This window comes from Burkholderia sp. LK4 (assembly GCF_001043615.1).
In the GTDB taxonomy this organism is placed as follows: domain Bacteria; phylum Pseudomonadota; class Gammaproteobacteria; order Burkholderiales; family Burkholderiaceae; genus Burkholderia; species Burkholderia cepacia.
Genome location: NZ_LDUL01000029.1, coordinates 115,343 through 173,013 on the forward strand (window position 1 = coordinate 115,343; position 57,671 = coordinate 173,013).

Below are 57,671 nucleotides of genomic sequence, written 5' to 3' on the forward strand. Positions count from 1 at the left end.
CTCGCGATCAAGCGCACCACCGACGATGAGCTCGACGATTTGTTGTTCGCTCAGATTCGAAGCATCGTAAGTTCCTTGCCCCTGACCATCTCGAAGTACGGTGAGCCGGTCGGCAATTTGCTGTACCTCGCGAATCCGATGCGAAATGTAAACAACAGCGCAGCCCTCAGCCGTCACCTTCCTGATACGCTCAAACAACCGCTCAACGTCCTCTGCGAGCAGGTGTTCCGTTGGCTCGTCAAGAACCAATACCCTCGGCTTTGTGGCGAGCGCCTTGACGATTTCGACAATGAAGCGCTGTTCCGGATTCAAACTGACAACACGTTCGGACGCGTCAATGGCAACGTCATCGCTCCATTGCTCGAGCAGACGTTGCGCCCACAATGTGGTTCGCATCAGTGACGGTCGCTGGGCTTCCGATACCCCGAGATACAGATTCTCCGCGACGGTCAAATCCGGCATCAGTGCGGGCTCCTGACGAACGATTGCAAGACCGAGCGCTCGTGCCTTCTCGGTATCGCCCTTCGTCTCGACGCCATTGATTACGACTCGCCCGTGTTCTGGGACGAGCGCCCCGGAAGCAACAGCCATAAGCGTCGATTTACCCGCGCCGTTCTCACCCACCAAACCATGTACTTCGCCAACGGCGACTTCGAACGTCACATCGTCCAGTGCCTTGACGCCCGGGAAGACCTTCGTCACGTGGTCGACCTGCAGCGCTATCTTCCTTTCCATTTTCGTCTCCTGCCCCTACTGAATGTTTTGTGATGCGGCTGCACGTGCGTCACGCCTGGCCCCGGAAAATGCGTACGGCCATCTCTCGGACCCAGACCTTCGTGTGCTGCGAAGCATTTTTTATGGAATTGACGCGTCAAATCGAATCAACGGAAGTCGATTCGCGCAGTTCTGCATACGTGGGATAGTCGGCGTACCCTTGCGCATCGCCGGTGTAGAGCGTCGGCATATCGACCGGGCTCAAAGGCCAGTCGTTGCGAAATCGTTCGACGAGGTCAGGATTCGATACAAACGGACGTCCGTACCCAGCCAGGTCCGTCAGTCCAAGTTCGATCAGTTCTTCGCCGGCGTCCTGGTCGAGCGCACCCGTCAGAATCAGCGTGCCGTTGTACGCATCGCGAAATTTTCCGAGGAATTCCCTACCAATTCCGACACCGATAAAAGCAGTCTGGTCACTGAGGTGCACGTAAGCGAGGTTTCGCTTGCCCAACTCGTGCGCGAGCGTCAGCCAAGTGTTCTCCTCGTCCTCGAAGGGTTGCATATCATAGAGCCGGCCAAACGGTGACAAACGGATACCCACCCTTGCACTACCGATTTCGGTTGCGATTGCATCAACCGTCTCGAGCGTGAAACGAAGTCGGTTCTCCGTGCTTCCACCATACGGGTCCTTTCGCGTGTTGAGTGCGCCATTTGCGAACTGGTCGAAGATGTAACCGTTCGCCCCATGGATTTCGACACCGTCGAAACCAGCGCTCATCGCTCGAACAGCCGCAGTTACGAAGTCCGCCGTAATTCGGGCAATTTCGCTGGTCTCGAGTGCGCGCGGCACACTCGCCTGAATCGGACCAGGCTCGCCGTTTTCGTTGTACGCATAGCAGTTGCTGTTATTCGCGGCAACCGCGACAGACGAAACAGGGGGCGCGCCGTCCGGCTGCAAACTGACATGAGACATACGGCCCACATGCCATAGCTGGACGAACATCTTCCCCCCGTCTTCGTGCACGGACTCCGTCACCTGCTTCCATCCAGCTATCTGTTCAGGCGTATAGATGCCAGGCGTATACAGATATCCGGTGCCTTCAAGAGAAATCTGCGAGCCTTCGCTGATAATCAGTCCGGCCCCTGCGCGTTGACGGTAGTAGAGAACCGTCTGCGCGTCCGGCACCCCGCTCTTTGCGCGACAACGCGTCATCGGCGCCATCACAACGCGGTTTGCCAACTCGATACCACTCATGTCGTAACTCGTCAGTAGCGGGCTCATCACATTTTCCTTCGTTCGCTTCGAACAAATTTCAGTCGCTTCAACCATCACCTCCACACCAACCTCATATTGCTTAGGAAACCTACTCGTATTGATCGGAACAATGCTCCTGTTTCGGTCATTCACCAGCTTTCCTTGACGAATGGGTTTTCCACCCATCCATCCGTCCACGGCGATGACTGCTGAACCACGCCCGTGATTTCCTGGAGTACCATTTGCCGTCGGTTTTGACGAGCCTGTCCTTGTATTTTCCGGCGATAAAAATGGCTTCGCCCTGCGGGGATTGTTCGCTGCCAGCCATTGTCACGAAACACACAAGATAGAATGTCGCTGTCGCACGCTTGTCCTCTTCGTCCACATCGACAGCAGGTGAGACAATGTTGTGCAACGCCCATCTGATGTTTTTGGACAGGTTGCGACAGTGCTGCTTGATTTCCTCCCTTCCCCTCGCTTCACCACCTACACCCTTGATTACCCAGAGGCTGTCTTCGACAAAAAGTGAAGCGACTCCTTCAGGGTCGTAGCCGTTATCCAGATGTTCGGCATACTGGGCCTTGAGATATTTGATCGCCTCGATGTCTTCGAGGCGCGCGAGACGCTGCTCATGCGTGAACTGCGACCTTTCCATGCCTGTCTCCTTATCGAGTAAACGTTGTAGGCTTCCGGAACCGTGCGCATACCTGCCAACGGGTGAAGCGGTTGGCACGGTGCAGCTTGCGCGCAGATCTTCTACGGAGTCTTGTGTCGAAACTCGGCCTCCGACGCGGACGATTGCTGACGGCTACTGTTTCAATTGGAAGACGGACGGCGACTTGCAATGCCCGACGTGGTTGCAATCGTCGCTGCTGGTAGACAGCCGAAGGGGCTCGACTCTCCATCGCATGCGTGCGATAGGACGCACGTCGCCATCGAAGCTTACGAGCGGTCGCGCTTTTGTCTCCTTGTGTATGTGGGACAGACGCGGCTCACGCTGGCGTCTAGTCTCTTTGCAATCAATATATGGGACCTGATTTGACCGTTCGCGACTCAGCACGACAGATTTACTGGACCAGATGCGCCAGGCCGCCGACGGCAATGGGCCTTCCACGTCGCCAGCAAGCCCCTCCCGCCAGGGATTCGACTGTTTTATTTGAGCGCGGTGTCGGGTCGTTCCTGTCGCGCCGGCGCGCCGGACGCACACTTTTAAGCAACCTCTTCGATACAACGGCGTGCGGGTTTGTTCGCATATGAAATTTAACCCTTTCAATCTACTTTGTATATGTACAAGATTATCAGCATAGATTGTCGAGGGACTCTCACGGATGCGCCAAGATATGATTGAACAGTTCGACACGTCTGGTGTATTGGCCCGCGAACGACTGGCCTATTACCACGACGTCATCTGCCGTCTCTACTGCCACGTCGACCTGCCGACATTCGACAACGGTGACGAGATATTCCGTGCTCGAGTCGTCCAGAAACCGCTGGGCATCATCGGCGTAGGCGACGTCGCTGCGCCGGGACTGCAGTACGTACGGACCACGAGCGACCTCAGTCGCACGCCGAGTGACGAATTCCTGGCGAGCCTGTTGGTCCAGGGCACAGCTTCTCTCGAACAGAGTGGGCGCCAAACGACTCAAAACGTTGGCGACATCGTGCTGTACGATACGGCTCGCGCCTTCAAGTACAGCTTCTCATCTGACTATCGAATCATTCTGCTGAAAATTCCGCGCAAGCAGATGCTGTGTCGTTTAACCGATGCCGAGCGCCTAACAGCTATTGCACTCGAGGGAAAATCCACAATGGGTGCGCTTGCAGGCGCTGTTATCCGCGGCGCAGCGGACATTGATGCTGAGCTTGAACCATGTGCCGCATCCAAGCTGGCTGCTTCCGTCATCGATATCTTCGCCGCCTCGGTCGAAACGGAGTTTCGTGGCTTGAAAGGAGCGCTCGAGCGCCACGAAGACGTGCTTCAACACGCCAAACGCTACATCGAAGCGAATCTGGGTGATTCGGAACTGGATGTTGAAAAGGTTTCAAACGCAATAGGTGTGTCGCGTCGCACGCTCAACCGGATCTTCGCCGCGCATGGTACGACAGCTGCTCGTTGGTTGTGGCAGAAGCGGCTCGAGGCAAGCCATAGCTCGCTCACTGAAGGACGTTCCCAACATATCGCCGATGTCGCCATCGCCTGCGGATTCAGTGACTTCTCGCACTTCAGCAGGGCATTCAAGAAGACCTATGGAATTGCTCCGCACACACTCATCAAGCGACGCGCTGCGTGAACATCCAGTGACGGCACTAGGCCAGTATCCTGCATAAAACTTCGGGTGCGTGATGCCACGCCTCCACATCAAGAAGCAATAGCCTGCGCGAAAGCGCGAGCCAAAGAAAAATGGCATCCAGCGATGCGGGATGCTATAAGCATGTCGCAGAAGAACGGCACCGGACGAGGCTCCGCTTTCAGGTCTTATCGTATCCACCGTCGACCATCAACGTCGTACCTGTGCACCCGCTTGATAAGTCTGACAAGAAGGATGCAACCGCGTTTGCGACTTCCTCCGGACGAATCAGTCGGCCGATAGGTACCTGCGACATCCATTCGGCAACCATTTCCGGCGACTCCTTGGCAATGCGCTCAATCATCGGCGTCTCGGTGCGACCGGGGCCGACTGCATTGACGCGTATGCCATATGTTGCCCATTCGACGCCAAGCAACGCAGCAAGATGCTCGACCGCTGCTTTGGTCGCGCCGTATGCGGCACACTTCTCAGGATGTACGACAGACCGACCGGCGATTGATGAAATCAAGACGATGCTCCCACCTCGCTCGCGCATATGTCGTGCAAATGACTGCGCAGTGAAGAATGCCCCGTCGAGGTTGACGGACATCGGTCTACGTCAGGACACCTCGTCATAATCAAACGATTCGGACAGTGCCACGATACCCGCGTTGGCAACAACACCGTCAACGCCACCGTGACGGCGCACCACCTCATCAGCAAGCAGCATCAATGACGCGACACTGGCAACATCAACCGGCATGAAGTGAACCATGCGTCGCCCGGCGTCTACTTCCGTGGCGAGACATGCCCCATTGCTGTCGAGAATGTCAGCAATGATGACCCTGCTCCCCGCTCGCGCGAGATGGCGAACCGTCGCCAGCCCAATACCGCCAGCACCGCCGGTTACCACGATAGTCTTATTGGATAGTCCGTCCATTCTCTGCCCCCTGCTGTTGAGTCCATTCGAGTATAAGGCGACTATGCCCCCCATCACGCCTCAACACTCGGTGACAGTCCGGGTACGAAGCAGTGAGGGGGAGCCTCTGTGTGCCGCTAGTCGCTGAGATAGACGCCCACCGACTTGAGTTCGGTGTAGGCTTCAATACCATTGAGGCCCATCTCTCGCCCCCAACCCGACTGCTTGTAGCCGCCGAACGGCAGCGCCGCGTCTGTCTGATTATGGTTATTGACCCACACCACACCCGCGCGAATCCTCGAGGCCAGCTTGTGAGCCATGCTGATGTCTCGCGTCCAGACACTGGCGGCAAGGCCGTAGGTCGTGTTGTTGGCCTCGCGCACGAGTGCGTCTAGATTATTGCCACTCATCTTCATGGCCGAAATAACCGGCCCAAAGATTTCCTGCTGATAGATGGTCATACCGGGCTGAACATCGGTAAGGACAGTCGGCCGGAGGAAAAAACCTGCGCCGTCGGGTCGCCCGCCTCCAGCGAATACCTTCGCACCTTCGTCAATACCCTCCTGAAGGATTTTCGACACTCGCGTCAATTGGCGGTCCGAAATCAACGGCCCAAGGTTAGTCGCCGGGTCGAGGCCGTGCCCCAACCTGAGCGATTCTGCGTATTCGGCGACACCTGCAACAACCTTGTCGTAAATATCTTCGTGGATATAGAGCCGGGAACCTGCCGTGCAGGCTTGCCCGCTGTTGAGCAGCACGGCCTCCGCTACACCCGGAATCGCGCGCTTGAGGTCGGCATCCGGGAAGACGAACACGGGGCTCTTGCCGCCAAGCTCGAGTGTCACCCGCTTGAGGTTACCGGCAGCAGCACGCACGATGGCTTTCCCGGTATCGGTGCTCCCCGTGAACGCGACCTTGTCAACGTCCGGATGCTCGACAAGCGCCGCGCCTGCCGTACCATCGCCCGTTACCACGTTGAGCACACCCGGTGGCAAACCCGCCTGCTGACACAGCTCGGCGAGACGCAGCGCGGCCAACGGTGTATCTTCGGCCGGTTTGAGCACGATTGTGCAACCCGAAGCGAGAGCGGGCGCAAGCTTCCAGGCGGCCATCAGCAACGGCACATTCCACGGAATGATCTGGCCAACGACACCAATCGGTTCGCGCACGGTATACGCGTGCCATTCGCCCAGCATGTTGACCGGGACCGTACTTCCACCAATTTTGGTCGCCCAGCCAGAGTAGTAGCGGAAATGCTCGGCGCTCAGACGCACATAGAAGTTCTTGACGACGTTGTACGGAGAGCCTTCGTCCAGCACTTCCAATTCGGCAAGCTCCTCCGCATTGTCATCAATGAGCGCACCGATTTTCCAGATGATTTTCGCGCGTTCGCTTGTCGGCATGCGTCGCCATTCGCCATGCTCGAACGCGTCACGAGCTGCCTTGACTGCGAGGTCGATGTCTTTCGCGTCACCGTTTGCCATCGCCGAAATCGTGGCGCCTGTTGCAGGGTCGAGCACGTCGCGCGTCCCGCCGGACGACGCATTGACCCATTCGCCACCAATAAAGAGGCAATGCTTTTTCGCCAGAAACTGCTTCGTTGGCTGCGAGATTCGAGCGGAACTGTCAAAAACCGCGATTGAAGATGTCATCACTCTTCCCTGTGACGGTTGATTGAAACATTACCAAGCAATAGCGGGGCAACCTCTTCCATCTGACGCATACGGATTCGTCGAAGAGGCTGCCTCGAACGAGTACGTCAGATACCCAGTTGCTCGGCATGCTGGTCTTGCGTAGTGCCGGCGACAGCACCGCGAGCTGCGGCATCGTAAAGAATCATGTCCGCAGCCTTCTCCGCAATCATGATGGTCGGCGCGTTCGTATTGCCGCTGGTAAGGTTCGGCATGATGGACGCATCGACCACGCGGAGGCCGCGCAAGCCCCGCACACGCAGACGTGCGTCAACAACGGCATCGTCGTCCAAGCCCATCTTGCAAGTACCGACCGGGTGATAGACGCTTTCGCTCTTGTTCTTCAGGTATTCGTCCAAGTCCTTGTCAGAGGTAACACCTGTGCCTGGACCAAACTCTTCCCCACGGTACGGGTCAAACGCCTTCTGGCTCATCAGCTCGCGCGCGATACGCAGGCCGTCGCGCATCACTCGGATATCGTCCGGGACCGAGAAGAAGTTCGGATCAATGCTCGGCAACGCGAATGGATCGCTCGACCGTGCCATTACCGTACCGCGGCTCTGCGGACGCGAAATATTGAAGTAAGGCATGATGCCTTCTTCATAGAAAATCTTGCGGCCATGGTCCTCGTACATGATCATGTTGAGGTGGAACTGGACGTCAGGTGCTACGACTTCCGGTCGAGTCTTGACGAATGCGAGGGCCTCGACACCATGGTAGGCTGCGGGGCCGGTTTTCGTTGCCATGTACTTTGCAACTGCAGATGCCGAATTGAGAATGTTCAAGTGCTTCAGCAGCGAAAGCGGTTGTGTAATGCGCTGCTTGAGTCCACATCCCACATGGTCCTGCAGATTTTTTCCGACACCTGACAGCGCATGAACGACCGGCACGCCAATGGACTGCAGATGTACCGGGTCGCCGATGCCGGAAATCTGGAGCAGATGCGGCGAATTGAATGCGCCGCCGCACAGGATGACTTCCTGCGACGCGTGGAGCTTCTTCGGTTTCTTTCCAACCAGATACTCGACACCAACGGCACGGTCGCCATCGAAGAGAATTCGCGAGGCAATCGCATCTGTGATAACGGTAAGGTTTTTTCGGCCGCGAATGGGCGCGATGTAGCATCGCCCAACACTCGAGCGTACGCCATCTGCTAGCGTGCTATCACAGGGGCCGAAGCCCTCCTGATTGCCGCCGTTCAAGTCATCGTTGTACTGGTAGCCAGCCTGCTTGCCTGCTTCGACAAAGGCAACGGCGATCGGGTTATGGATGCCGAATCGGCTGGTCTTGAGTGGGCCGCTTCCGCCGTGCACGTCTGTTTCGCCACCTGCCCACGTCTCGGACTTTTTGAAGTACGGCAGGATGTCCTCGTATCCCCATCCTTCGTTACCGAGCTCACGCCACCCGTCATAATCGGTACGGTCGCCGCGCGTATAAATCATGCCGTTGACTGTCGTGCAACCTCCAATGCTTCGCGCGCGCGGAATGAACATCTCGCGATTGTTCATGTGCTTTTGGGGCACGGTGTGATAGCCCCAGTCCAACTGGCCCGTCTGCATCAACCGGAAGTATCCGGCGGGCATATGGATGAACGGGCTCTTGTCCCAACCACCGGCTTCAAGCAGGGTCACATTGACACTGGGATCAGCAGTCAGCCGGTTTGCCAACACGGCGCCGGCAGAACCAGCGCCGATAATGATGTAGTCAGTCATTTCATGCCTCCATTTTTCTAACGTCGCCTGCGTCTTGCACAGTGCGATTTCTGTCTTGCAACCTTTCGGATTCGGTGTGCTGCGAAACCGACTTGACCAGGAGCAACGACAGCGAAAGCCGTCCACACGTCAGTGGACACGTCACTGTCGTCAATTCGAGAGGTTTATTGCTGGAAAACTGCCTTGAGTTTCTCGGCAGAAAGTGCTGAGGAAAAGTCAGCGTCCGGCGGAGCCGAAAGGTCGCACTTCGGGTCCATGCCTTTGGTACTGTCCGCATAGGGAAACGGGAACGCCGCTAACGGCTCGTCATTCCTGGTTCCCTGGAAGTCTGCAACGCCGCGGCGGCCGGCAAACCGGATGACGGAAGTGGTTCCGTCAAGCGAGAAGTACGGAAATGCTTTTCCGGACTTCTTCATGTCCAGATATTTGCAGTTCAGTTCGTTGTTACTCGCGTTCGTCGCGATTGCCGGAATCGCGAGGTGCGCCTGTTCGAACGCCTTTACCGTCGCAAGCGCCGTGACGCCGTAGTCCGTCGCCACGCCATCGATGCGCGGGTATTTTGCGATGAGACCGGAGACGGCTTTCTGCGCATCAAGCGGGTTCCAGTTCGTCACGATGAAGTTGTTGTCGAGGAGCTTCAGGTCCGGGTATTTGGACAACTGCGTCTTGAAGCCTTCCAGGAAAATCTGAGACGACATTGCGCCCGGCGCGCCGCCAAGGAACACGACGTTTCCCTTCTTGAGATTGTGGCCATACCAATCGGCCCAGACCTGCCCCATCCGGTAAACGTCTTCGGTCACGTTGGCCGCGTAGTCCTTGCCAGGATTACCGGAAATCTTGGCCAGATACGGAACAACGGTTACGCCCGCTTTCGTCGCAGCTCGCATGGCAGGAATCTGTGCTGCACCAAAGTCCGGAAATACGACCAGCACGTTCACACCTTGCGCGACCAGACTATTGATGTCGGAGTTTGCCTTTTGCTGGTCACCGTTCGCGTTCGTGTACATGAACTTCTTGAAGTTCTTGCAACGACTGACCTCGTCCTTCAACTCAGCAACCGCCGTCTTTCTCCACGTATTCCCCCCGTAACCGTCGGAAAGGCCAACAACCATGGGCTTCGTACCGCACATCGAGCTGATGTCGGCCTGCTTGGTGACCAAAGCTGATTCGGCGGACATTGCAGGAACAGACACCGCGGCCAACAACAACCCAGCGGCAAGTGAGCGCATGGGGTTCAGGCAGAGAATCTTCATCGTCTCCTCATCTCTAATATGTCTCAAGTCCTTTGATGAAGCCGTCTTCATCAGACTTACAGCCAATATATGAGAGGGAAAGAGCGCCTTCGCGACTCAGCACGACATATTCGATGGCCCCTGTGCGCCAAACGTTTGTTTATTTGGCCTCGGGTCGAAGCTGGGCGGAACAAAGGAGCTGGCGCGCGCTACTCCGCAGAATATCGACACCACATCACGATTCTACGAGTACGTATATGTTTGTTTATGTATAATTTACGTGGGAGCGACGCACTCGAACAATCGGCTTGGCAGGCAACCGGTGGCACACGCGCCTGGTGCCGGTGGAAGTTCCTCTTGTCCGAGCGCAAATTTTGGATGGACACGCATGGAAAGCAGATTGTCACAAAGAGCTCTATGGCTTCTAAGCACCTGTTGCTTTACAAGCATGGCGTCAATGAGAGTTTGCGATTCGCTGCTGCCGTCGCTGCAGTCCGGATTTGACGTGACCATGGGGCGTGCTGCTCAATCGATTTCAGCGTTTGCGCTCGCATACGGTTTCATGCAGCTATTCTTCGGCCCCTTGGGTGACCGGTTCGGAAAAATCCGTGTCGTCTCGCTTGCTACATTGGCATGTGCCGTCGGTAACATCGGTGCAGCCATCTCGGTACATCTGAATCAGATGGTGGTTGCTCGGGCTCTCTCCGGCGCTGCCGCCGCGGGAATCGTCCCTCTGACGATGGCCTGGATTGGTGACATGGTGCCGTACGACCGGCGTCAGGAGATTCTCGCGCGGTTGCTAGGTGCAACTGTCCTCGGGATGATTGCCGGCCAATGGTTGGGCGCACTGGTCGCAGACGCATTCAACTGGCGCGTCTCCTTCGCATTGCTGGCAGCCATTTCTCTGATAGCCGGGCTCTTCATCATGCGTGACGGCCGCGCCGAGCGAGCCGGGCAAGTTGGCCGCACCACACTCAGGAAAGGCTTCATTCATCGAGCATTTGAGGTCTTCTCGATTCCTTGGGCCCGGATAGTTCTCGGTGTCACCTTCATCGAAGGCGCTCTCGCTTTCAGCGCCCTCTCGTTCATTCCGAGCTATTTGCATACAACCTTCAATATTCCGATGCCAAAGGCTGGTGGCATCGTGGCGCTGTATGGAATTGGCGGCCTGCTCTACAGCCGATGCGCGCGCTTTCTGGTTCGACATCTGGGTGAATCCAACCTAGCGAGACTCGGCGGTGTCTGCCTTGCGGCGTCGTACAGCATGCTCGCTTTGCTTCATGGTTGGCCGCTCGCATTGCCGGCGTGTCTTCTGGCCGGCTTCGGTTTTTACGCTCTACATAACACATTGCAAACTCACGCTACACAAATGGCACCGACTGCGCGTGGCACGGCTGTGTCTCTGTTCTCCTGCTTTCTCTTCTTCGGCCAGTCACTGGGTGTGCTCTGTGCAGCGTGGCTCATCGACCGGTTTTCTGCTCACCCTGTATTCCTGTCCGCAGCGGCCGGCCTCCTCCTACTTGCATTGGTCTTTTCAGTGCTGATATCGCGACAGAACACCCGGCTGGTCCAAACCTGAACTCGACCATGTAGTGTGTATTGTCAGTTCCCGCTGCATCTCGCGCGACTAATATCAGTTTACGCCGTATGGTGGATGACTTTATTTTTAAGTATGCCGTAATCGCAACCGAAGCGAAAAGGTCAGATACTCGACAAGCAAGTATCTGACCTTGTTATTGCCGGGAACTGCTCTAGTCAGCTTTGATTTCGTTGTCTACGCTTTCCAGGTAGGTGGGGTAGTCAATGTATCCTTCGTCCCCGCCACCATAAAACACCGCGTGGTCGAACGGCGTCAGCGGCCACCCGTTCCTGAAGCGTTCGACCAAGTCCGGGTTCGAAATGAACGGACGGCCAAACCCCACCAGGTCGGCAACACCTGAATTTACAAGCTCCTCCGCGGTCTCTTGCGTCAGCGAGCCGGTCATCACCAACGTACCCTTGTATGCGTTGCGGAACTTCCGAATGAAATCTTTTGGAATCGCGGCCACAGTGGGGTCAATGTTGCACAAGGACTCTTGGTCACTGAGGTGGACATATGCCAGCTCTCTGTCGCTGAGCTTTTCCGCCAGGGTAAGCCAGGTATTCTCCTCATCGTCGAAGCTGTGCATGTCGTGAAGTCGACCGTATGGCGCCAATCTTATGCCGACCCGACTGCTGCCGATAGCCTCAGACATCGCGTCGACCGCGTCAAGGACAAACCGCAAGCGATTCAGTGTGCTACCGCCGTATTCGTCAGTACGGGTGTTGCAACTTGCACTGATGAACTGCTCAAAGATGTACCCATTGGCAGCATGAATTTCGATACCATCGAATCCGGCTTCCATCGAATTCCGCGCGGCCGTGACGAAGTCCGAGATGACGCGCGCAATGTCTTCCTTGTTCATTGCCCGAGGCGTACTCACGGGAACAGCTCCTGGCTGACCGGATTCATCGTACGCGTAGCACGTATAGCCTTTGGCGGGAACCGCCACAGAGGAGACTGGTACAGCACCGTTCTCCTGCAAGCTGATGTGAGAAATGCGGCCGACGTGCCAAATCTGGATAAAAATCTTGCCGCCTTCCTCGTGCACGCCTTTGGTGACGGCCTGCCACCCCTTGACTTGTTCGGGCGTGTGGATGCCCGGCGTGAAGAGATAGCCGGTTCCTTCGACAGATATCTGCGACCCTTCCGTAACGATCAGGCCGGCACCGGCTCGCTGACGATAGTACAGTGCCGTACTTGCATCGGGCACCGTGTCTCGTGCCCGAGACCTCGTCATGGGTGCCATGAGAACACGGTTGGCCAGCAACGTGCCATTCATTTCGTAGCTTTGCAGTAGCTTGCTCATCTCTATCTCGTTTATTGCTTTTGCGGCGAACACAACGCTGCGCGCGCAGGATGCAGGCGGCCGTAACGCGCGCATACCTCGCATAGCCTGCCGCGCAGCGCACCGTATAGGAAGATGCCTATGGCACAATCACCAGGATTCCTTGACGAAAGGCGACTTGACCCAACCTTCCGTCCAAGGCGACGACTGGTCGATGGTCCCCGTGATTTCTTCGAAGAACCACTGCTCGCCAACCTTTACGAGCTTGTCGCTGTATTTTCCCGCGAGGACGACAGCCTCAGACTCAGGCTTGTCAGCCGTCGGTGCCATTGTCAGCAGGCAAACCAGGTAGAAGGTCGCGTCGGCGCGCTTGCCATCAGAACTGAGCGCGACAATCGGCGACGAAATATTGTGCTGGCCCCAGACAATGCCCTCTTTGAGATTGTGGCAATGTTGCTTGATGCCCGCCCGGCCCTTTGCCTCACCACCAACACCCTTGATGACCCACAGGCCGTCCTCGACGAAGAGGGAGGCGATGCCATCCGGGTTATACCCATCGTCGAGATGTCGCGCATAAGTTGCCTTCAGCTGTTTGATGGCTTCGATGTCCTCGATTCGCTTGACACGCTCTTCCAGACTGAATTCCTGACTCATGTTTTTCCTCAATTTCAAAGTTTAACTTCCATAAGTATTGCAAATTAACCATTCTACGGCAGATGAAAAATCGAGAGCAATGCTATTGCTTGAACACCGCCTTGAGCTTGTCCACGGCCAATGCCGACGAAAAGTCAGCATCCGGAGGAGCCGAGGCATCGCATTTCGGCGTAATGGTCGAACTACTATCGGCATACGTGTAGGGGAAGACCTTGCGTGGTTCGTTATCAGTTGTGCCCTGGTAGATTGCGACACCGCGGCGCGCCGCGAACCGGATGACGGAAGTCATGCCATCAAGCGAGTAGTACGGGAAGGGCTTGCCAGCATCCTTCATCGCGACGTATTTGCAGCTCAACTCATTGTTGCTCGAGCCAGTCGCGATGGCGGGAATCGGCAAATGTGCCTGCTGGAACGTCTTGACTGCCGCGAGTGCAGTTACACCGTAGTCTGCGGCCAGTCCGTCGATGTGTGAGTACTTGGCAATTACCCCTTCGACGGCCTTCGGCGCGTCAATTGGATTCCAGTTCGTCACGACGAAATCGTTCTGCACAAGCTTGAGACCAGGATATTTCGCCAAGTGCGTCTTGAAGCCGGTGAGAAATGTCTGAGACGCCGGCGCACCCGGAATACCACCGAGAAAAACGACATTGCCTGTCTTGAGATTTTGACCAAACCAGTCGGCCCACGCGCCGCCAATGCGAAGTAGGTCCGCGCTTACATTTGCCGCGTAATCTTTGCCCGGCGTACCAGGAATCTCGGCCATGTACGGGATGACGGTTACCCCCGCTCGTGTCGCCGCACGCATGGCTGGAATTTGAGCAGCGCCGAAGTCTGGGTACACGATGAGGACATTCACCCCCTGCGCAACCAAACTGTTGATGTCGGAATTTGCCTTCTGCTGGTCTCCGTTGGCGTTCGTGTAGATGAAGCGCTTCAGGTTCTTGCAGCGCCCCACCTCATCCATCAGTTCGGCAACGGCCGTCTTTCTCCAGGTGTTACCACCGTAACCGTCCGAAAGTCCGACGACCATCGGTTTGGTGCCACACATGGTCGTGATATCACCTTGGCGCTGCACTGATACAGAATCGGCTGCCATCGCGGCCGATGCGGCTGCCGCTATCAGACCGCCGGCAATCACGCGCGTGGAAGGCATGAAAATCGCTTTCATCGTCTCCTCTCCTTTTTTGAATCGGTCGTCCGTTGACCAACACTGTCTCGACATACATGCGGCGACTATAGGAGTGCAATGGCACAGCTTCGCGACTGGTCGCGCCAAATTTCATTGCTTCTTTACGCCAAACAGAAGTTGGCGAGGCCGGCTGGCTGCTCCATGCGCTCCATGGAGCATTCGGAGCAGGCCGCTGCTATCCGGGGAGTGACACAAGGATTCCCGCTCGCATAACGCTCGTTGCGAGCGTTACAGGAACAACACCGAGGTCAAGGGCCACACTCGGTCGTCAACAGCGCTGGACGCGTTGAGGCATACCGCATGAGTCATGTCAGCCCCCGAATCAGACGGGACGAGGACGACAAATCAACGGCACTGCTTGCGGAAATGTATGGAACTACTGAGGGGGCGCGGTCGAGCCGGCGTTCTGCTCTGTTAGAAACTTCGTCGTCTGCAGCAGGCTCGTGGCTAGTTCACCCTTCCACGCGACGTCGAACGTCCCTGCCACGCCAAAAAGAGTCAGAACGAGAGCAATCTCTCCATTGCCGTCGAAGACAGGGGCGCTGATACTGTTGATACCGGGAATTGGCATCCCTTCGCCACGTGCAAGGCCGCGCTTTCGAATATCCGTGAGAATTGCCTCGAACTGCTCTGACGAGAGGCGTTCGTCCTCTGGCTTTTGTGAGCCGAGGTCGACCTTTACCAGTTCCTTGAGATTGGGAATTCGCTTGTACGCGACGAAGACACGGCCAGTAGTGGAATGTGTAAGCGACATAGCCGTGCCCACGTGGATACCGGCATGTAACGACGCAGCCGGCTCGATACTCTGGAGAACCGTCGGACCACGGTCTCCCCAGGCAGCAAGAAGTACGCTCTGCCCCACACGTGCCGCCAGGTCAGCGGCCGGTTGCATTGCGTTTCGTACGGCCGGCACCATCCGGAGCGCGTGCAGCCCAAGACGGAGTGATAACGGTCCGGGTTCGAAGCGCGAGGTGACAGGGTCCCGCTTCACGAGACCGGTGCGCAACAGGCTGACCATATAGGTGAAGACCTGGTTCGGAGGGATGCCGCTTCTGGCACTGAGCTCCGCCAGTGTCACCGGTTCGCTAGCGTCCAGAAGATAGTGGAGGAACCGGCCACCGACCTCCATACTCTGGATTCCCCGTTGCTCCTTGCGGGCATTCGTATCCTTGCCGCCTGAATGCTGTTCTTTTGCCGGCTGCTTCGTTACCATGCAATCCTCTACCTCACGAATGTGAGTGTGATTCGCTGATTTTACCGGCTTCTTCACTGACCGAGATGGGAAGTCTGGCTACGAGGGTTCGAATCCCGATCGAGATACTTGCATGGACACCGAAAGCACCGAAAAAGCGCAACGGGGAATTCAATCAGTCGAAGTAGGCAGCGAGATTCTGCTTGCGCTCACCTACTGCGATACCCCCATGCCGCTAAAGGAGATTGCACGCGTGACAGGCATGCCTCCGGCGAAGCTCTTTCCGTACCTCGTCAGTCTCATCAAGCTGGAATTGGTACAACGGGTCGAGCCCTCCGGTGACTACGCACCCGGTCCGCTCGCATTGCGGCTAGGACTGTATGGCCTGCAGCGGTTAAATCCGCTTCGAGAAGCGGAGGCGGACGTTCTCGCGCTTGCCTCGAAGACTGGACAAAGCGTCTTCCTGACCACCTGGGGACCAAACGGCCCCGTCGTCGTTAGGCAGGAAGACCCGTCCTATCCGCTTCACCTCACACTGCGCGTTGGAACAATCATGTCGCTGGTCAATACTGCCACGGGGCGGCTCTTCGGCTCGTATATGCCAGAGCCGCTCGTGCGCAAGGCGCTCGAAGATGAAGATATCAGGCTCAGCGGCGCAACTGACATGAAAGCGGCAGACAAACTTCGGCTCTTCAAGGAGTATGAGCAGATTCGCGAGGTAGGGATGACCCGAACGGCAGGTCATCCTCTTCCGGGCGTGAATGCCATTGCCGCACCGGTTTTCATGTTCAACGGCACGATTGCACTGGCAATCACGCTGGTCGGGCCAGCGGGCACGTTCGATACGAGTTGGGACGGCGAACTCGCACTCACCCTGCGTCAGACAGTCGCTGACCTCTCCTACCGCTTGGGTTACAAGGGAGCGCAGAATAGCGACGCTTGAGCAGAACGCGAGCGCCGGACCAAGCGCAATCCCGGCACCGGGATAGTTGCTGTTGATCATGCTGCGCGCGTCGCTCGAAGCTCTTGATATCCGCGATAGGAACGGCTCCCCGGCGGAAACACACCTTCATCGTCGGCCTTCAAATTTCGGTTCAGCGGGTAAGAAGTGCTCCCGACCGCCGCAACATCGGGAACAGCGGCTTGCTTCGCTTGATGGTGTTTCCGCAAGGCATCCGACTCCCAATGGCCATCGCCTTCTGCGCGGGTAACGCCCACTGTCGAACATCAGCGGACCTTATAGTCCGAACAGAAGCTTCGATAGCGACCGCCCATAATGGTTGCCGTTAGTCGACAGCTTCCGCGACCGAATTTCACTACGTCTACGAAGTAACTCGAGAGACGCCGCGTCAGGTACTACGCCGGTTCGGCGGCTTTCGCGACGCGTGAAGGGTACAACTTCGTTGCCCGCCCCATTGTCTCGCTTACGGTCGATTCAAGAGGTGCGGGCGCCGAGTTCGCGCTGGACTCGCCAACTTCTCACCCGCCAAATGGGCGCATCACCATCAAACGCCGCTCCAGGCTCAGCCCCCCGCACATTAGCAGGATGGTCCTGACAGAGAGGCACCTCATCGAATCGTGCGCCGGTCATATGAAGCGCTCTGCGGCCGCGGGCCCCACCGTATGAACACATCAACGAGTCCCAGCGGTCGAAGCCGTCGCATCTCAGGCGCTGATCACGTTCTCGCGCCCCTCTCGTGCCCAAGACACCCTCAGCCTTCGCCACTTGGGCCGCTTCGATGTTCCAAACGATGCGCCCCTTTTTATGCGCTCTTACCAGTATAGGCGCCGCCGCATTCCCATTGTAAAACTCACAGGATGCGGACAATTATCTATAGACGAATATATTCTCGTATATATAATTACATTGAGTCCGACCACAACGATAGCGGCCCTAGGTGGGCTCAGTCCCTTTACTTACTGAAACAGAGGCCATTCGCCATGACATCAGAGAAGAAGTTTGCGTCCCAAGCGGATATCGAGGAGAAGAAGGTCACGTTCGAGCAGCTATCCGAACATGCCTACGCATACACCGCAGAAGGTGACCCCAACACGGGCATCATCATCGGTGACGACTCCGTGCTGGTAGCCGACACACAAGCCACGCCAGTTATGGCGCAGGACGTTATCCGTCGCATCCGCGAGGTGACAGACAAACCTATCAAGTACGTGCTGTTGACCCACTACCACGCAGTGCGAGTACTCGGCGCTTCGGCCTATAACGCTCAGCAAATCATTGCGAGCCAAGACACATACGACCTGATTGTCGAGCGTGGTGAGCAGGACAAGAAAAGCGAGATTGAGCGCTTCCCACGCCTCTTCAATGCAGTGGAGTCGGTACCGGGTCTCACCTGGCCCACTCTCACATTCCAGAAGAAGATGACGCTCTGGATGGGCAAGCTGGAGGTCCAAATCCTGCAGCTCGGTCGTGGCCATACAAAGGGCGACACAGTGGTATGGCTTCCTCAGGAAAAGACGCTGCTGTCTGGCGACCTCGTCGAATACGGTGCAACGCCGTACGCGGGCGACGCCTATTTCCAGGATTGGCCCGCAACACTCGACGCAATTGCTGCATTGAAACCGGAAAGGCTCGTTCCTGGACGCGGTGCGGCATTGAAGACGCAGCAAGAGGTTGCGGACGGGCTCGCCGGTACGCGCGCGTTTATCAGCGAGCTCTATAGCAAGGTGAAGTCGGGCGCGAGCGAAGGCAAGGACCTGAACGCCATCTACAAGGAAACCTACGCGACGCTCAAGCCAAAGTTTGGCAACTGGGTCATCTTCGACCACTGCATGCCGTTCGATGTAACGCGCGCGCACGACGAAGCCACTCAATATCCCGACCCGCGCATCTGGACGGCACAGCGCGACAAGGAAATGTGGGAAACCCTCGAGGGCTAACCACGGGCATGGCCGGTACGTCGACATACGCGCCCGGCCTTTCTCAAAGAAGCGCTCAATCTGGAATATCTACGTGGAACAAACGACGCAAGACATCACCAGCCGCCGCGAAACTGCTCAGGCTGCATCGCCTTGTAATACACAGCTGAAGCGCGCGTCGTCCGCGTCAGCCTACTCAGCTCACCCAGCCGGCTATCAACCGGGGTTTGGTTGCGAATTTGCCACTGAGGCACTTCCAGGCGCGCTTCCCGTCGGTCGGAACTCTCCGCAACGCGCGGCATACGGCCTGTACACAGAGCAGTTCTCTGGGACGGCCTTGACTGCGCCACGCTCCCACAACCGCCGCTCCTGGCTCTATCGGGTGCGACCGGCAGCGGTACACAAGCCGTTCACGCTGGTGGAAAACCAGCAAGCTCGTCAGTGACTTTTCGCGCGTGCCGACGACCCCGCCAAATCAGTTGCGCTGGGACCCCTTGCCAATGCCGGTCACGCCGACGGACTTTGTCGATGGTCTCGTCACGATGGCTGGCAACGGTGCGGCAGAATCGATGTCTGGCTGCGCAATTCACCTGTATGCGGCAAATCAGTCTATGTCGGACCGATTCTTCTATAGCGCTGATGGCGAGCTTCTCATCGTGCCGCAAGCAGGCCGTCTCAGCATCGCAACCGAACTCGGCGTGCTCGAGGTAGCACCCCAAGAGATTGCCGTGATTCCACGCGGCACGCGCTTTCGCGTGGAACTTCCGGACGGCCAGGCTGGCGGATACATTTGCGAAAACTTCGGCGCGCTGTTCCGTCTTCCCGATCTTGGTCCCATCGGTTCAAACGGACTCGCCAATCCTCGCGACTTCCTGACTCCTCATGCTGCCTATGAAGTGCGGGAGGGCGACTTCGAACTCATTGCGAAGCTCAATGGCCAACTCTGGCGTGCTGACATCGACCACTCGCCGCTCGACGTCGTCGCATGGCATGGGAACTATGCGCCATACAAATACGATTTGCGCAGCTTCAACACAATTGGGTCCATCAGTTTCGACCATCCGGACCCTTCCATTTTCCTCGTCCTGCAGTCACCCAGCGACACGCCGGGTGTCGATACCATTGACTTCGTCATCTTCCCGCCGCGTTGGCTCGTCGGCGAAGATACGTTCCGTCCGCCATGGTTCCATCGCAATGTCGCAAGTGAGTTTATGGGGCTGATTCTTGGGAAATACGACGCGAAGGCAGAAGGTTTCCGTCCGGGTGGCGCAAGCCTGCGCAACTGCATGTCAGGACACGGCCCCGATGCGGACACGTTCGACAAGGCATCCGTGTCCGACACCAGCAAACCTGCCAAGGTCGACGCGACTATGGCCTTCATGTTCGAAACCCGCACGCTCATCAAGCCGACGCAGTTTGCGCTTGAAACCTCAAAACTGCAGGGCAACTACTTCGAATGTTGGCAGGGGCTCAGGAGCAATTTCAATCCGGAAGTGAAGTCATGATGCCGCATAACGAACGAGCTGCCGTGTTGGCCCAGACAAACAATCCGAACCTCAAAAGCTGGCTCGCTTCGGCAAACGAGGCCCAGTCCGATTTCCCGATTAAGAGTCTGCCCCTTGGGGTCTTCAGTGACACGAAGTCCAGCACGCCCCGAGTCGGAGTCGCTATTGGCGACTTGATTGCCGACCTCGCAGTGCTTGAGGCCACCCGGCTCATATCCGTTCCATACACGGTCGTAGACGACGACGGCAATCCGCGAAGCGTCTTTCGGCATGGCCGATTGAACGACTTTGTGTCGCTTGGGCCCAGCGTTTGGACAAGCCTTCGCTACCAGCTTTCGACGCTACTTTCCGTAGATGTTGGTACATTGCGTGACGACCGGCAGTTACAGGAACGCGTGTTCGTTAAGCAAGCCGACGCTGTTATGCACCTGCCATTCGACATACCAGGGTACACGGACTTCTATTCGTCGCGCGAACATGCGATGAACGTTGGCTCCATGTTCCGTGACCCGCGCACCGCGCTTATGCCGAACTGGCTTGAAATTCCGATTGAGTACAACGGCCGCGCGTCCTCTGTCGTAGTAAGCGGCACGCCAATCCGACGGCCAAGCGGTCAACGAAAGGAGACCAACGCAGACCGACCAACCTACGGCCCATGCCTCAAGCTCGACATCGAACTGGAGACAGGTTTTTTTTCACCAGCGTCGGCAATTCGCTCGGCTCCCCTGTGCCCGCAAAAACGTCGGACGAGCGCATCTTCGGCATGGTGCTGCTCAATGACTGGAGCGCGCGCGACATCCAGCAATGGGAATACCAACCGCTGGGTCCTTTCAACTCTAAAGGGTTTGCGACAACGATCTCCCCTTGGGTGGTAACAATGGACGCACTCGCGCCCTTCCGTGTCGAGCAACCAGCACAGCAGCCGAAGCCCCTTGGCTATTTGCGTGGCGCCACACATGCAGCCATCGACCTCGAGCTCGAAGTCCAACTGCGCCCGCGATTCGCATCCACCGCCAAAACGATTGCGCGGACGAATTTCAAGCACATGTACTGGTCGATGGCTCAGCAACTCGCACACCACATCTCGTCTGGGTGCAACATGCGCGTCGGCGACCTTATGGGCTCCAGGACGATTAGCGGCCCGGCTCACGGGTCAAATGAAAATGACATCGGTACGTTCGGCAGCCTCCTTGAGTTGACATGGAATGGCCAGTTACCCATCAAGTTTGCGGATGATGAAGCACGAAGCTTCCTCGAAGATGGTGACGAGGTCACTTTGCGTGGATGGTGCCAAGGCGACGGATACCGTATTGGCTTCGGAACCTGTGTTGGTGAAATCTTGCCAGCTCATGACACTTCCACTATGGAGAGCGATGACTGAAGCTCTTCAGCTACTTCCGAAGTTCCGCCTCGTATCGAGTGCGAATCGCTCTCGCCCTAAAGGGCATCCCGTATCAGTATGCAGCCGTGCATCTCTTGAAAGGCGGTGGACAACAGCACTCTACCGTCTACCGAGACTTGAACCCGGACGGGGTGGTACCAACGCTTCACGATGGCTCCCAGGTTCTAACGCAATCACTCGCGATCATTGAGTATTTAGACGAAGTGCATCCGGCCCCTGCTCTTCTTCCCGAGACCGCGGAAGATCGAGCATATGTACGCTCCGTGGCACTCCAAGTTGCTTGCGATATCCATCCGGTGAATAACCTTCGCGTTCTTCAGTATCTGAGCAAGACCATCGGGCTCTCGGACGAACAGAAAACGAACTGGTATCGTCACTGGATTGATGTCGGCTTCCAATCGCTGGAGAAAAAGCTTCAGACAGACCATCGCGTGGGCGACTTTGTAATGGGCGACGCGCCCACGATAGGTGACGTCTGTCTCATACCGCAAGTCTGGAACGCGCAGCGGTTCGAAATCCCACTAAATGAATATCCGACGATTTCCCGCATCGCAGAAAACGCAATGCAAATTCACGCGTTTTCTCGAGCCGATCCAAAAAATCAGCCGGATTCCGAAAAATAAATCAACTCATTTTACGATATATTAAAACAACCCTTCATATTTAATACGTTTTCCCCAGTGTTTTCTTCAACTCCATTCAATACCTCGGTGATCGACGCAATCGATGGAATTTGAGGAAATTACTATAAACCGAAAGGTCTATGGATCATTCGTATTCAGGGCCTTCGGTTGCGAGCCGACTACTCGACATGCGAACGTGGCTCGATACAGGGGTCGAACAAGTTCCACGCATGTTCTCCCCAGTGCAAAGCGAAGCCGGAGATTACAGCACGTTGAGTAGAAACGCCACTTCCGCTCACCAATTGGCATACTAAGCTGCTTCTCGTGGCCGTTTGTCAGTGTCCAAATGCCTTGATCGATTCTGAGCTCGCCATGCTATGGACGGTGAATCCGACTCCGACAGTTTTGACGATGACGTGTTCGGTGTCACCGCCCCGGAATTCACGATTTTCGGTTCATACTATGCTCGCGAAGAATTCGAATTCCCGCGCCACCATGTCCATTGGAATGGGAATGCCTTGCCGCGGATCGTGCTCGACGAACAGATATCGCACGTCGCGCTGCAGCGCGGCGGCGACGATCGGCCGATAGTCGATCACACCACGGCCGAGCTCGGTGATATGGTCTTGCGACGCCGCATCGAGCGATGTCGAATAGCCGACCATGTCGAAGTTCTTGATATGCAGCGCGTGGAAACGATGCCCGTACCGTTTCAAATATCCGACCGGATCCAACCCGGCAAAGCTCATCCATCCGCAGTCGAGTTCGAACCTGACGCAGCGCGGGTCTGTGTCACGCAACAGCACGTCATAGCCGCGCAGGCCGCCGCCGAGGTTCCGGAATTCGAAGTTGTGGTTGTGGTACGCATAGACGAGACCGGCACGACGTGCGAGCTCGCCGATACGCTGTGCGCGCTCCGCGATACGTCGAAAATCGTCGATCGTCAGCGATCCCGTGCCCGTGATGAAGGCACCGACATCCTGAGGCGCCGGCGGCAACACGGAGCTGACGACCTGCGTGACGCCCAGCTGGTGCGCGATGTCGAAGACGCGCGACACGTCCGTCGCGGTCGCGAAATCGAGGTGCGCGCTCCTCATCAGCAAGCCGGCATTGGCGGCATGGCGACGCAATGCCGACGGCGTCAGGTTCGCATAGGTAAGCGCTTCGACCTCACGGTAGCCGATCGAAACGAGTTGCGCGAACACTCGGGCCGGATCCTGTTGCACCGCGTCGCCGAGCGTATACAGCTGCAACCCGATCGGCCCGCAATATCCATCCGGACGCTTGTTGCCGGCGACAGCCGGCAACCCGGTTGAAAATGCGGCCATTGCAGCGACTCCTTGCTTGATGAAGCGACGACGATCCTGTCTCATGGTTTTCATTCTCCTTTTTTCATACGTACACCGAATCGATTTATCTAGAACCGCTTCCCGAATCGACCGCCCGTCGTCAGGAAAGCGGCTTGATCTCCGCTGCGCCCGATTCCCGCTCCCGAAACAACGCGACGAAGACGATCAGCACCACCAGCGCCGCCGAGGCCGGCACCAGCCAGATCGCACGCCAGTCGTGCACGGTGCCATGCGTGAAATGGTCGACCACCGCGCCCGACAGATACGTGCCGATCAGCATCCCGACACCGTAGGTGGCCAGTGTGATGAAACCCTGCGCCGCGCTTCGAAACCGCGGCCCCGCATGGTTGTCGGTGTAGATCTGGCCGGCGACGAAGAAGAAGTCGTAGCAGATGCCGTGCAGCACGATACCGGCGACGAGCGACCAGTAAGCGGTATCGACGTTGCCGTACGCGAACAGTATGTAGCGCAATACCCACGCGGCCATGCTGACTGCGAGCATCACCTTGACGCCGAGCATCGCCAGAATGACCGGCATGGCGAGCATCAACAGCACCTCCGACATCTGCCCGAGCGATTGCAGCCCCGCCGCGCCCTGTACGCCGATTTCGTTCAGGAACGGATTGGTGAAGTTGTAATAGAACGAAAGCGGCACGCAGATCGCGATCGACGCCAGGAAAAACACGAGATACGACCGGCTTTTCAGCAGTTTCAGTGAGTCGAGCCCGACGATGTCGCCGAGCGACACGTCGCCGCCGCGTTTCAGCGGCGGCGTGTCGGGCAACGAAAGCGCATACAGCGCGAGCACGAACGAGGCGACGGATGCCATTCGAAACGTCAGATCGAGGCGATGCTGCTGCTCCAGGGCCAGCCATGCGATTGCTAGGCCGGCCACGATCCAGCCGATGCTGCCGGCCACGCGCACGGGCGGGAACTGCCTGCCGGGATCCTGCATGTGGCGCATCGCGACCGTATTGACGAGCGCGAGCGTCGGCATGAACAGCACCATGTAAAGCATGATCAGCACGAGAAACGCCGGAAAGCGCGTCATCTCCGGCGCGACCCACATCAATACGGCCCCGCCCAGTTGCAGCACGGCGAGAATGCGCTGCGCCGCGCAATAGCGATCCGCAATCAGGCCGACGACGAACGGCGCGAGAATCGCACCGATCGACTGGCTCAGATACGCAGCGGCGATCTGCGACCCGTCGGCATGCAACGGCCCTTGGCCCAGATAGGTACCGAGCGTGACGAACCACGCTCCCCAGATGAAGAACTCGAGAAACATCATCGCGCCGAGGCGGAACATCATCGCGCTCATCGCTCCTCCGATTCGTTGTCGATGCCGAGCATCCGCGTGAGCGCGGAGCGCGAAACGGGCGCACCGGCGAAGTCGTCGAACGCCCGCTCCGACACCCGGATCAGATGGTCGCGGACGAACGGCGCACCTTCGCGTGCGCCGTCTTCCGGATGCTTCAGGCAGCATTCCCATTCGACGACGGCCCAGCCGTCGTAGCCGTACTGCGTGAGCTTCGAGAAAATCGCGCGGAAATCGATCTGCCCATCGCCCGGCGAGCGGAAGCGCCCGGCCCGTTCGCGCCAGCCTTCGTAGCCGCCGTAGACGCCGCTGCGGGCGTTTGGACGGAACTCCGCATCCTTGACGTGGAAGCAGCCGATTCGCCGGTGGTAACGATCGATGAAGCCGAGATAGTCCATCTGCTGAAGCAGCATGTGACTCGGGTCGTACAGGATCTTCGCGCGCGGATGATCGTCGAGCGCGTCGAGAAAGCGCTCGAACGTCGCGCCGTCATGCAGGTCCTCGCCCGGGTGCAGTTCGAAGCACAGGTCGACGCCGTGTTCGTCGTAGAGATCGAGGATGGGCCGCCAGCGCCGCGCTAGTTCGGCGAAGGCCTCGTCGACGAGGCCCGCCGGACGCTGGGGCCACGGATACCAGTACGGCCACGCGAGTGCACCGGAAAACGTCGCATGCGCATTGAGCCCGAGGCGGCGGCTCGCCTGGGCAGCGAGCTTCAGTTGCGCTACCGCCCATTCTTGGCGCGCCTGCGGCTTCCCGCGCACATCGGCCGGTGCGAAGCCGTCGAACAACGCGTCATACGCCGGATGCACGGCAACGAGCTGGCCTTGCAGATGCGTCGACAGCTCCGTGATCTGCAGGCCGTGGCGCTCCAGCCGCGCCAGCACGTCGTCGCAGTACGCCTGGCTGCGCGCCGCGAGCGCGAGGTCGAACACGCGCGGCGTACTCGTCGGAATCTGAACGCCCGCATAGCCGAGCTGCGCCGCCCACGAAGCGAGCGAATCCAGTTCGTCGAACGGCGGATCGTCTCCGATGAACTGGGCCAGGAACAAGCCGGGTCCCTTGATCATGTCATTGTCTCCTTGTCGTTGGTAAAGTCGCGCGGCGCGATGCGGTCGCCACGTATTGCCGCTAGCCGATCCTCTGCCAGTTCCTCTCGCGCGACGACGCCAGCACGGCGTCGACGATCGTCGCCGAGCGCGCGCCGTCCTCGAACGTCGGCAATCCGTCGCGCCGCTCTCCGTGAATCGCCGCGTAGGTATCGTCGACGAACGCCTCGAAACACTGCGCGTAACCCTGCGCGTGGCCAGCGGGCAGCGATGCGAGCCGCCGCTGCTCGGCGCTGCCCCGAGTCGGATCGCGCACGAGCAGCGTGGCGGCATCGCGCGTACCGACCCACAGGCGCTCCGCGTCCTCCTGATCGAATACGACGCTTGCGTCAGCGCCGTCCATTTCGAACCACAGTCGATTCTTGCGGCCGGCCGATACCTGGCTGACCGCGAGCGAAACGGGCACGCCGCGGGCCGTCGTGAACAGCGCGCCCGCGACATCCTCGGTCTCGACGGACCGGTACGCATGATCGCCCGCTGCCTCTGCCGCAAAGGTTCGGGCGCTCTGCGCGGGGCGGGACGTAACGGCCGTGCGCAGGCACGCGACGACCGAAGCGAGCCGCTCGCCGCTGACCCATTCCACGAGATCGCACCAGTGCGAGCCAATGTCCGCAAAGGCGCGCGACGCGCCGCCCTCATGCGTATCGACGCGCCAGTTCGTGTCGTGTTGCCCGAGCAACCAGTCCTGCAGATAGCTGCCGTGAATCATGTGCAACGCGCCAATCGCGCCGTCCTGTACCCTCGCGCGTGCTTCGCGGACCATCGGGTGATAGCGATAGACGAACGGCACCGTTGCCACGCGGTCCGCGCGCGCAGCGGCCGCCGCGAGTTCCGCCCCCTGGTCGGCGCGGATCGCGAGCGGTTTTTCGCAGATCACGTGCTTGCCCGCTGCAAGCGCGGCCATGGCGAGCCGGTAATGGGTCGCATTCGGCGTACAGATATGGATCACGTCGACGGTCGGGTCGTCGATCGCGGCTTCCGCACGCGGGTAGGCGCGCACGCCGAGCCTGTCGGCCGCTGCCGACGTGCGCGCCGGCGTCGACGCGACGATGCCGCCGATCCGCGCGCCGACGAGCCGCGCGGCGCGCAGGTGGACCTCGCCTATCATGCCCGCGCCGATGATCGCCGCTGTCAGGTTGCGCTTGCCCGTCATCCGCTGCTTCCTCCTTCGATTGCCGATAGAGCGGGACGATACGGGCTGGGCGGATTCGTTTGAATTTTGTATTATTTAATTCGATTTCCGTCATAAATACGCAGACTATCGCCCCGTCCGCGGCGTGTGTCTCCTTCCCGCCCTGAGCGTTGTCCGACTGCCCGGCCATCATGACTGAACGCGCGAATCACCCCAGCCCGTCGCGGCTGATTGCATCCGACCGGCAGTTTCGGCTCGAGGAATACGAAGTCCACAGCAAGCTGGCGCTGGTCATTGCGTCGCTGCCGGGCGTGAGCCGCGCTGATCTGTCCCGCGACACGGGCTTCGCGCGCTCGACCGTCTCACAGCTAGTGCAGCCGCTCATCGAAGCCGGGCTCGTCATCGAGCATGCGGCCGGCCCGGGCGGCCGCGGGCGCCCCGGCACGAAGCTGTCGATCAACCCGCGAGCCGGGCTCATTCTGGTCGCGGACATCGGCGCGAGTCATGGCCGGCTGGTCGTGGCGGACCTCGGTCAGCATCCACTCGCCGAGCATCGGTTCGAAGTCGATCTGTCAGTGGGGCCCGAGGTCGTGCTCGACCGGCTCGTAGACGACTTCACGCGGCTACTCGCCGCCCGTAAACTCACGACGCTGACCGTACGCGCCGTCGTCGTCGGGCTGCCGAGCCCGGTGGATTTCGGCCGTGGCGTGTGCGTGCGGCCGCCGATCATGCCGGACTGGGACGAATTTCCGGTATCGGCCTACCTGGAGCAGCGCTTGCACGCGGCCGTGCTCGTCGACAACGACGTCAACCTGATGGCGCTCGGCGAAGCGCGCACGCGGCCGGCATCGCAGTCGCCGCTGCTCTTCGCGAAGATCTCGACCGGCATCGGTTGCGGCATCGTGACGGCGGACGGGCGGCTGCATCGCGGCACGGACGGCGCTGCCGGAGATATCGGCCACATCCGCGTTCCCGGTCACGACAACACCGTATGCCGATGCGGCAATATCGGCTGCATCGAGGCAGTGGCGTCGGCTACCGCGCTGCTGCAGCAACTGGGTGAAGCGTCCGGTGCGGCTGCCCAACCGACGATGGATGACCTTGCGCGCCTCATCAAGGCGAGAGACCAGACGGCCATCCGCCTGACCCGCGACGCGGCGACGCTGATCGGCGAGGTCGTCGCGATGCTCGTGCACATGTTCAATCCGGCGACGATCGTCCTCGGCGGACGCCTCGCCAGGATCAGCGACGATTTGCTCGCGGGCGTGCGGGCTGTCGTCTATCGACGCGCATTGCCGCTTGCGACACGCAGTCTGCTGGTCGAGAGTACGTCGACCGCCACGCATGCGGGGACGATCGGCGGAATCGTGCTCGCGATCGAACATGTCCTGTCCGCCGACGGAATCGCGGCGATTCTGCGAGGAAATGATGGTTACGGCACCGGCGGCGGGCGCTTCCCTTAGCCCGTTGACCTAATCGGCCTCAAGCAATCATAGGTCGGCATTATTCGATGACCGGCTTGCCACCAGCCCTCATCCATCTCAATCGAGACCCTCGCAGGCTCGTAGTTAACAATTCCTCCTCCTGACATCCATAAAATCAGGCGTCAGGTTACGCAATCGCACTCAAGCCCTCCACGGTTACCTGCGAAGAACCTGATTTTTTGGCGGAGCAGTCTTCTGCTGGAAAAGAGTCATTCCACCAGAGCGGGACATGTCGACAGCCCAACAGCATAGGCAGCGCACAATTCCAGAGTGTTCGTCGGCCCGACGAGCACGGCAGTCGACATGCGCCGACACGCACGTGGATCGGAGGATACCCAGCCATCGAACGCATCGGTTCGTACGGCACGGGCGATGCAGCCCAGGCCAACGCTGCTTGAAATGCCTGCCAGGCCAGTTGGCGCTTTCACCGACGCATGCGTTGGCCGCGACCATACCGGAGATTCGAACCGCGCCCATCTGGTTCACCGAGCGACCAACTCGAGCGACGCCGAGCCTGCACTACACCGCTCCTCTGGCAGCAGCCGCGCAGCGGCCGCAACACTGGATAAGCGCGACCAGAAAGATATGCTTACGTAAGCATATCCTTTTGAAAGTCGAGCATATCCACAGGTGAGGATATGTTTCCTTGAGAATTGCTTGCGAGGATATCCTCACGTAAGCAGAACCGGAATGGCCAGAGCCCCTGCCAGCTGACGCTCGCCGCCCTTCCACCATTCCGTGGTCGAATGGTTCCGATAGACGTTCGGATCGCGGCTCTATCTTCGCCACAGCGCCGGACTGTCTCAACCCTACCCCGTGGTCGTCCGGTTTTCCCTGGCGCGCCACCGGTCATGCCCGTCCGCGCCAGCGGTCACTCACCGAAGCCCTTCAAGCGGAAGGGGCGGCCCTCTCGTCGGGCGGCTCGTGCGCGGCCGACGCGTGACGGGGAGTATAGTGTTCGAAATGGACCATCACCGGGAAATTTTCGTCGTGTCGCCGCCGGCACGTGCACGCGGTGCGATGGCAAGCTGAAAGCGTCGGCCGAAGACGTTGCCACGCAGCATGAGTACGTGTAGGCCGGCTTCCGGATCGACCGTGGTGTGCGCCCGAAGTTTGCGTGCGTCAGCAGCCACCACATCCAGCACGCGTCTTCACCGATCGCCGCATCGAACGCAGTCTCGCCGGTCCCGGGCGGCTGGCCATCCCGCTGATCTCGATGCTTGCAGACCGCGTGCCGCTTTACTTACAGTCCGTCATGTACGCGCGAGAAGGCCCGCGATCGATCACGCAACGACGTTGCTGCAGCCACGCTTATCGCGCCCGACGCTTCCATGCGCTCGTAGACGCGGTGAGCAGCTATGAGCGCCCTGCCAGAGGAAGAACCTGTCCTTCTAAACGCAAAGCGGCGCGTGCAGGAAGCGCGGCGACGCATTTGCTCAGTATCCGTGTGATGCGATGCGCCCTTACCGCTTGGCCCATCCGAATTCCCGCATCACGAACCCGGTGACGTGAACCGCTAGTGCCGCATCCTCTTCTGTAACACCTCGCAGGCCATATCGATGAACCTCGTTGTGTTTCCCCCTTGGGTGCAGCCTGTTCACAACCTCCAGAGCCGAACACAGGGTACGTGACTCGTCAAAGCCAACGTGCTTTTGGATGGCAGCTATGACCTTACCCAGATCCTTCTCCAGAATCTGCTCCTCGCCGCTCCTTTGATAGAGCCAATGCGATGCCATAGCCGCGCACGCGTTTCGACATTGATCGACAACCGACGTTGGGATTTCCCGATACGCGACGTCTAGAACGCGCTTGACCGCAACGCGGATTGCCTGAAGGCTCTCGGGATGGACCCGTGTCTCGTCGATCTCGGGAAGTATTCCTATCGGAGACTCGGCGCGCAGTGTCACCATGACATCATGAGCGACAGTCCTCTCGACTTGCACAATGCGCCACAAGGAATACGCAGCCGCAGTGCCGATCGCAAGCTGCAGCCCTTCACCTCGCTCCGGCTTGCCCAAGAGTTCTTGGCACTCGAGGTACAGGTTCAGCCGCTTTGCAATTCGGCCGTCGTTACGCCCGATCGCGATGTCAGATACCAAGTGCGAGTGTGCGTTGACGACGCACATATCATCGTTAGAGTTTCCCTGTTTTTGAAATACCCGCCCCCTTCGAACGCGCGACACTGCATCAAACGAGTCCTCACGAAATATCCACGAGAACGGCACGCTATCGATGCTTGTGGGTATTCTTTCAAGGTCGGCGGGCGATTGCACCAGAACGCATTGAGACAGCACTGGCGGAGGCACGGCCAAATACGAAGCGTTGTCGCGGCCCTCATAAACCAATCCACTTTCTCGTTCGATTCCTAGACGGGACATGGGCGTCAGATTTCAAATTGCGAAGATAGGACTATACAGCGCCAAACGGCACCATCACTCATGATGTGATGCAACGAAAAGACGCGCGTCCACGTTCTGACTGACGGACTATCGACGCTCTGGCATCCCGGCTACGGAGCCCACCCGCCGCCGCGGCGCCGCACATTGGTAACCACTACCACGCATGCCGCGAGACCATCGAACGCCTATCCGTACGGGCGCACGACCAGACCCGCATTCCTGCTGTTTGGATGATCTGTTGACGGGATGCCTTATAGCTTGAAGAGAAGTGACGGATTGGACCGTGGAACGACGAGTGTCAGATGCTCGCACGCCCGGCTCAGCGCAACGTCGAGCAGGCACCGGTTCTTCTCGTTGGCAACGAGGTTGTTGGCGTCACAGGGAACCAAGAGTGCTCTTCGGGTTTCCAACCCCATCGACTTGTGGATGGTGCTAATCGCTTGAGGCGGCAACTGGCCTTTCCGTACGCCGCGTTGATGCGTCAATCTCGTGAGAACGGTATTGATGTCCGGGTCCGTATGTATCTGGCGTGCCTCAGCGAATTCCCGCCGAAGGTCGATCCGGCTGTCGCGAAAATTTGCGCTCGTCTGCATCAACTGATGAATCAGCTCGAGTCCGGCGCCGACGCCGACATGATCCGGGTTCTCTAAGATGAGCCGCGCAATGGACTGAATCTCTGCAGGCTTGCCGCGGCTGGGCTTCGCACATTTCGTTTTCAGCTCCTCGATCAGCCGATTGCCATAAGCGGTTGCTGAGAAACCCTTCCCCACTGCCTCAAGAAAGGCGCACATCGCCTTACCAAGTGCCACAGGATCACCGGCAGCACGCCGGCAGCTTGCCAAGAGGTCGCTGAGGGCATCTCGGGTGTAACCTTCCCAAATGTGGATTCTCCAGCCAAAGAACGCATTGAGCCCCAACACGGTGGCCGTGTGCGGAGTAAGGATGAGTAGGTTCGGACTGTTCCGAACCAGCGAGTCGATCGGCTTCCGTGAGGCTGAATCCAACTGAAACGCGCCGTAGCGCTGCGCCTGACTATCTCCCCGCAACACATGCAGGCCTTGCGGCAAGCGGCCCGGGAGATCGACGAGCCCACCAGCGCTCAGACACTCCCGTTGTTCCAGCACCCACGTCCCCAGCCCTGGCGATCCGCTATTCCACCGATGCGCCGTTTCCAATCGCTCGAATGAATCCGCCTCATCAACGAGTCGTCGCCACTGGAGCTGCAGCGCTTCACGCTCAACACCGGTCGTGAAAATCGCTTGCATCGGGTCACCGAAAAATCGGAGCCGGGCACCAGCTCGGGATAACGCGTCAACGATACCCTGCTGGTCGTTGCTGGCATCTTGATGTTCGTCGCACACAATTACCGGGTAACGCTCGGCCAATGCACCGGTCAGCGCAGCGGACCGATCGAGCAGGAGGCATACGCGCCTTGCCAGGTCGGTATAGCAGTCTGGCCCACGGTCAATCGACCACGCATGAATATCAGGCGGCAGATCTAGGGCACGGTGGCAGACCTTCGCGACCATAGCGACCAAAGAATCGTCAGCGATCGAAGCGTTGCCCACCGATGGCCTCCCGAGACGGCTGCGCGACTTGATGTTCAAGGAAATCGGCACAATGCAGTTAGCCGATCTGCTCATCGAGATGGATGCTCACACCGGTTACGGCCGAGTGTTAACGACTGTCAGCAAAGACGCGTGCCGGTAAGCGTTCTCAACCGCCATTTGGCTGACCGCGGGCAGGTAATGTCCCGCGGGCAACCAGGTGGCAGATGGCAATAGACGGGGCGCCAGAAAGTAACCTTCCATCGAAATTTCAGAACGGCTGTCTCATCCGTCTTGGGCGACCAGCCTCCCCCGCTGCCGCGTCACGAACACATCGCTGCCGATAAACTGCAACTGGTCAGCAACGAACCCAGGGGTTGGCGGCAATTCACCACAGCCCGGTGCCGCGTCGCGGCGCCGCTGTCGTAGGGAATGCGATGGTCGCTGGATACGAGGACGGGTGGCGGCTCACGAACTCGGTCAGGTATTCCTGCAGAAATGGGGCTAGCCGACTCGGGACATCCTGGGTTGCCCTGAGTTGCCCTCCGCCAGCGTAATAGACGAAGTCCTTGTGATTGCCAATGCGGTGGCCAGAGTGGTCGACGAGCTCCACGAGGAACTTGTCTCCCATGTTGCAGCCCTTGAGCAACGCACGTGGTGTCTTGAAGATGTCGATGTAGTTCGTCTTCTGCGTTTCGATTTCGTAGAGCTCCATAGCGACAAACAGCAGGAAGATGCCGTCACGACATTTCCGATAGCTCAGGTGATCGCTGATGACCGACCGATAGGAGTCGACTGCGAAGTCATTCTTCTTCCGGGCAACCAGGAAGAAGTACTCGTAGTTGTCGTCCTCTTGGTCCACGACATCTCCCCTAGCATCGAGCGCATCTAGATTGACCTCTGCCGGAATGATCAGGATGAGCGTCTCTCCGTTCGATCTGAGACGTTTAACGAGCTCATAAGCGCCCCGCAAGCTACGGCGCCAGTCAGTACCCCTTTCCTCACCGCATGCGCCGCTGTAGATGTGTTCATAGGTCCCGTCGATCCAGTCTTCGCTGACCCAGAATTGCTCGGCAACGAACCGGAGGAGGTCCCTGCTGGCCAGTTCAGCAATGCTCATTGTGCTCGAGAAGATTTGACGAGTCATACCGAACGGCTTGAGGGCCTGCACCGCATCAGTGGTTCTGACATTGTGCCTATCGAAGAGAGTTTGCAGGTGTTCTCCCGGCAGATCGGCGCCCTGCGGATTGGGACGAATGGTTGACCCGAGTACGCCTTCCAGTCTCTTGGCGAACGCGTCAAGCTTCGCTGGCTCAGCCTCGACAACCAACATATTGAACAGGTCGCCCAAATCGAGAATATCCCTGTTCGGATCGAAGCTGAAGCTGCCGGCCTGTCGGACGATCTGGCGATTTTGGTAACGTGATGTCTTGTCCCTTAGGATGATGACCATCAACCGATTGTAGGTATCGTCCAGGTGATGCTTGAAGAACAATTGCTGCGTTTCGACAATCTTGGCTGCACTCGTCGTGAGAGTTACCTGAACGGCACAGGCGGCTTCCGACGAGCCAAGGTCGACGGCGGTAAAGCTCTTTTTGAGATTCAGGTTAACGAGATCCTTGTAGCCGAAGACGATCTTCACAAGATCCCTCGCTAGAGACTCTCCGAAGATGGCTGAGTCGAGCAGACCCGCCTTCGTTTTGATATCCACGTAGTTTTTATAGGCGGTAAGATAAATCGCTACGCGATCGGCGAGAGTTTGGAGGGAGTCCATCAGCGGTAGGAAAGTGTGTTGAGTAGCCATTGAGCGTCGCGAGTCGGTGCGAACTGGGCGCACACTCGCCAACAAGATCATGCAGGTCACTCGCGAAGCAAACGGTACGCGCTTTCACCCTCGACGAACGAAAGCGGGGGCGGATTTCTGCCCCGCGACTCGCGTGACGCACGAAGCATGAAGCGGCGTGGTCCTTTGCCATCAGCCCAAAAGCGACGCATGCGAACGCGCGCTTACTCGTCTTCACCGATCAACACGTACAAGAAGGCTTCCTCCGGATCCGTGTGACGCTCGATCAGGGACAGAATTTCTTCCTTTGGCCCATTGGCTATGCCGGGCTGCCCTGCCGGATAGATATCGGGCCGAACGCTGTGCCCGCGCTGCCATTCGGTCATGAACAGCCGCTCGGCGTCGACGCGCGACATCTTCGTCCTTGTCTTCGTTTGCCGCCCGAGTGGGTGCTTCGATCTGCCTGTCGCGCCGTGTACCGCGATGGCGGCGAATTCCTGCATGGGCCACATGGACCGCGCTTCATCCACCGTGATCATGTCGTGCTTCGATTGACTCCTGTCAAGTTCGTCGAAGACCTTGCGGATACTCTTGCTCTTCTGCTGAAGGTTGGTCGCGATGCCGAAGAATTCCTCGGGATCCTGTCCGTACTTCACGAACCAGATATCCAGCAACCGATGTGCCTGCTCATAACCCGCCTTGTCGAGACTCGCCGCGAGCACATCGGCACGAATGGTCATTTCCTGCGTGACCTCGTCACGGATGTAAACGGCCATCGCCTCCTCTTTGCTCAGGCTGGCAGGCAAGGTCTGCAACCAGCCCAGTTGCGAGAACAGATATGCCATTACACGGTCGGGCTTGATCGTGTTCAGGCCGAGATCCATCATGGTATGCAGGGCGGTCAGCGGCCCGAGTTGCGCTTCGAATCGTTTGCGCACTTCGTCAAGCATCTTGCGCTCCTGTACCCATTCCTCGCCAATGAGATGGTGACGGCTCAGTGTGCGCCCGTCGGTGTAATGCTCCAGTGGCTGCGTTTTCCCGGCCGCGCGATGCCGATGCAGAAAGTCGGCCACCGCGAGGTAGCGCCTGACCTTGTCCACCTTCGTCGAGAATTTCAGGTTCGGATACGCAGCATCGTCCTTGGTGAGCAACTTCCAGACTCCTGGCGTTGTCTTCGCGTTTGCGAAATGCGCAGCGGGATTCCAGTCAGGTGAACCCTTCGACAGTTTGATCCACGCGGACTTCTGCACCTCCGTCTCCTGCCGCGCCTTCCAAGACACTGCGAATGTCTTCCACTCCGCTTCGTCGAAGACATAGGCCTCCGGCGCGTAGTGATCCAGATCGCGGAACAGCGGGACTAGGTTACGCATGCTGCTGATTTCCGCCGTGGCAATCGAGGCCCGCTTGCCCGCATAGACGATGCGCGCCCACAGCACCTGCCACAAACCACGATGGTCGAGATCAACCGGAATTGCATCGGCGAGAACAGTCTCGACGGCATTTTTCAGTTTCGCCTTGTTCGCGCGGTGCTCCGCCGGGCTCGCGTCACGCGTGGCCTCCTCCATGACGGCATGCCGGATGGCCTCGAACAACGCCGGCCCCACGTTGTAGATTTCCGCATTGATCTCTGCGCTGGTGCTACTCTTCATGAAACCCACTATTTGTGTTGGATCAGGTTATGAACGAATGCGAATGGTCGGACGCTGCCATCCTTTGAACTGAGCGCATCAGATCCTCGGTTGCACCCAAATCCTGATATCGTCACGCGCCAGGGTTTCTTGAGTTCGGGTTTGGGATCGCCTTGCGAGCTTTCTCGGTATTGACGATGAACGAGGTGCCCGTCTTCGTGTCCGGCGCGCGCGTCAGCATCGCACTGGCGCCCCGACGGCGCCCCACCACCGGATGCTGACGTCGGTCCGACTGCATTCGGCGGAATCCGACCCGAAGCGTGCATTCGAACGAATATTCTCGAGTGACCATTGGTGGCAAAGCTTTGCCAGGACAATTAGTCACGACACGTGGAGAGGTCGCAGCGGTTCAAATTCTTTCGTGACCGTTTGGCACGCTTCGAATTCCGGCTCGGTGTCCATGCCCCTTAACCTTATCGAGGGCTCCCTTGTTCCGCAGAGTTGACAGAGATTCCGGACAGATGAATGGAGTCTTCTGGCAAACTGTAGATTCGTTAAAAACGTGGGTCTCGTGTGAGACGAATTGATCAGAAAAGACCGGATCCACATTAAATTTCGGGGATGTATCTGTGACAACTGTAATCGTCTCGATCGTGCTGATCGCCCTTCTAGCTGTTTTTTTTGCTTACAAGGCTGGACAGAGGCGAGGTCCTCAACGTGGTGAGAGCTCGACAATTGCTGCTGCTCCCGTCGAGGTCGTGCGAGCTGTCGCTGATCCGGCCTCTGTACATCCGGTGCACGAGGCTTTTCATAACGTCGAGCTCGTCGATTCCGAGGGCATCGTCGTCATGAACGTTGAGGAAATGTCACGCATACCGTTTACGGCACGACGGCTCGATTCATCGAGTGACGATATCAACAGAATGGGCCAGCTTGCTTCCGACTTTCTGAAAGGGGGTGCGAGCATTCCCGGAAAGACTATACGGTTGGTCTTCAAGCCTGAAATCGCGCAGGGCCTGAAAGACGGAACCTATACGCTCATGCAGACGAAGTCCGGGGAGGTTCTGGCCGACGCCGTCGATGTGACCGGGAAGGTAGCGGGTAAAGGGCGGATTGTGCAGGCGGGCTCGGCCCGTCAACTAGCCGCAGGAGCATTCCAACTCGTCAGTATCGCCGTGGCGCAGGCCCACCTTGCTGATATCGAACGTAGCCTCGGAAAAATCAAAAACGGCATTTCTGAGCTTATCGACCGGCTTGAAACCACGGATCAATCCAACATTTCTGGCGCCATTGCCTATCTGAGCGAAATCGCACACCACATGAAGGATGCGCAGCGCCCCATCGAACTTTCGAGCGAAAAGTCACATGTGATTGAGAGCATCAATCACATGGGATTTTCCTGGCGAAACAAGGTTCAAGGCGACCTCGCTGATTTGACGCGGCGCATCAGGGAGCTAACAGACAAGGATACGTTCGGCACCGGGAATACACACAAGGAACTTCTGGGCCTGGTGCAGAAAATCCAGCCGCTACTTGTACGTTATGGCCTGCTGTTGCAACTGGCCGCGGTGACGAACATGATTGTCACCTACCTTGATCCTGCAGGGCGCAAATATACGCGCATGTGCCCTGAAGTCGAGGAGTGGATCAAACTAGTCGATACGTTCGGCAGCGAAGCGGTTGGGAAGGCCAATGTGCTACTTCAGAAGTCCCGTTTCACGAGCGACGAGATGCTGGACTATCGCAGGACGGAAATTCATCGCCTCGTAAATGAACGGCGGGCGGACGCGAGACTTCAAACGTCGCACTTTGAGGAGCTCATGCAGAAACTGGAGCAAAGCACGCAGCAGCTCACGCATGACAACGGCGAAGTGAGCCTCGCACTGAGATATAACAACGACGGTGTGGTTGAGGATGCCGCATTTGTCCACTAAAAAGAGGCCGCAACCGGTATCGGTCTTTCAATCCGTCGAGACAATGTTTGTCAGTGTGGTCCACGACAAGTATCCGTTGGCACCGTGTTCACAGACGCACCCGTACGGGAAATGGAGGATTGTGCCCAATGCGCGCCCCGGCAGGCTAGGTGTGCAAAATGCCTGGGGCGCTCCGAAGCGGTCGCTCGATTTGGTATTGCGGAGTGACCGCAACTGACCACGCTGCGTCGGTCGCTGCTGAGCGATGAGGCAACCAGTTGAATCCGCAACCCAGAACGGCCGTCGACTTTACGGTGTTGACGCGCTCCCGGAGGGACGTAAATTTTCGGTGTCGGAGGGACGGTCGCTTTCCGTCATCGTCAGTATGCAGTTACAGGCGAGTCCCATGTTTGAAGACCTACTAGACCTTCTAAAGAACGCCGGTGTCGATCCAGCAGCACAGCAGATCACACTCATGCGCCACAAGGATAAGCGGTATCCCCTCGTGAAATATATCGGTACGCGCGCACTGAATCTGTATCAGGCGATGCAACCCAGAGAGATGCCCGCAGGAAGCCTGCTCGTAGCGTTTTACGGTAATCGGCCCGGCCATGCCCTGCTGCTGGGCGTCTGGCGTGTCGAGGGTGTGCTTCCGCCCGGCGAGGCGATTCGTCGGGGACTACTTGAGGGCAGTTTCGAGCCGTTGCACGAGAGCTGGGGCGGGTACTACCACGATTTGCGCGAGCTCGATCTGCTTGCCGATCTGCGTTTGAAGCTTGAAATCGCGTGGACCGGAAAGGAAGTGGCCTGGCGACGTGTCCTGCGACCAGAGAAAACTAAACGAGTACGCCGGGCAACAAACTTACCATTCGAGCAAATTGCACACGGGGCAGAGCCAAGCACTTGCAGTCAATCGCCCATGCGGATGGGCCGGCGGTACAGCATCACAGCACAGCTCGAATCGGCGGTACCGTTCCAGGGACTCACTGGTGTCTCACTCGTTATGGCAGAACTGCGGATTGCACTGCGTGACACCGCCTGGCAACAGGGGTTGGCTGGTGTGTTTGGAATCTATCTGATCACGGACGAGCGCGGCGGCCAACACTATGTGGGTTCGGCCTCGGGCGCACAAGGGGTGCTACAACGTTGGAACAACTATGCGACCACAGGACACGGAGGAAACAAGCTGCTTGCGCAGTTGCTCGCCGCTACGCCAGGGCGCGAGCTTGATCTGCGGTTCACGCTGCTCGAAGTGTTGCCAGCCGATACATCCCGCCAGGAGGTGATCCGGCGCGAGTCATATTGGAAAGTCGCGCTGGGTTCGCGCACGTTCGGTCTGAATCTGAACTGATGCAATCAACCGGAAACAGCCTCTACGGAACACCGACCGCAGTGAGAAGTGCTCCGCAAGGTCGCCCTGGAAGCGTTGCTGACCACTGTCCGTCAGCTTCGGGTATGTTTCTCAGCGACCAGCTTCGTAGAAGAACAAGTCGAGGGCCAAACGACAATGAGCAAACAGCTTTCCATCCGCTATCCCTTCGAGGGCCATCCCGCGCCCCTCCAGGTGGTCGGACTTTTCAGCTTTCTACCGGATGCCTACCTCAAGCTGTTTGGTATGTCCGTTCAGGCTTCGTTCGACGACGCCGGCCTAGGGCATTTGTACCGGCGTTTGACGCGTAAAACTCAGAACCCATCCAACGAGAAGCGCATCATGAAAACGCTCGGCGAGCTTCTGAGCAAGCTTGAGGCGCCAGGGAACTCGCCAGCGTTCCTTGCTGACCTGAAGCTGGCCATCGACGGCTGCGAGCAAGCCAAACAACGCGTCGACAATCTGACCTTTGTCGAGACTGCACTCCTCAGCTTTGGCACGGAGCCCCGCTCGTGGCAACGCCGGCACTGTCACCGGGTCTTGCTGGAACGTTCGGGCCGGTACGCTCAGCACCTATTCGCGATTGGAGACTCGTCAGGTGCCGTCGACTACATATCTGCGCACCCTCTGTTGAAGGCACTGCTTTGGCCGGAGGCCGCGGAGGCACTGCACAAGGCCTCGGATATGGATGCATTGCGCCCGCTGACTTCTGCCATGTCCCTGGATGCTCACCTGGGCTGGCTAGCTGCATGGGACCTCGATTCCGCCGATAAGCGAGGCCTACCGGCACCTCAATTTGCAAACCTGATTCCATCAAAGACGCAACCAGGCCGCAACCCAACCAGCTTGCTTTTCGACGAACTGAAGCGGCGGGTAGGCGTGACCTCGGTAGCTGATGTGCTCGACAAGGGTCAAAGCGTTCCCGATGTGGAGATAGGGACGCTTTACAGATGGAGTTCGGGGAAGCATTTTCCCGACACCGGAACTGTGTCAGCCTTGATGGCTGCGTATGGACTCGACAAAGACCCGGAAGACATCCTGTATCAGCAGTACGGTGCCGCGAAGGTCGTCAATTTGATAGCCTACATGTGCCAAACCATCGCGACCAAAACGCGCGAGCATGGCGAACCATCAGCCTTTTGGCCATGGCCAGCCTACCCTTTCGGCCACTCCGACTTCGAGTCTTGGGCGGCCGCTCGCTACCCATTCTGGTTGGACTTCCAACGCAAAAATGGTGCTGCCCTCACCAAACTGGCGAGGACAGCGCACGGCAAGAAAATCCTGTAGCGTGGGCGCTTACTTGCCCTTGCCTGGAGTGTTGTTGCCGCGGCCGCCGCCGGAAGGATTGCCCGTGCGGCTCGGCCAGTTCGGATTGTTCGTGTCGACGTTAAAGGTGTTCATGTGGTTCTCCTGTTGGTTAGGTCGGGTAGTTCCGACGGCTCAACTATCGCCATCACCAGGAGAACAAGCTATGGCAATGTTTTGCCAAATTCCGCGACGGCAACCCTGCAGAGGCAGTTCGCTACCAAGCTCCCGGCCTCCAGGGAATCAGCAACTCCGCAGCGCCACGGCACCGTTGGTCGCCGCGTACTGGAACATCGACCGCATGAAGGCATACAACGTGTAGAAGGTATCGTTCGTGAACGACTGAGCACACTGGTCCCACCTGTCGAAGTCGGCAACGAGCTTCGCGGATGCGATTGCGCCGATAGTTCCGGCATGCTGTCCGTAGTGGATCAGTTCACCGAACGGGCCAATCCCGTCTGCGTCGAGATTCTCCCAGTAATAGCTGACCAATTCCGCCAGCTGATTGAGCCAGTTCCGATACTCGTGACGGTTGGTACTGACTCTGAACCACTGCTCCGCCTCGAACTCATAGCTGGCCCCGACTTCCAGTCCCTCTGCATTTTGAGGACAATCCGGATTGCCGGCCACCACTACAACGTCCTCCGAGCACGAGTCCTCGAGCGATGTTTCTTTGCAGTCGGAAACAACCCCAACATCAAGCTTCTTCAGCCCCGTCCAAGCTACAAAATAGACTCCCATACAACCTCGTAAATGTAGATGCCAAGCCTTCTGCCCGGCTGTACGCATCAGATAGTTCGATACGCCTGTGATCCGTCGCGCACTTGGTTACGTTTCAGTCGATGCCTCAAGGGTTCACCATACGTTGCTACCTTGAAGGGGCGTTTGATATAGCAAGCAACGTGCGGCATGTCGACACATACGAGCATGCATTGCTTGTCTCGATAAGTAATGCGCGGTCGTCGACCGCGCATCATGTAGAGAGTGCTAAATAGAACTGCTCACGCTGCCGACGCAACAATCACCGGCGGCACAATCGATGGCCTTTCGTTGATGAATCGCTCGAGGCGCTTCGTCAGCATTGCGTTGACCAGCACGCGCCGCAAGGGGACGCCCTCGATGTCGGTCGTAGCTTGCTTCTGCATGAGGCCACTGCCTGCCACCGTTGCCAAGCTATGCCATGTGTGCCAAGTCGGTTCACAGTCTGGCGTCCGAAAAACTTCGTTACTCAGTTTTTCCTCCGGAATTTCGTGGGCACAGAAGGTCACGTCCCACCCAGCACCAGCGTCAATCTTGAACGCAATCGGAACACGCTTAGCCTGCTGCCACATCTTGATGGCGCGCCAAATCTCCGGGTCCGTCATTTCGGCAAGCCAGTAGACCTGCAGGCCCCTGAGCTGCATTCGGATAGTCATTAGCATGCCGCTGCTCAACTGCACCCGACCAAAGCCGAAATTGGACCGCCCTTGATTCGACGAAAGATAGTCGTAGTCCTCCATCGATATCGGACAGGTCAACACAGGAATATTGCCGGGCATACCCGCTGCCTGCTTCCACTTCCAGTGCATCGGGAACGACTGCAACTCCTCCAGGGTTCCAATTGACACGGCTCGTTCACCGCCACTAAATCTGCGAATACCTTGCATTGCTATTTCCTAGTAGTTTTGAGAGAGGTATTGCCACGCAACGAATTGCGTAGCTCGGGTACGTTTGTCACCGCGCACTTGCGCAGCAACGTGTTCCCGTTACCGTATAGATCGATCGAGAGCGCATGCCGAAGTCAGTAAACTCACTTGCAAGAAACAGCATTTCTTGTGCAACCACGAGAAGAAGACTCACGTTCGCGCAAAGCTCTGCGTACAAGATGAAAGGGCAAGTACCCACGACGCCATCGCAGGGTCCAGCGTGAACATCGCCCAGCACCCGTGGAAGCTGAGAGCTGAGGTGCGAGGGAGATAGCCACCTTCGAGCGCTCGCGTGGGAGGGCTTCCCGGAGGAATAGACGCGCGCTGAGCAAATCTCGAGACCTGAGGCAGGGCCAACGGGCACGAGGAGGCCTTGGATGTTGTGCATTGCACAACGAATTTCTGCAAAGAAGCAGACTTTGTTGTACGTGAACGATGCGTTCTTCATTCGAGCAAACTTTGTTGTACACCCATACTCGCCGCGATCCGCGCCAGCGCGGGCCCGAACGGCGCACTGCTGATCGTGAAGAACTACACGGGCGACCGGCTCAATTTCGGGCTCGCCGCCGAGCTCGCGCGTGCGGAAGGCATTCCGGTCGAGACGGTGATCGTCGCCGACGACGTCTCGCTGCGCGGCCGCGTCGAGCGCGGCCAGCGGCGCGGGATCGCCGGCACCGTGCTGATCCACAAGCTCGCCGGCGCGGCTGCCGCGCGCGGGCTGCCACTCGCACGCGTCGCGGCCATCGCGCGCGACGCGGCGGCCGAGCTGGGCACGATGGGCGTCGCGCTCGACGGCTGCACGATCCCCGGCGCCGACAAGTCGGGCTTCAGCCTTGGCGATCACGAGATCGAACTCGGCCTCGGCATCCACGGCGAGAAAGGCGTCGAACGCCGCGCGCCGCTGCCGGCCGATGCGCTGGCCGACACGCTGCTGTCGAGCATCGTCGCCGATCTCGTGCTCGACCGCGGCGAACGCGTCGCGCTGTTCGTCAACGGCCTCGGCGCGACGCCGGACATGGAACTCGCCATCGTGCTGCGCGCCGCGCACGACAACCTGACGCGGCGCGGCATCGTCGTCTCACGCGCGTGGGCCGGCACGTTCCTGTCGGCATTGAACATGCCCGGCTGCTCGATTTCCGTGCTGCGGCTGAACGACGAACGCGCGGTGCTGCTCGACGCGCCGACGCAGGCGCGCGCATGGCCGGGCGGCGGCGCGGTGAATACGCAGATCCGCGTGGCCGCGGCCGCTGCGCAAGAAGCGCCGCTGCCGCCGCTCGATGCGACCGGCCGCGCGTGGGCCGCGCGCCTGCAACCGGCACTGCACGCGGTCGCGCAGACGCTGATCGATCATGAGCAGACGCTGACGGACCTCGATGCGGCCGCCGGCGACGGCGATCTCGGTGCGAGCATGCTGCGCGCCGCACAGGCGATCCTCGCGCTGCCGGAAACCGCATACGGCTCGCCGGCCGGCGTACTCGCGGCGCTCGGCGCCGCGTTGCGCCGCGCCATCGCCGGCAGCTCGGGGCCGTTTTATGCGACCGCGCTGCTGCGCGCATCGCGCCGGCTGGCCGATGTCGCCGAGCCGTCGGCACGCGACTGGGCCGCGGCGTTCCACGGCGCGGTGGATTCGATCAGCGAACTGGGCGGCGCGCACGCCGGCGACCGGACGATGCTCGATGCGCTGGTGCCGGCCGTCGCGGCATTCGAACGAGCGCTCGACAACGATCGCGATCCCGCGGGCGCATGGGCGGCGGCGGTCGAAGCCGCCGAGCGCGGTGCCCAGGAAACCGCGCAGATGACGCCGCGCGCGGGGCGTGCGAGTTATCTCGGCGAGCGCGCGATCGGCTCGCCGGATGGCGGTGCGGTGGCGGTGTCGTACTGGTTGCGCGCGTTGCAGCCGCACGTGCGATAAGCGGTGGCGGCAGGTTGATGCGGGCGGCCCGCATCAACCTGCCGCGCGCGTCCCGGTTCGCCCCGGCAACAGCGCGGCGCCGATTGCGGCCGCGCCGAAACCCGCGAGCCAGCACCAGTAGCCGATTGCATCGAGATGAACCGGCTCGACCCCGCCGGCTTCATTGACGACGATCCGATGCTGCGTCAGGAAGCTCAACCCGAACAGCAGCGCGAGCCCGGCCAGCGCGAGCGCCTGCGTGCGCCGGCGCTTCGCGATCAGCCACCAGGCCGCGAACACGAGCGGGTTCGCGAGCCACGCGAAGATGCCGAAGAAAAGGCCCATCCAGCCGGTCAGCAGCACCTGCCAGCCGTCGGCCCATGGATGCGGATCGGGTGCGCCCGTGCGGAACGGCGCGGTAAACATGGCGACCAGATAGAGCACGACGCTGATCGCGAGCAGCACGGTCGTGGCGCGGCCCATCGGCGGTCGGACGGTCGCAGTGGCGGGGTTCGATGTGTTCATGGGCGTGCCGGGCGTCCGGCGTCGCAGCGCGCCGCCGGAAGCGCCCGTTGCGGGTCGTTCAGACGCCCTCGACCAGCACGGCGCGATAGCGCGCGCCCTTGAAACGATGCTGGACGACGTCCTGGTATTCGGGGCCGTGATACCACGCGTGCGCGGCTTCCTTCGACGGAAACTCGACGATCACGACACCTTCCGGGCCTTCGCCCTCCAGTGTTTCCTGCGGGCCGTAAGCGGCGAGCACCTTGACCGGATGCCCGGCGAGCGTCGCGCCGACCTTGCTCTGGTAGACGTCGAGTTCGTGCTGGTCCTGCGTGCTTTCACGTGTAAACACAATGTAGGTGGCCAAGATACGTGCTCCTGATGCGATGCGTGGAAGGTGGAAGGGCCGGCCGCGCGCCGCACCGTCCGGCACGACGGCACGCGGCCTGCTCGCAGCTTACAGCGGTTTCGCGACAAGCGCCGGGGCCCGCCCGCATGCCCGCCCGAGCAGCTGCGGCGGGCACCATCGGTCGTCCGCGTACGGCTCCTGCCACGTCGCGGACGAACCGAACGGCGCCCGTCACGCGACGGTCGCGGTGGCCTGCATCGTCAGCCAGCCGTCGCGATCCTTCGCCCACAGCTCGATCGTCTTGCCGTCGTCCGACGGCTTGCCGCACAGCGTGAACGGCTCCCCGTCGAACGTCGGGCGCACCGCGCGGAACGCAAAGCTCGCGAGCACGGCATCGGGCCGTTCGCGCCGCACGAGGTCGACGAGCAGCGTCGCGATCAGCGGGCCGTGCACGACGAGCCCCGGATAACCCTCCTCCTGCGTCACGTAGCTTCGGTCGTAGTGGATGCGGTGGCCGTTGAAGGTCAGCGCCGAATAGCGGAACAGCAGCACCGCGTCGGCCGTGACCGTGCGCGACCACGCGTCGCCTGCCGGCGCCGCGATCGGCTTCGGCACGGGTGCGCCCGGCTGCGGCGCATCGCGATAGACGATGTCGTGCTCCTCCTCGACGCACAGCACGCCGTCGCACTCGATCCGGTGCTGCACCGTCACGAAGACGAGCCGTCCGCTGCGGCCCGTCTTGTCCTCGAGGTTCACGATCGTCGATTCGCGTATCGCGCGCCGTCCGGTGCGCAGCGGCGCATGGAACGTCAGGCGGCCGCCGGCCCACATGCGGCGCGGCAGCGGCACGGGCGGCAGGAAAGCGCCGCGCTTCGGGTGGCCGTCGGGGCCGACTTCGGCCAGCGGCGCGACAGGCAGGAAATAGAGCCAGTGCCACATCGGCGGCACGACGTCGCCGGGCGACGGGCGGTCGAGCGTGGCGGCCAGCGCGTTCAGCGGGAACGCGGTGATGTCGTCGCCGAGCGTTTCGGTCTTGCCGAGCCACGCGTCGAGCGACGCCGGGGCGGACGGCTGCGAGGATGGGGTGGACACGTGCGGAATCTCCGGGAGGCTTGCAACGGGTTCAATATGCACGCCGCGCACCGTTTCGCGAAGCCGGAATTCCCGAATCCCTTCCCGATTCCCGGCTTCGAACCCGCCTGTCCTGCCTCCCCCGCCACGTGGCCGCGCCGGACGGTTTTCGTCTGATCATTCGATCGCGGTCGCCGCGCGCGGGCCGGGCCGACATCCTTGCGGCTTGACCACCGCCGGCACGCCGCCTAAATTGCTTCAGACGGGCCGGCCACGACGTGTCATACGGGTGACAAAAACGATAGTTTGCTATCGAATTATTTTGCCCCTATCATCTCGCCCATGACCAATCTGCACGACCTCCGCCTCGCCGTCAGCAGCCTGCTCGTGCTGTCCGCGCGCAAGTGGCGCCGCACCAGTGACGGCGTACTGAACGCGTACAACGTGTCCGAGGCCTGCGCGACCCCGTTGCTGATCGCCGGGCGCCTCGGCGAAGGCGTGCGGCAAGGCACGCTCGCCGAACACGTCGGCATCGAAGGGCCGTCGCTCGTGCGCCTGCTCGACCAGCTGTGCGCGGCCGGCCTTGCGCGCCGCGACGAGGATCCGCACGATCGCCGCGCGAAGACGATCTCGCTGACGGCCGCCGGCCGCGCGGTCACCGCGAAGATGGAGGAAGACCTGCGCGTGCTGCGTGCGCAGGTGCTCAAGGGGGTCACGCGCGCTGATCTCGAAGCGACGCTGCGCGTGCTCGACGCATTCAATGCATCCGAATCGCCCACGCCCGCCGCGCGCGCATCCCGCACCGGCAACGCCACGTCATGACCTATCCGAGCCTTCGCGACTGGCTGTTCTCGGGCAAGACGTTCGCCGCGTCGATGCTGGCGCTGTACCTCGGCCTGTATTTCCAGTTGCCGCGCCCGTACTGGGCGATGGCGAGCGTCTACATCGTGTCGAACCCGTTCGTCGGCGCGACACGCTCGAAGGCGCTGTATCGCGCGCTCGGCACCGCGCTCGGCGCGGCTGCCGCGATCTTCTTCGTGCCGCCGTTCGTCGAGACGCCGCTGCTGTTCGCGATCATCGTCGCCACCTGGTGCGGCACGCTGCTCTATCTCGCGATCTCCGACCGCACCGCGCGCAGCTACGTGTTCATGCTCGCCGGCTATACGATGCCGCTCGTCGCGTTGCCGACCGTGACCGATCCGTCCACCGTGTTCGACGTCGCGATCGCGCGTACCGAGGAGATCGTGCTCGGCATCGTCTGCGCGAGCGTGGTCGGCAGCGCCATCTTCCCGAACCGGCTCGCGCCGACGCTGATCGAGCGTACCGATGCATGGTTCAAGGACGCCGCGTTCTACGGCCGCGAGACGCTGTCCGGGCACATTGCCGGCAAGGCGCTGTCCGCGTGCCGGCAACGACTCGCGGCAACCATCACGGGCCTCGAATTCCTGCTGAGCCAGCTGAGCTACGACCATGCGCATCCGCGCATCCTCGCGCGTGCGCAGGCGCTCGCGGGCCGGATGCAGTTGTTCCTGCCGCTGATGTCGTCGCTCGCCGATCCGTTGATCGCGCTGATGCGCGACCTGCATATCCGGCCGGCCGGGCTGGACGACCTGCTTGCCGATGCCGCGAAATGGTTCGACGCACCGTTGCCGGCCGTCAAGGCCGGCAACGACGGCGACATGACCGACGACCCGGTCGCGGAGCGCCTGCGCGAACGCATTGCCGCGCTGCAGCCGGCCGACGACGCGCTCGCGAGCTGGGACGGCGCGCTGCTGTCGAACGCGCTGTGGCGGCTGCGCCAGGTCATCGACATCTGGCAGGACTGCCGCTCGCTGCGCGCGCTGATCGGCAACGAATCGGGCGTCTGGCAGCCGCGCTACCGGCACTGGCGGCTCGGCGGCACCGAGCGCTTCTTCGATCGCGGGATGATGCTGTTCTCGACGCTGACCGTCGCCGCCGCGATCGTGTTCGCGAGCTGGCTGTGGATCGCGTCCGGGTGGCACGACGGCGCCGCGGCCGTCACGCTCGTGGCCGTGTCGTGCAGCTTCTTCGCCGCGCTCGACGAGCCGGCGCCGCTGGTGTTCAAGTTCTTCCTCGCGACGACCGCGAGCGTCGTGTTCGCGGGCCTGTACCTGTTCGTCGTGCTGCCGCACGTGCACGATTTCGCGATGCTCGTCGTGATGTTCGCGGGGCCGTTCATCCTGATCGGCACGCTGCTGCCGCGCCCGCAGTTCAACATGGTGACGATGCTCGTCGCCGTGAACACCGCCACCTTCATCAGCATCCAGGGTGCGTACGACGCCGATTTCTTCGTATTCCTGAACAGCAACCTCGCGGGCGTCGCCGGGCTGCTGTTCGCGTATGTGTGGACGCGTGCGACGCGGCCGTTCGGCGCCGAGCTCGCGGTGCGGCGCCTGCTGCGCTCGGGCTGGGAAGACGTCGTGCGCTCCGCGTCGACGCAGCCGCTCGACGACCAGCGCAACCACGCGTCACGGATGCTCGACCGCGTCACGCAGTTGCTGCCGCGCCTCGGCGCGTCCGACGACCACCGTCATCCGTCGATCGAAAGCTTCCGCGACCTGCGCATCGCACTGAATGCGCTCGACCTGCGCCGCTCGCGCCGCCGGCTGTCGGGCGACGTGCCCGACGCGATCGACCGCGTGCTGGCCGGCGTCACCGACCACTACGCACGCTGCGCGGCCGCGAACGCGCGCCAGCCGGCACCGCCCGCGCTGCTCGCGACGATCGACGACGCGCTGCAGCGCGTCGCGGGCCGCAACCTGCCGGGCGCCACGCCGGCGGAACACGGCGCCGCGCCCGCTGCGCCGGCCACGCCCGCCGCGCATCGCCGGCTGCGCGACACGCTGCACGCGCTCGTCGGCCTGCGCCTGTCGCTGTATCCGGCCGCGGCGGGGCAGCCGCCGCAGGCGCCCGACGGAGCACGCGCATGATCCCGCTTTCCCATCCGTCTTTCCGACCGCGACCATGATCGGCGAAATCGACATCTTCGGCGTATTCGTGCCGGCCCCGCTCGTGCTGATGCTGATCGCCTACCTGATCAACATCGTCGTGCGCGCCGTGCTCGAGCGCGTCGGCTTCTACCGCCTCGTCTGGCACCGTTCGATCTTCGACCTCGGCATCTACGTATTCGTGTTTGCCGCCGTCGTGATCGTTTCCCACCATCTCGTGGCTAGCTAACCGTGAAAAAAACCTGGCTCTCGGCAGGGCAAATCCTGCTTACCCTGATCGTCGTCGTCGTGGCGGCCGTCGTGCTGTGGCGCATCGTCAACTACTACATGTTCTCGCCGTGGACCCGCGACGGTCACGTGCGCGCCGACGTGATCCAGGTCGCGCCGGACGTGGCGGGCCTCATCACGTCGGTGCAGGTCGCCGACAACCAGGAGGTCAAGCGCGGCCAGGTGCTGTTTGTGATCGACCAGGCCCGCTACACGCTCGCGGAACGCCTCGCCGAAGCCACGCTCGCCCAGCGCCGCGCGACGCTCGCCCAGGCGAAGCGCGAATACGCGCGCAACCTGCAGCTCGGCAACCTGGTCGCGAGCGAACAGGTCGAGGAAAGCCGCACGCGCGTCGAACAGGGTGAAGCCGCCGTCGCCGATGCGCAGGTGTCGCTCGACACCGCGAAGCTGAACCTCCAGCGCACGACGATCGTCAGTCCCGTAGACGGCTACCTGAACGACCGCGCGCCGCGCATCGGCGAATACGTGCCGGCCGGCCGCGCGGTGCTGTCGGTCGTCGACCGCAATTCGTTCCGCGTCGACGGCTACTTCGAGGAAACCAAGCTGCGCGGCATCCACATCGGCCAGCCGGTCGACATCATCGTGATGGGTGAGCCGCATACGCTGCGCGGCCACGTGCAGAGCATCGTCGCCGCGATCGAGGATCGCGACCGCACGCAGGGTGCGAACCTGCTGCCGAACGTGAACCCGGCATTCAGCTGGGTGCGGCTCGCGCAACGCGTGCCGGTGCGCGTCGTGCTCGACGAAGTGCCCGACGATTTCCGCATGATCGCGGGCCGCACCGCGACCGTCTCGATGCGCGAAGCCGACACGCGTCGCAACGACAACGCAAAGCCGGCAGGCGCCGGCACGGCGTCGCCCGTCGCGCCGGGTTCGACGGCTTCCGCCACGGCCGCCCGCGCAGCAGGAGCATCGCAATGAAGCGGCATGGTCTGCGCCTCGCCGCGACGCTCGCACCGCTTGCGCTGGCACTCGGCGCGTGCAAGTCCGTCGGCCCCGATTACACGCTGCCGCAGCAGGCGTACGTGAATGCGCCGCTCGCGAACCACGCGCTCGACGACGCGAACGGCACGCTCGTGTCGCGCGACGCCGTGCCCGGCAACTGGTGGCAGCTCTACGACGATCCCGTGCTCAACGCGCTCGTGCGCGATGCACTGAAGTCGAACACCGACCTGCGCGTCGCCGCGGCCAACCTCGCGCGCTCGCGCGCGGCGCTGGAAGTCGCGAGCCAGCAGGGCGGCTTCTCGGGCGGCGCGGAAGCCGCCGTGCAGCGCGCGCAGGAATCGGCCGAGCAATACCTGCTCGAGAACAAGCTGCCGGTCGTCAACGAAGGCGCGGTCGGCATCAATGTGTCGTACGAGATCGACCTCTTCGGCAAGCTGCGGCGCGGCGTCGAAGCCGCGCGCGCGGACAGCGAGGCCGTCAGGGCCGCCGGCGACCTGGCACGCATCACGGTCGTCGCCGACGTCGTGCGCGCGTACGTCGAATCGTGCTCGGCCGGCGACGAGCTGGCCGTCGCGAAGCAGTCGCTCGCGCTGCAGAAGCAGCGCGTCGCGCTGTCGCAGCGGCTGCGCGATGCCGGGCGCGGCAACCAGACCGACGTGACGCGCGGCGTGACGCAGGTGCGCACCCTCGCCGCCGACATCCCGCGCTTCGAAGGCCGCCGCAAGGTCGCGCAATACCAGCTCGCCGCGCTGCTCGCGCGCTCGCCGGCCGACCTGCCGAAGGCCGTCGCCGAATGCGAGCGCCTGCCGAAGCTGCGCCAGCCGATTCCGATCGGCGACGGTGCCGCGCTGCTGCGCCGCCGCCCGGACGTGCGCGAAGCCGAGCGGCAACTCGCTGCCGCGACCGCGCGCATCGGGGTGGCAACCGCCGCGCTGTACCCGTCGATCAGCATCGGTGCGTCGGCCGGCTCGGTCGGTGTCGCTGCCGACCTGTTCTCGTCCAACACGAATCGCTGGTCGTTCGGCCCGCTGATCAGCTGGTCGTTCCCCGTCAACGGCCAGCGTGCGCGAGTGCGCGAAGCCGAAGCCGCGACGGGCGGCGCGCTCGCGCACTTCGACGGTGTCGTGCTGAACGCGCTGCGCGAGACGCAGTCGAGCCTCGCAACCTACGCGGCCGACGTGCAGCGCACGGAAGCACTGCGCACGGCTTATGAATCGGCACGCAGTTCCGCCGACGAAACGCATCGTCTCTATATGGCCGGCCGCGAGTCGTTCATCTCCGACCTCGACGCGACGCGCACGCTGACGAGCGTGCAGGCGCAGGTGGCGGCAGCCGAAGGCCAGGTCGCGGCCGACCAGGTGCGGCTCTTCCTCGCGCTCGGCGGCGGATGGGATGACGATGCGGCATCCGCATCCGACGCGTCGAAACAGATATCGAAACAGACGCCGAAGCCGGCACCCGCAAGCGGTGCATCGGCGGCCTCGGCCGCCGTGACCGCAGCCGAGTAACCTGCCGGTGAAGAACGGGAAGCGCGTTTGCCGCGCTATGCGCGCCATCCGCTGATCAGCTCGCCGGGTGACGCGCGCGCGGCCAGCCTGGGCTCGCCGGAAGCGTCCAACGAATGGCACCCCGGGCAGCCGCGCGACCGTGCGCAACCGGAATGCCGGGCATCGCAAACCCGAGCCGCAATGGGCCGGCATTGAAGGTAAACTCGTCCGCGCTTTTCCCGTCTTTTACTCGCCGCCCGCCGGGCGGTTCATTTTCCGGAGATCCATCATGCGAACCAGCGCCCGCAACCATTTCGCCGGCCAGGTCAGCGCCGTCAAGGCCGGTGCCGTCAACGACGAAATCACGCTCCGGACGCAGGACGGCCTCGACATCGTCGCCGTGATCACCCACGGCAGCGCGGCTTCGCTGGGCCTCGCGGCCGGCTCGAAGGCGTTCGCACTCGTGAAGGCGTCTTCGGTCATCGTGATGGTCGACGTCGACAGCAGCAAGGTGTCGGCCCGCAACTGCGTCGCGGGCACCGTATCGTCGGTCACGAAAGGCGCGGTCAATTCGGAAGTCGTGGTCAAGGCCGCGGGCGGCGCCGAGATCGTCGCGATCGTCACCAACGACAGCGTCGATCGCCTCGGCCTCGCGAGCGGCACGGCTGCGTCCGCGATCTTCAAGGCATCGAGCGTGATCGTCGGCGTCGAGTGAACGCGTGACGATCGTGATGGCGATGGCGATCCGTTCGGCACCGCGCATTCGTGCGGATCATGCGGATCGCACCGTGCGGCTGTTGCGCCGATGCCTACGATGACCGCCGCGTTCGATGACGCTCGACAACGGGCGCTGCAGTCGCTGCTGTCCGCAGCCGCAAACGCCGACACGCCCGACGCACGCCTGTTCGGCGCGCTCGTTGCGGCACGTGCGCGCCGCGACGAACTCGGGCTGCTCGGCCTGTCTCATCCGCAACTGGCCGCCGTGCTGGCGCGGCAGTTTCCGCGCCTGCCTGCGGCCGACGCCGCGGCGCTCGTGCCAACGGCCGCGATAGCACTGCTGCCATCCACTCACGCCGCGTTCGTCGCGACGCTGCACGCGCGGCTGATGGACGACGCGAATCCCGCCGTCGACCGCGACGACGCCGGCTATCTCGCGTCGATCATCGCGCACGCCTGCCTGCGCCCCGATCATCTGTGGCGCGATCTCGGGCTCGACGGGCGCGACGCGGTATCCGCGATGCTCGATCGCTATTTCCCCGCGCTTGCCGCACGCAACGTCACTCACCTGCGCTGGAAAAAATTTCTCGCGCAGGAAGTGGCCGCATCGCTCGATGTGGCGCCGGGCCCCGCGCCAGGGTGCCCGGGCTGCGAGGATTTCGGCTTCTGCTTTCCTCAAGCGCGATAATCGCCACCGTAGCCCGTGCTGCCGATTCGATTCGTCGCATCGCCATCCGAAGCATCCGCGTTGGCCGGCGTTGCGGCCGCCCAGCCTGCCATCGTGCGGCTCCGAAGCCGCCTCTCGCTTCTACGCAAAACCGGGGTTCGCTGAAACCTGGCACGACCGCGGCTCGCGGCTGGATGCACATCGAGCGCCGCGCCCCGTTGCCGGAATTCCATCCGTACCGCAAATCCAATGCGGCGACGAGTTGGTTCAGTCGCCGCTTCCGGTTCGCGAACTTCCGCACGCTCTTCGACGACGTGCCAGCAGCGGGCATTCCCGAACAAACGACCGGTTGACCGCGCGTGCACCGGCCCAAGCGCGAAGCCTGAGGCGGCAGGGTTGACGCACCGATCGATCCGGACGGATTGCCGCCCCGGTCGATCCAGAGCGAACGCCCGGCTCGCCCCCGTTGTTGCGACCGCGCCCCGGCGGCACTGTCAACGGATGCGAGCGCGATGCCGTGCACGCCCCATAAACGGTTACCTTACGCGCCGCGTCGTCCGCCGTTCGTGGCGCGGTCAATGCCGGTGCCGGTGATGAATGTCCGGAAAATGCGCATGGCTGTGCGTGATCGGCAGATGCACGTGCGGATGCGTGTGCGGTTCGTTGCCGTCATACGTAAAGTCGTGCGCATGCTGGTGATGTTCGTCGTGCCGATGGCGGTGCGTGTGCTCGAGCCGCTCGTGCGTATGCGTGTGTTCATGCCGCTCGCGAACGTGCAGCCAGATACCGAGCGCCATCAGCGCGGCAGCGATCCAGAACGTCGCGGGCGGCAGCGCGGGCCAGATCAGCAGCGACAGCACGACGCCGAACAACGGCGCGACCGAGAAATACGCGCCCGTGCGCGCGCTGCCGAGATGACGCAGCGCGACGACGAACAGCACGAGGCTGATCCCGTAGCCGCCGAGCCCCGTCAGCATCGCGGCGGCCGTGACCGGGAGAGCCGGCAGCGTCGCGCCGGTCGCCAGCGCAATGCCGATGTTCACGGGCCCTGCAATCAGCCCCTTCACGCACGCGATGACCATCGCATCGTTCGCGGCCACCTTGCGGGTCAGGTTGTTGTCGATCGCCCAGCACAGGCATGCGCCGACGATCAGCAACGCACCGACCGGCACACCGGCCCGGCCTGGCGTCCACGACAGCAGCGTGCCGCCGGCGACGATCGCGACCATCCCGAGGAACACCTGCGTATCCACGTTCTCGCGAAACACCACCCATGCGATGACGGCCGTCAGCACGCCTTCGAGATTGAGCAGCAACGCGCTCGTCGCCGCCGGCGTGCTCGATAGCCCGAGCATCAGCAAGGCCGGGCCGGCCACCCCGCCCGCCGCGATCGCGCCGGCCAGCCACGGCAGGTCGGCGCGCTGCAGCGGTGCGGCGTCTGAGGCCGGTGCGTGACGGTTGTGCAGGCGGCGAAGCAGGATACCGATACCGAGCCCGATGCCGCTGCCGAGATAGAACAGGCCGGCGACCATGAACGGCGACATCGCGCCGATCAGCGCCTTGGCAAGCGGTGTCGCGGCGCCGAACAGCGCGGCAGCGGTGAGCGCGACGAGAATCGCGGAATGTCTCGAGTGCATGATCCGGACTGGATTGACGTTGAATGGCGCCGGTAGCGGCTTCGGGTTGTGTCGCGGTTGGCGTTCAGTACCTTTCTGAATGCAAGCTGCATCGTACCGGTCAACTTGCGCACGAACTGACGTGCGCCGGCGAGATTATCGCGCGTCAACGTGTCAGGACGAACGGGCGCGAACGCTCGCATGCCGTGTCGATGCTTCCGGCATTGCGAAATTTCAGGAAACCGAATTAACTGAATGACACGTCGTCGCGTTCCAGACATGCGTACCGTCCACGCGCAAACGACACGGTCGAGATATCGCGCATGCAGCAACGATCGACGAACTTTCTTCGTCCGGTCGCAGGGTCTGTTCGAGGCGGGATAGATAAGGACCCGGCGCGTCAGGCGCCGGTGGGAGGAGTCCTGACCCGCCTCTGTCGAGGCAGGTCAGTCAGTCGTGCGTTCGCCGCAGGCGATGTGCATGCGGATCAGCGCCGTGCGGCATGCAGCCGCGCGCTGCCGGTTACTCGTTTCCAGCCGTTTGCTGCTCGACCTGCGGCACGGCGTCGGCTTGCGCTTCCACGTTCGCCGGTTGCGGCTCGGCGGCCGCCTCGGCCTGCTGCTCGGCCTTCGGCTGCTGCTGCGCGCCCTTGGCCGATTGCGCCGCGCCCTTGCCGGGGCGGCGAGCCTTCAGCCGGCGCGCCCGCGCTGCGTCGTCATGCGTGACGCGCCCTGCTTCGTTGCCCTGCAGGTCGACCCGCACGGCATCTTCGACGAGGCACGACCAGTAGCGGTTGCCGCGGCACCACGTCGACATCGCTTCACGCAGTTCGGCTTCGTTGAGCCCGACGGCCTGTGCTTCGCGCGCGAGGTCGTCCCAGATGCCGACCTTGAGCGGCACTTTGGGGGCCGGATTCTTCGGGAATGCACGCGGAAACTTACGCTGCAGTTTGCCGATCGCAACGATGACCGGATCGACCGGCGCCGACGGCTTCGCCGATGCAGGCTTCGCGCGATGCGGTGCTTTGCCGCCGGCCGCAGCCGGTTTGGCGCCACGCTGCGGCTGGTCGCCGGACTTCGGCTTCGCGCCGGTGTCCGCCGGCGCTGCCGGCCGCTTCGCGTTGCGCTCCTGCTTGGCCTTCGCTGCGAGCTGCGCCCGCAATTCGGCAAGTTGTTCAAAACCCATAAATTCAATCCACCAGGAATATAAGGTGTGGTTCGTGCGGTCACACCGCGCGGCGCACCCGCTTCGCCGCCATGCGTGCGACCCGTCTGCCGCCGAGGCGGAACACTGCGGGGCCGCATCGCGCACGCCACTCTGTTTTCAGGCACCCGGCCACGATGCCGGACAAGGCAGGAGTGGAAGTATACCGGTACGCGCGACGGCCGGTTGACTCACTGGTCTGCATTGGCGCGATTCGGGGCACCGGAAATGCATCCGGACGGTCGTGTTGCGCATTATATGGATACGCCTCAGGAAGTCACGTCGTTCACCCTCGTCGGCGGAAATCGGGGCCATCTTGCGCGCCGAGATTGCCTCGCCGGCGGCACTGGCCGACGCCCCATGCGAGATATGCCGCCTTCGGCGCGCAGCCCCCGATCGTGCCGCATCGATGCGCCGCGAATCTCGGTCGCCATTCGTGATCCCGGGCGGCGCCGTCGGTAACGTGCGAATCGACGATTGCGCCAATGTGAAGCGCCCGGCGACAGATCGGCGCGTGTGTGCCGACATGCGAATGCCTCCGTCGATCGCATCGATACCCCTACTCGAATCGTTGCGTCCGCATCGATCCCGTCGCGTACGAAGATGCCGAAAAGTGCGTAGTATGGCCGGATCGATGTCGGCGGCGGTATCCCTCGGCCCCTTTCGCTGCGCACCGGGCCAGCCGTCGAGATCTCGCTTGCCGGCGAAAAGAACCGGTTGCACGAAACGGAGCAGATACATGGTTCCCCCACACGACATCCCGCACGACGGCATCACGCGCGAGGAAATACACCACCGGCAGATCGACATGCGCGGCTATCGGCGCAGCGACGGCCGGTTCGAAGTAACAGCCTGCCTCGCGGATCGCAAGACTTTCGATTTCACACCGCCAGGCGGCACCCGGACGGTCGCTGCGCTGTCGCCGATCCACGACCTCGGCGTGACACTGGTCTTCGACGCCGACATGATCGTCCGCGCCGTATCAACGTTCCTCCGGTCGCATCCGTATGCGCAGTGTCCGGGTGGCGGCGACTCGCTGCAGGCGCTCGTCGGACTGAGCATCGGCGCCGGCTGGAACAGCGAGGTTCGCAAGCGCCTGCCGTCCTGCGATACGTGCACGCACCTGAAGGAATTGCTCGGCCCGATCGCCACCACGGCCTATCAGACGATGGTCGGCATGCGGAAGTCATCGCTCGAGGAGCGCGATAGCGACGGAAAGCCGCTCAAGATCGACAGTTGCCATGCATATGGCGCATCGCGCGATCTGGTGAAACGTCTTTGGCCCGAATACCACCGGCCTTCGACGCCGGCAAAAGGCAGCTGAGCGCCAGGCAGTCGCGCCAGTCCAGTGCCAGCACCGCAGGATCGGTACCGCACCGGTGTGCACGCGTCATGTGCACGAACGTAATTCGGTCCGGCCTCACGCCGACCGGCCGGCGCTGTCGGCGGCCTGCGTGATCAGAAAACGCCCAGTGCAAGTCCCGCTGCAAGACCGGCGCCCAATTCGGCGCAGCGCGCGAGATCGTCGCCGTCGATCGTCTTGGCCGCGAGGATGCGTTCCGGCGTCTGCGCGTGCGTACAGACGATCAGGCCCGGCGCCACGTTCTTCAGCCGCCAGCCTGTCGCGATCCGGTCGATCTGGCGCAAGGCGTTCTGTCCATCGCTTCCCGCGCAGATCATCGCCGCATACGGGCGGCCGTTCACACGATCGAGCGCCGCGTAGTAGCAGCGGTCGAAGAAGTCCTTCATCAGCCCGGACATCGCCGCGAGATTCTCAGGTGTCGCAAACAGATAGGCATCGGCGTCCAGCACATCGTCTGCGCTCG

45 protein-coding genes and 4 pseudogenes (2 of these 49 running past the window's edge) are annotated in these 57,671 nt (G+C 60.9%); 21 read left to right on the forward strand and 28 right to left on the reverse strand.

The features are described from left to right. The 3 genes from VK92_RS15465 to VK92_RS40080 all read right to left on the reverse strand — a co-directional run. A protein-coding gene (locus tag VK92_RS15465; RefSeq protein WP_048028079.1) for an ATP-binding cassette domain-containing protein crosses the window boundary here: on the reverse strand, window positions 1-735 show its start. Its footprint begins 1,740 nt before the window's first position; the window shows 735 of its 2,475 coding nt (coding positions 1-735); the start codon lies at window positions 733-735; its stop codon lies off the left edge, out of view. Between the two features lie 136 nt (window positions 736-871). Then, the gene (locus VK92_RS15470; protein ID WP_048028080.1) at window positions 872-1,996 is read right to left on the reverse strand and encodes an alkene reductase; all 1,125 of its coding nucleotides are present in this window, start codon (window positions 1,994-1,996) and stop codon (window positions 872-874) included. 118 nt (window positions 1,997-2,114) lie between these two features. Next, a complete protein-coding gene (locus VK92_RS40080; protein ID WP_231616449.1) occupies window positions 2,115-2,624 on the reverse strand; it encodes a nuclear transport factor 2 family protein in 510 nt (169 codons plus the stop codon). A gap of 685 nt (window positions 2,625-3,309) precedes the next feature. On the opposite strand from VK92_RS40080, the gene VK92_RS15480 reads away from it, so the two are divergent. Next, window positions 3,310-4,260: a helix-turn-helix domain-containing protein gene (locus tag VK92_RS15480; RefSeq protein WP_165589116.1), complete on the forward strand. Its 951-nt coding sequence runs from the start codon at window positions 3,310-3,312 to the stop codon at window positions 4,258-4,260. A gap of 178 nt (window positions 4,261-4,438) precedes the next feature. Here the strand turns inward: VK92_RS15480 and VK92_RS42945 are convergent. The 4 genes and pseudogenes from VK92_RS42945 to VK92_RS15500 form a co-directional block, all read right to left on the reverse strand. Beyond that, window positions 4,439-5,251 (reverse strand): annotated as a pseudogene (locus VK92_RS42945) (SDR family NAD(P)-dependent oxidoreductase). Window positions 5,252-5,313: 62 nt separating this feature from the next. Further along, window positions 5,314-6,828, reverse strand: coding sequence for an aldehyde dehydrogenase family protein (locus tag VK92_RS15490; RefSeq protein ID WP_048028084.1), 1,515 nt, complete (start codon window positions 6,826-6,828; stop codon window positions 5,314-5,316). Window positions 6,829-6,935: 107 nt separating this feature from the next. Next, window positions 6,936-8,579 (reverse strand): GMC family oxidoreductase, encoded by a 1,644-nt coding sequence (locus tag VK92_RS15495; RefSeq protein WP_048028086.1) that lies wholly within the window; start codon window positions 8,577-8,579, stop codon window positions 6,936-6,938. 164 nt (window positions 8,580-8,743) lie between these two features. Next, entirely contained in the window at window positions 8,744-9,832 is a 1,089-nt protein-coding gene (locus tag VK92_RS15500; RefSeq protein ID WP_048028229.1) for a substrate-binding domain-containing protein, read from the reverse strand. A gap of 367 nt (window positions 9,833-10,199) precedes the next feature. On the opposite strand from VK92_RS15500, the gene VK92_RS15505 reads away from it, so the two are divergent. Next, a complete protein-coding gene (locus VK92_RS15505; RefSeq protein ID WP_048028088.1) occupies window positions 10,200-11,390 on the forward strand; it encodes an MFS transporter in 1,191 nt (396 codons plus the stop codon). A gap of 172 nt (window positions 11,391-11,562) precedes the next feature. Here the strand turns inward: VK92_RS15505 and VK92_RS15510 are convergent, their stop codons facing one another. The 4 genes from VK92_RS15510 to VK92_RS15525 form a co-directional block, all read right to left on the reverse strand. Further along, window positions 11,563-12,699 carry an alkene reductase gene (locus VK92_RS15510; RefSeq protein WP_048028090.1) on the reverse strand — a complete coding sequence of 379 codons (1,137 nt, stop codon included), beginning with the start codon at window positions 12,697-12,699 and terminating at the stop codon, window positions 11,563-11,565. A 129-nt stretch (window positions 12,700-12,828) separates the two neighbouring features. Then, on the reverse strand, window positions 12,829-13,332 hold the full coding sequence (locus tag VK92_RS15515; protein WP_048028092.1) for a nuclear transport factor 2 family protein: 504 nt from the start codon (window positions 13,330-13,332) through the stop codon (window positions 12,829-12,831). Window positions 13,333-13,414: 82 nt separating this feature from the next. Next, on the reverse strand, window positions 13,415-14,500 hold the full coding sequence (locus tag VK92_RS15520) for a substrate-binding domain-containing protein (protein ID WP_048028093.1): 1,086 nt from the start codon (window positions 14,498-14,500) through the stop codon (window positions 13,415-13,417). A gap of 397 nt (window positions 14,501-14,897) precedes the next feature. Continuing rightward, the gene (locus VK92_RS15525) at window positions 14,898-15,734 is read right to left on the reverse strand and encodes an IclR family transcriptional regulator (RefSeq protein ID WP_048028095.1); all 837 of its coding nucleotides are present in this window, start codon (window positions 15,732-15,734) and stop codon (window positions 14,898-14,900) included. Window positions 15,735-15,846: 112 nt separating this feature from the next. Here VK92_RS15525 and VK92_RS15530 point away from each other — a divergent pair, with 112 nt between their 5' ends. From VK92_RS15530 to maiA, 5 genes and pseudogenes are all read left to right on the forward strand, one after another. Then, on the forward strand, window positions 15,847-16,656 hold the full coding sequence (locus tag VK92_RS15530) for an IclR family transcriptional regulator (RefSeq protein WP_048028097.1): 810 nt from the start codon (window positions 15,847-15,849) through the stop codon (window positions 16,654-16,656). A 998-nt stretch (window positions 16,657-17,654) separates the two neighbouring features. Beyond that, complete coding sequence (locus tag VK92_RS15535) at window positions 17,655-18,611, forward strand: MBL fold metallo-hydrolase (protein WP_048028099.1); 957 nt, start codon at window positions 17,655-17,657, stop codon at window positions 18,609-18,611. A 145-nt stretch (window positions 18,612-18,756) separates the two neighbouring features. Beyond that, window positions 18,757-20,095: pseudogene (gene hmgA, locus VK92_RS15540) on the forward strand (homogentisate 1,2-dioxygenase). Then, window positions 20,095-21,476 (forward strand): annotated as a pseudogene (gene fahA / locus VK92_RS15545) (fumarylacetoacetase). The pseudogenes hmgA and fahA overlap by 1 nt, the downstream one beginning before the upstream one ends. Continuing rightward, window positions 21,473-22,120, forward strand: a complete 648-nt coding sequence (gene maiA / locus VK92_RS40095) for a maleylacetoacetate isomerase (protein WP_082163790.1) — start codon at window positions 21,473-21,475, stop codon at window positions 22,118-22,120. The pseudogene fahA and the gene maiA overlap by 4 nt, the downstream one beginning before the upstream one ends. 455 nt (window positions 22,121-22,575) lie before the next feature. On the opposite strand, the gene VK92_RS15555 is transcribed toward maiA, so the two are convergent. The 4 genes from VK92_RS15555 to VK92_RS15570 all read right to left on the reverse strand — a co-directional run bounded on the left by VK92_RS15555 (window position 22,576) and on the right by VK92_RS15570 (window position 27,046). Then, on the reverse strand, window positions 22,576-23,448 hold the full coding sequence (locus tag VK92_RS15555; protein ID WP_165589118.1) for a sugar phosphate isomerase/epimerase family protein: 873 nt from the start codon (window positions 23,446-23,448) through the stop codon (window positions 22,576-22,578). Window positions 23,449-23,569: 121 nt separating this feature from the next. Continuing rightward, complete coding sequence (locus VK92_RS15560) at window positions 23,570-24,790, reverse strand: nucleoside permease (protein WP_048028102.1); 1,221 nt, start codon at window positions 24,788-24,790, stop codon at window positions 23,570-23,572. Further along, a complete protein-coding gene (locus VK92_RS15565; RefSeq protein ID WP_048028103.1) occupies window positions 24,787-25,854 on the reverse strand; it encodes a sugar phosphate isomerase/epimerase family protein in 1,068 nt (355 codons plus the stop codon). The genes VK92_RS15560 and VK92_RS15565 overlap by 4 nt, the downstream gene beginning before the upstream one ends. A 61-nt stretch (window positions 25,855-25,915) precedes the next feature. Then, on the reverse strand, window positions 25,916-27,046 hold the full coding sequence (locus VK92_RS15570) for a Gfo/Idh/MocA family protein (RefSeq protein WP_048028104.1): 1,131 nt from the start codon (window positions 27,044-27,046) through the stop codon (window positions 25,916-25,918). A gap of 170 nt (window positions 27,047-27,216) precedes the next feature. Between VK92_RS15570 and VK92_RS15575 the strand changes: the two genes are divergently transcribed. Continuing rightward, window positions 27,217-28,488: an ROK family transcriptional regulator gene (locus tag VK92_RS15575; protein WP_082163792.1), complete on the forward strand. Its 1,272-nt coding sequence runs from the start codon at window positions 27,217-27,219 to the stop codon at window positions 28,486-28,488. 992 nt (window positions 28,489-29,480) lie between these two features. Here VK92_RS15575 and VK92_RS41810 read toward each other — a convergent pair. From VK92_RS41810 to VK92_RS15595, 5 genes are all read right to left on the reverse strand, one after another. Beyond that, the gene (locus tag VK92_RS41810) at window positions 29,481-29,654 is read right to left on the reverse strand and encodes a hypothetical protein (RefSeq protein ID WP_156190766.1); all 174 of its coding nucleotides are present in this window, start codon (window positions 29,652-29,654) and stop codon (window positions 29,481-29,483) included. 318 nt (window positions 29,655-29,972) lie between these two features. Continuing rightward, window positions 29,973-30,887 (reverse strand): hypothetical protein, encoded by a 915-nt coding sequence (locus VK92_RS15580; protein WP_048028105.1) that lies wholly within the window; start codon window positions 30,885-30,887, stop codon window positions 29,973-29,975. Window positions 30,888-31,159: 272 nt separating this feature from the next. Further along, on the reverse strand, window positions 31,160-32,551 hold the full coding sequence (locus VK92_RS15585; protein ID WP_082163793.1) for a UvrD-helicase domain-containing protein: 1,392 nt from the start codon (window positions 32,549-32,551) through the stop codon (window positions 31,160-31,162). 292 nt (window positions 32,552-32,843) lie between these two features. Further along, a complete protein-coding gene (locus VK92_RS15590) occupies window positions 32,844-34,259 on the reverse strand; it encodes an SMEK domain-containing protein (protein ID WP_048028108.1) in 1,416 nt (471 codons plus the stop codon). A 203-nt stretch (window positions 34,260-34,462) separates the two neighbouring features. Next, a complete protein-coding gene (locus VK92_RS15595) occupies window positions 34,463-35,887 on the reverse strand; it encodes a hypothetical protein (RefSeq protein WP_048028109.1) in 1,425 nt (474 codons plus the stop codon). Between the two features lie 608 nt (window positions 35,888-36,495). Here VK92_RS15595 and VK92_RS15600 point away from each other — a divergent pair. The 3 genes from VK92_RS15600 (at window position 36,496) to VK92_RS15610 (ending at window position 40,435) form a co-directional block, all read left to right on the forward strand. Continuing rightward, window positions 36,496-37,800, forward strand: a complete 1,305-nt coding sequence (locus tag VK92_RS15600) for a hypothetical protein (protein WP_131723252.1) — start codon at window positions 36,496-36,498, stop codon at window positions 37,798-37,800. A 385-nt stretch (window positions 37,801-38,185) separates the two neighbouring features. Next, window positions 38,186-39,130, forward strand: coding sequence for a GIY-YIG nuclease family protein (locus VK92_RS39025; RefSeq protein WP_131723253.1), 945 nt, complete (start codon window positions 38,186-38,188; stop codon window positions 39,128-39,130). 48 nt (window positions 39,131-39,178) lie between these two features. Further along, window positions 39,179-40,435, forward strand: coding sequence for a hypothetical protein (locus VK92_RS15610; protein ID WP_131723254.1), 1,257 nt, complete (start codon window positions 39,179-39,181; stop codon window positions 40,433-40,435). A gap of 261 nt (window positions 40,436-40,696) precedes the next feature. Here the strand turns inward: VK92_RS15610 and VK92_RS15615 are convergent, their stop codons facing one another. Together VK92_RS15615 and VK92_RS15620 are read right to left on the reverse strand one after the other, a co-directional pair. Then, window positions 40,697-41,194: a hypothetical protein gene (locus tag VK92_RS15615; RefSeq protein ID WP_048028113.1), complete on the reverse strand. Its 498-nt coding sequence runs from the start codon at window positions 41,192-41,194 to the stop codon at window positions 40,697-40,699. Between the two features lie 260 nt (window positions 41,195-41,454). Continuing rightward, window positions 41,455-42,099, reverse strand: a complete 645-nt coding sequence (locus VK92_RS15620; protein ID WP_048028115.1) for a hypothetical protein — start codon at window positions 42,097-42,099, stop codon at window positions 41,455-41,457. A 511-nt stretch (window positions 42,100-42,610) separates the two neighbouring features. On the opposite strand from VK92_RS15620, the pseudogene VK92_RS15625 reads away from it, so the two are divergent. Next, a pseudogene (locus VK92_RS15625) lies at window positions 42,611-44,050 on the forward strand (dihydroxyacetone kinase family protein); the annotation flags it as partial. 33 nt (window positions 44,051-44,083) lie between these two features. Here the strand turns inward: VK92_RS15625 and VK92_RS39030 are convergent. From VK92_RS39030 to VK92_RS15640, 3 genes are all read right to left on the reverse strand, one after another. Beyond that, entirely contained in the window at window positions 44,084-44,554 is a 471-nt protein-coding gene (locus VK92_RS39030) for a hypothetical protein (RefSeq protein WP_131723255.1), read from the reverse strand. A gap of 58 nt (window positions 44,555-44,612) precedes the next feature. Next, window positions 44,613-44,900: a DUF1330 domain-containing protein gene (locus VK92_RS15635; RefSeq protein WP_021160733.1), complete on the reverse strand. Its 288-nt coding sequence runs from the start codon at window positions 44,898-44,900 to the stop codon at window positions 44,613-44,615. Window positions 44,901-45,113: 213 nt separating this feature from the next. After that, a complete protein-coding gene (locus VK92_RS15640; protein WP_048028117.1) occupies window positions 45,114-45,974 on the reverse strand; it encodes an FAS1-like dehydratase domain-containing protein in 861 nt (286 codons plus the stop codon). 321 nt (window positions 45,975-46,295) lie between these two features. Between VK92_RS15640 and VK92_RS15645 the strand changes: the two genes are divergently transcribed. The 8 genes from VK92_RS15645 to VK92_RS43420 all read left to right on the forward strand — a co-directional run bounded on the left by VK92_RS15645 (window position 46,296) and on the right by VK92_RS43420 (window position 53,379). Continuing rightward, complete coding sequence (locus tag VK92_RS15645) at window positions 46,296-46,775, forward strand: MarR family winged helix-turn-helix transcriptional regulator (protein ID WP_048028119.1); 480 nt, start codon at window positions 46,296-46,298, stop codon at window positions 46,773-46,775. Continuing rightward, window positions 46,772-48,904, forward strand: a complete 2,133-nt coding sequence (locus tag VK92_RS15650) for an FUSC family protein (RefSeq protein ID WP_048028121.1) — start codon at window positions 46,772-46,774, stop codon at window positions 48,902-48,904. Before VK92_RS15645 ends, VK92_RS15650 begins: the two co-directional genes overlap by 4 nt. A 34-nt stretch (window positions 48,905-48,938) precedes the next feature. Beyond that, window positions 48,939-49,151, forward strand: a complete 213-nt coding sequence (locus tag VK92_RS15655; protein WP_027792190.1) for a DUF1656 domain-containing protein — start codon at window positions 48,939-48,941, stop codon at window positions 49,149-49,151. Window positions 49,152-49,153: 2 nt separating this feature from the next. Beyond that, entirely contained in the window at window positions 49,154-50,131 is a 978-nt protein-coding gene (locus VK92_RS15660) for an efflux RND transporter periplasmic adaptor subunit (protein WP_048028123.1), read from the forward strand. Next, on the forward strand, window positions 50,128-51,663 hold the full coding sequence (locus VK92_RS15665) for an efflux transporter outer membrane subunit (RefSeq protein WP_048028125.1): 1,536 nt from the start codon (window positions 50,128-50,130) through the stop codon (window positions 51,661-51,663). The genes VK92_RS15660 and VK92_RS15665 overlap by 4 nt, the downstream gene beginning before the upstream one ends. Before the next feature lie 268 nt (window positions 51,664-51,931). Beyond that, a complete protein-coding gene (locus tag VK92_RS15670; protein ID WP_021163659.1) occupies window positions 51,932-52,357 on the forward strand; it encodes a TOBE domain-containing protein in 426 nt (141 codons plus the stop codon). A 99-nt stretch (window positions 52,358-52,456) separates the two neighbouring features. After that, a complete protein-coding gene (locus VK92_RS15675) occupies window positions 52,457-53,047 on the forward strand; it encodes a nitrogen fixation protein NifQ (protein WP_048028128.1) in 591 nt (196 codons plus the stop codon). Window positions 53,048-53,220: 173 nt separating this feature from the next. Then, on the forward strand, window positions 53,221-53,379 hold the full coding sequence (locus tag VK92_RS43420; protein WP_311769297.1) for a hypothetical protein: 159 nt from the start codon (window positions 53,221-53,223) through the stop codon (window positions 53,377-53,379). A 222-nt stretch (window positions 53,380-53,601) separates the two neighbouring features. Here VK92_RS43420 and VK92_RS15685 read toward each other — a convergent pair whose 3' ends face one another. Further along, on the reverse strand, window positions 53,602-54,663 hold the full coding sequence (locus VK92_RS15685; RefSeq protein WP_048028130.1) for a DMT family transporter: 1,062 nt from the start codon (window positions 54,661-54,663) through the stop codon (window positions 53,602-53,604). Window positions 54,664-55,164: 501 nt separating this feature from the next. After that, window positions 55,165-55,827, reverse strand: coding sequence for a ProQ/FinO family protein (locus tag VK92_RS15690; RefSeq protein ID WP_021163663.1), 663 nt, complete (start codon window positions 55,825-55,827; stop codon window positions 55,165-55,167). A 757-nt stretch (window positions 55,828-56,584) separates the two neighbouring features. On the opposite strand from VK92_RS15690, the gene VK92_RS15695 reads away from it, so the two are divergent. Continuing rightward, complete coding sequence (locus tag VK92_RS15695) at window positions 56,585-57,169, forward strand: DUF2889 domain-containing protein (RefSeq protein ID WP_048028132.1); 585 nt, start codon at window positions 56,585-56,587, stop codon at window positions 57,167-57,169. A gap of 134 nt (window positions 57,170-57,303) precedes the next feature. Here VK92_RS15695 and VK92_RS15700 read toward each other — a convergent pair whose 3' ends face one another. Beyond that, on the reverse strand, window positions 57,304-57,671 hold the 3' portion of the coding sequence (locus tag VK92_RS15700; RefSeq protein ID WP_048028133.1) for a flavodoxin family protein. It continues 124 nt past the right edge of the window; the window shows 368 of its 492 coding nt (coding positions 125-492); its start codon lies off the right edge, out of view — the gene reads right to left on this strand; its stop codon occupies window positions 57,304-57,306.

Coding starts and splice junctions, on each gene's coding strand:
- VK92_RS15620 (WP_048028115.1), bottom strand. CDS start 42,099: ATGCAAGGTATTCGCAGATTTAGTGGCGGTGAACGAGCCGTGTCAATT.
- VK92_RS15490 (WP_048028084.1), bottom strand. CDS start 6,828: ATGACATCTTCAATCGCGGTTTTTGACAGTTCCGCTCGAATCTCGCAG.
- VK92_RS15650 (WP_048028121.1), top strand. CDS start 46,772: ATGACCTATCCGAGCCTTCGCGACTGGCTGTTCTCGGGCAAGACGTTC.
- VK92_RS39025 (WP_131723253.1), top strand. CDS start 38,186: ATGTTTGAAGACCTACTAGACCTTCTAAAGAACGCCGGTGTCGATCCA.
- VK92_RS15515 (WP_048028092.1), bottom strand. CDS start 13,332: ATGAGTCAGGAATTCAGTCTGGAAGAGCGTGTCAAGCGAATCGAGGAC.
- VK92_RS15670 (WP_021163659.1), top strand. CDS start 51,932: ATGCGAACCAGCGCCCGCAACCATTTCGCCGGCCAGGTCAGCGCCGTC.
- VK92_RS39030 (WP_131723255.1), bottom strand. CDS start 44,554: ATGAACACATCGAACCCCGCCACTGCGACCGTCCGACCGCCGATGGGC.
- VK92_RS15695 (WP_048028132.1), top strand. CDS start 56,585: ATGGTTCCCCCACACGACATCCCGCACGACGGCATCACGCGCGAGGAA.
- VK92_RS15675 (WP_048028128.1), top strand. CDS start 52,457: ATGACCGCCGCGTTCGATGACGCTCGACAACGGGCGCTGCAGTCGCTG.
- VK92_RS15665 (WP_048028125.1), top strand. CDS start 50,128: ATGAAGCGGCATGGTCTGCGCCTCGCCGCGACGCTCGCACCGCTTGCG.
- VK92_RS15570 (WP_048028104.1), bottom strand. CDS start 27,046: ATGACGGGCAAGCGCAACCTGACAGCGGCGATCATCGGCGCGGGCATG.
- VK92_RS15690 (WP_021163663.1), bottom strand. CDS start 55,827: ATGGGTTTTGAACAACTTGCCGAATTGCGGGCGCAGCTCGCAGCGAAG.
- VK92_RS15575 (WP_082163792.1), top strand. CDS start 27,217: ATGACTGAACGCGCGAATCACCCCAGCCCGTCGCGGCTGATTGCATCC.
- VK92_RS15580 (WP_048028105.1), bottom strand. CDS start 30,887: ATGTCCCGTCTAGGAATCGAACGAGAAAGTGGATTGGTTTATGAGGGC.
- VK92_RS15555 (WP_165589118.1), bottom strand. CDS start 23,448: ATGGCCGCATTTTCAACCGGGTTGCCGGCTGTCGCCGGCAACAAGCGT.
- VK92_RS15535 (WP_048028099.1), top strand. CDS start 17,655: ATGACATCAGAGAAGAAGTTTGCGTCCCAAGCGGATATCGAGGAGAAG.
- VK92_RS15500 (WP_048028229.1), bottom strand. CDS start 9,832: ATGAAGATTCTCTGCCTGAACCCCATGCGCTCACTTGCCGCTGGGTTG.
- VK92_RS15595 (WP_048028109.1), bottom strand. CDS start 35,887: ATGAAGAGTAGCACCAGCGCAGAGATCAATGCGGAAATCTACAACGTG.
- VK92_RS15505 (WP_048028088.1), top strand. CDS start 10,200: ATGGAAAGCAGATTGTCACAAAGAGCTCTATGGCTTCTAAGCACCTGT.
- VK92_RS15525 (WP_048028095.1), bottom strand. CDS start 15,734: ATGGTAACGAAGCAGCCGGCAAAAGAACAGCATTCAGGCGGCAAGGAT.
- VK92_RS15685 (WP_048028130.1), bottom strand. CDS start 54,663: ATGCACTCGAGACATTCCGCGATTCTCGTCGCGCTCACCGCTGCCGCG.
- VK92_RS15470 (WP_048028080.1), bottom strand. CDS start 1,996: ATGAGCCCGCTACTGACGAGTTACGACATGAGTGGTATCGAGTTGGCA.
- VK92_RS15565 (WP_048028103.1), bottom strand. CDS start 25,854: ATGATCAAGGGACCCGGCTTGTTCCTGGCCCAGTTCATCGGAGACGAT.
- VK92_RS15585 (WP_082163793.1), bottom strand. CDS start 32,551: ATGAGCAGATCGGCTAACTGCATTGTGCCGATTTCCTTGAACATCAAG.
- VK92_RS15530 (WP_048028097.1), top strand. CDS start 15,847: ATGGACACCGAAAGCACCGAAAAAGCGCAACGGGGAATTCAATCAGTC.
- VK92_RS15655 (WP_027792190.1), top strand. CDS start 48,939: ATGATCGGCGAAATCGACATCTTCGGCGTATTCGTGCCGGCCCCGCTC.
- VK92_RS15590 (WP_048028108.1), bottom strand. CDS start 34,259: ATGGCTACTCAACACACTTTCCTACCGCTGATGGACTCCCTCCAAACT.
- VK92_RS15560 (WP_048028102.1), bottom strand. CDS start 24,790: ATGAGCGCGATGATGTTCCGCCTCGGCGCGATGATGTTTCTCGAGTTC.
- VK92_RS15480 (WP_165589116.1), top strand. CDS start 3,310: ATGATTGAACAGTTCGACACGTCTGGTGTATTGGCCCGCGAACGACTG.
- VK92_RS43420 (WP_311769297.1), top strand. CDS start 53,221: ATGCACATCGAGCGCCGCGCCCCGTTGCCGGAATTCCATCCGTACCGC.
- VK92_RS40080 (WP_231616449.1), bottom strand. CDS start 2,624: ATGGAAAGGTCGCAGTTCACGCATGAGCAGCGTCTCGCGCGCCTCGAA.
- VK92_RS15615 (WP_048028113.1), bottom strand. CDS start 41,194: ATGGGAGTCTATTTTGTAGCTTGGACGGGGCTGAAGAAGCTTGATGTT.
- VK92_RS15520 (WP_048028093.1), bottom strand. CDS start 14,500: ATGAAAGCGATTTTCATGCCTTCCACGCGCGTGATTGCCGGCGGTCTG.
- VK92_RS15510 (WP_048028090.1), bottom strand. CDS start 12,699: ATGAGCAAGCTACTGCAAAGCTACGAAATGAATGGCACGTTGCTGGCC.
- VK92_RS15495 (WP_048028086.1), bottom strand. CDS start 8,579: ATGACTGACTACATCATTATCGGCGCTGGTTCTGCCGGCGCCGTGTTG.
- VK92_RS15645 (WP_048028119.1), top strand. CDS start 46,296: ATGACCAATCTGCACGACCTCCGCCTCGCCGTCAGCAGCCTGCTCGTG.